The sequence below is a fragment of the Enterobacter cloacae complex sp. SHL012 genome (assembly GCF_049237505.1).
GTDB classification, from domain to species: domain Bacteria; phylum Pseudomonadota; class Gammaproteobacteria; order Enterobacterales; family Enterobacteriaceae; genus Enterobacter; species Enterobacter kobei.
In genome coordinates this window covers 169,380-227,050 of record NZ_JBMKIZ010000006.1, presented here as the reverse complement: position 1 = coordinate 227,050, position 57,671 = coordinate 169,380, and the positions used below count along the sequence as shown (strand labels likewise).

Annotated in this window: 54 protein-coding genes, 1 pseudogene and 1 other annotated feature (2 of these 56 cut by a window edge); of the genes and pseudogenes, 41 read left to right on the top strand and 14 right to left on the bottom strand. The window is 54.4% G+C overall.

The features are described from left to right. Nucleotides 1-1,680 carry the 5' portion of a low affinity potassium transporter Kup gene (gene kup / locus ACOTY9_RS18980; protein WP_014881875.1) on the bottom strand. It extends 189 nt beyond the left edge of the window, so the window shows 1,680 of its 1,869 coding nt (coding positions 1-1,680); it begins with the start codon at nt 1,678-1,680; its stop codon lies beyond the left edge, outside the window. A 222-nt stretch (nt 1,681-1,902) separates the two neighbouring features. Here kup and ravA point away from each other — a divergent pair, with 222 nt between their 5' ends. Both ravA and viaA read left to right on the top strand, forming a co-directional pair. Further along, on the top strand, nt 1,903-3,399 hold the full coding sequence (gene ravA, locus ACOTY9_RS18975) for an ATPase RavA (protein ID WP_320729435.1): 1,497 nt from the start codon (nt 1,903-1,905) through the stop codon (nt 3,397-3,399). Next, nucleotides 3,393-4,844 (top strand): ATPase RavA stimulator ViaA, encoded by a 1,452-nt coding sequence (gene viaA, locus ACOTY9_RS18970; protein WP_348566039.1) that lies wholly within the window; start codon nt 3,393-3,395, stop codon nt 4,842-4,844. The genes ravA and viaA overlap by 7 nt, the downstream gene beginning before the upstream one ends. Here the strand turns inward: viaA and asnA are convergent, their stop codons facing one another. Then, nucleotides 4,845-5,837 (bottom strand): aspartate--ammonia ligase, encoded by a 993-nt coding sequence (asnA, locus tag ACOTY9_RS18965; RefSeq protein ID WP_348566038.1) that lies wholly within the window; start codon nt 5,835-5,837, stop codon nt 4,845-4,847. Between the two features lie 151 nt (nt 5,838-5,988). Between asnA and asnC the strand changes: the two genes are divergently transcribed. From asnC to phoU, 24 genes are all read left to right on the top strand, one after another. Then, nucleotides 5,989-6,447, top strand: coding sequence for a transcriptional regulator AsnC (gene asnC / locus ACOTY9_RS18960; RefSeq protein WP_014881879.1), 459 nt, complete (start codon nt 5,989-5,991; stop codon nt 6,445-6,447). Nucleotides 6,448-6,537: 90 nt separating this feature from the next. Continuing rightward, nucleotides 6,538-6,987: an FMN-binding protein MioC gene (gene mioC / locus ACOTY9_RS18955; protein ID WP_023331654.1), complete on the top strand. Its 450-nt coding sequence runs from the start codon at nt 6,538-6,540 to the stop codon at nt 6,985-6,987. Between the two features lie 374 nt (nt 6,988-7,361). After that, nucleotides 7,362-9,251, top strand: coding sequence for a tRNA uridine-5-carboxymethylaminomethyl(34) synthesis enzyme MnmG (gene mnmG / locus ACOTY9_RS18950; RefSeq protein ID WP_176260961.1), 1,890 nt, complete (start codon nt 7,362-7,364; stop codon nt 9,249-9,251). A 107-nt stretch (nt 9,252-9,358) separates the two neighbouring features. Continuing rightward, on the top strand, nt 9,359-9,985 hold the full coding sequence (gene rsmG / locus ACOTY9_RS18945) for a 16S rRNA (guanine(527)-N(7))-methyltransferase RsmG (protein WP_014881881.1): 627 nt from the start codon (nt 9,359-9,361) through the stop codon (nt 9,983-9,985). 616 nt (nt 9,986-10,601) lie between these two features. After that, nucleotides 10,602-10,982 (top strand): F0F1 ATP synthase subunit I, encoded by a 381-nt coding sequence (atpI, locus tag ACOTY9_RS18940; RefSeq protein ID WP_008500194.1) that lies wholly within the window; start codon nt 10,602-10,604, stop codon nt 10,980-10,982. Between the two features lie 8 nt (nt 10,983-10,990). Further along, nucleotides 10,991-11,806, top strand: coding sequence for a F0F1 ATP synthase subunit A (gene atpB / locus ACOTY9_RS18935; protein WP_014881883.1), 816 nt, complete (start codon nt 10,991-10,993; stop codon nt 11,804-11,806). A gap of 49 nt (nt 11,807-11,855) precedes the next feature. Next, nucleotides 11,856-12,095, top strand: coding sequence for a F0F1 ATP synthase subunit C (gene atpE / locus ACOTY9_RS18930; RefSeq protein WP_000429386.1), 240 nt, complete (start codon nt 11,856-11,858; stop codon nt 12,093-12,095). 48 nt (nt 12,096-12,143) lie between these two features. Continuing rightward, nucleotides 12,144-12,614: a F0F1 ATP synthase subunit B gene (atpF, locus tag ACOTY9_RS18925; RefSeq protein ID WP_003862370.1), complete on the top strand. Its 471-nt coding sequence runs from the start codon at nt 12,144-12,146 to the stop codon at nt 12,612-12,614. A gap of 14 nt (nt 12,615-12,628) precedes the next feature. Continuing rightward, nucleotides 12,629-13,162: a F0F1 ATP synthase subunit delta gene (gene atpH, locus ACOTY9_RS18920; protein ID WP_008500192.1), complete on the top strand. Its 534-nt coding sequence runs from the start codon at nt 12,629-12,631 to the stop codon at nt 13,160-13,162. 12 nt (nt 13,163-13,174) lie between these two features. Beyond that, on the top strand, nt 13,175-14,716 hold the full coding sequence (gene atpA, locus ACOTY9_RS18915; RefSeq protein WP_003862367.1) for a F0F1 ATP synthase subunit alpha: 1,542 nt from the start codon (nt 13,175-13,177) through the stop codon (nt 14,714-14,716). Nucleotides 14,717-14,767: 51 nt separating this feature from the next. Then, on the top strand, nt 14,768-15,631 hold the full coding sequence (gene atpG, locus ACOTY9_RS18910; protein WP_014881884.1) for a F0F1 ATP synthase subunit gamma: 864 nt from the start codon (nt 14,768-14,770) through the stop codon (nt 15,629-15,631). Nucleotides 15,632-15,662: 31 nt separating this feature from the next. Then, entirely contained in the window at nt 15,663-17,045 is a 1,383-nt protein-coding gene (gene atpD, locus ACOTY9_RS18905) for a F0F1 ATP synthase subunit beta (protein ID WP_003862362.1), read from the top strand. A 20-nt stretch (nt 17,046-17,065) separates the two neighbouring features. Then, complete coding sequence (locus ACOTY9_RS18900) at nt 17,066-17,485, top strand: F0F1 ATP synthase subunit epsilon (protein ID WP_006177560.1); 420 nt, start codon at nt 17,066-17,068, stop codon at nt 17,483-17,485. Nucleotides 17,486-17,623: 138 nt separating this feature from the next. Further along, complete coding sequence (gene glmU / locus ACOTY9_RS18895) at nt 17,624-18,994, top strand: bifunctional UDP-N-acetylglucosamine diphosphorylase/glucosamine-1-phosphate N-acetyltransferase GlmU (RefSeq protein ID WP_045134506.1); 1,371 nt, start codon at nt 17,624-17,626, stop codon at nt 18,992-18,994. 224 nt (nt 18,995-19,218) lie between these two features. Continuing rightward, nucleotides 19,219-21,048: a glutamine--fructose-6-phosphate transaminase (isomerizing) gene (glmS, locus tag ACOTY9_RS18890; RefSeq protein ID WP_014881886.1), complete on the top strand. Its 1,830-nt coding sequence runs from the start codon at nt 19,219-19,221 to the stop codon at nt 21,046-21,048. Nucleotides 21,049-21,378: 330 nt separating this feature from the next. After that, nucleotides 21,379-21,900: a fimbrial protein gene (locus ACOTY9_RS18885; RefSeq protein WP_014881887.1), complete on the top strand. Its 522-nt coding sequence runs from the start codon at nt 21,379-21,381 to the stop codon at nt 21,898-21,900. Nucleotides 21,901-22,001: 101 nt separating this feature from the next. Then, the gene (locus ACOTY9_RS18880; RefSeq protein WP_348566036.1) at nt 22,002-22,682 is read left to right on the top strand and encodes a fimbria/pilus periplasmic chaperone; all 681 of its coding nucleotides are present in this window, start codon (nt 22,002-22,004) and stop codon (nt 22,680-22,682) included. Between the two features lie 41 nt (nt 22,683-22,723). Beyond that, nucleotides 22,724-25,201: a fimbria/pilus outer membrane usher protein gene (locus ACOTY9_RS18875; protein WP_045134510.1), complete on the top strand. Its 2,478-nt coding sequence runs from the start codon at nt 22,724-22,726 to the stop codon at nt 25,199-25,201. 9 nt (nt 25,202-25,210) lie between these two features. Next, the gene (locus ACOTY9_RS18870) at nt 25,211-26,266 is read left to right on the top strand and encodes a fimbrial protein (protein ID WP_045134503.1); all 1,056 of its coding nucleotides are present in this window, start codon (nt 25,211-25,213) and stop codon (nt 26,264-26,266) included. Between the two features lie 246 nt (nt 26,267-26,512). Continuing rightward, on the top strand, nt 26,513-27,553 hold the full coding sequence (pstS, locus tag ACOTY9_RS18865; RefSeq protein ID WP_014881891.1) for a phosphate ABC transporter substrate-binding protein PstS: 1,041 nt from the start codon (nt 26,513-26,515) through the stop codon (nt 27,551-27,553). An 81-nt stretch (nt 27,554-27,634) separates the two neighbouring features. After that, entirely contained in the window at nt 27,635-28,594 is a 960-nt protein-coding gene (gene pstC / locus ACOTY9_RS18860; RefSeq protein WP_014881892.1) for a phosphate ABC transporter permease PstC, read from the top strand. Beyond that, the gene (gene pstA / locus ACOTY9_RS18855) at nt 28,594-29,484 is read left to right on the top strand and encodes a phosphate ABC transporter permease PstA (protein ID WP_348566034.1); all 891 of its coding nucleotides are present in this window, start codon (nt 28,594-28,596) and stop codon (nt 29,482-29,484) included. Before pstC ends, pstA begins: the two co-directional genes overlap by 1 nt. Nucleotides 29,485-29,531: 47 nt before the next feature. Beyond that, nucleotides 29,532-30,305, top strand: a complete 774-nt coding sequence (pstB, locus tag ACOTY9_RS18850; RefSeq protein ID WP_010426574.1) for a phosphate ABC transporter ATP-binding protein PstB — start codon at nt 29,532-29,534, stop codon at nt 30,303-30,305. A gap of 13 nt (nt 30,306-30,318) precedes the next feature. Continuing rightward, nucleotides 30,319-31,044 carry a phosphate signaling complex protein PhoU gene (gene phoU / locus ACOTY9_RS18845; RefSeq protein WP_008500182.1) on the top strand — a complete coding sequence of 242 codons (726 nt, stop codon included), beginning with the start codon at nt 30,319-30,321 and terminating at the stop codon, nt 31,042-31,044. 82 nt (nt 31,045-31,126) lie between these two features. On the opposite strand, the gene yieH is transcribed toward phoU, so the two are convergent. Then, nucleotides 31,127-31,792 carry a 6-phosphogluconate phosphatase gene (gene yieH, locus ACOTY9_RS18840; protein ID WP_032635224.1) on the bottom strand — a complete coding sequence of 222 codons (666 nt, stop codon included), beginning with the start codon at nt 31,790-31,792 and terminating at the stop codon, nt 31,127-31,129. Nucleotides 31,793-31,957: 165 nt separating this feature from the next. On the opposite strand from yieH, the gene adeP reads away from it, so the two are divergent. Continuing rightward, on the top strand, nt 31,958-33,295 hold the full coding sequence (gene adeP / locus ACOTY9_RS18835; protein WP_137675653.1) for an adenine permease AdeP: 1,338 nt from the start codon (nt 31,958-31,960) through the stop codon (nt 33,293-33,295). 91 nt (nt 33,296-33,386) lie between these two features. Here the strand turns inward: adeP and ACOTY9_RS18830 are convergent, their stop codons facing one another. The 10 genes and pseudogenes from ACOTY9_RS18830 to ACOTY9_RS18785 all read right to left on the bottom strand — a co-directional run. Further along, nucleotides 33,387-33,953, bottom strand: a complete 567-nt coding sequence (locus tag ACOTY9_RS18830; protein WP_180254146.1) for an NADPH-dependent FMN reductase — start codon at nt 33,951-33,953, stop codon at nt 33,387-33,389. A gap of 36 nt (nt 33,954-33,989) precedes the next feature. Further along, on the bottom strand, nt 33,990-34,736 hold the full coding sequence (locus tag ACOTY9_RS18825) for a 4'-phosphopantetheinyl transferase family protein (protein ID WP_014881897.1): 747 nt from the start codon (nt 34,734-34,736) through the stop codon (nt 33,990-33,992). Between the two features lie 122 nt (nt 34,737-34,858). Beyond that, a complete protein-coding gene (gene yidZ / locus ACOTY9_RS18820; protein ID WP_032635227.1) occupies nt 34,859-35,830 on the bottom strand; it encodes an HTH-type transcriptional regulator YidZ in 972 nt (323 codons plus the stop codon). Beyond that, a complete protein-coding gene (locus ACOTY9_RS18815) occupies nt 35,799-36,974 on the bottom strand; it encodes an MFS transporter (RefSeq protein ID WP_348566033.1) in 1,176 nt (391 codons plus the stop codon). Before ACOTY9_RS18815 ends, yidZ begins: the two co-directional genes overlap by 32 nt. A gap of 111 nt (nt 36,975-37,085) precedes the next feature. Next, nucleotides 37,086-38,450, bottom strand: coding sequence for a tRNA uridine-5-carboxymethylaminomethyl(34) synthesis GTPase MnmE (gene mnmE, locus ACOTY9_RS18810; protein ID WP_014881900.1), 1,365 nt, complete (start codon nt 38,448-38,450; stop codon nt 37,086-37,088). 72 nt (nt 38,451-38,522) lie between these two features. Continuing rightward, nucleotides 38,523-40,166, bottom strand: coding sequence for a membrane protein insertase YidC (gene yidC / locus ACOTY9_RS18805; RefSeq protein ID WP_014881901.1), 1,644 nt, complete (start codon nt 40,164-40,166; stop codon nt 38,523-38,525). 2 nt (nt 40,167-40,168) lie between these two features. Further along, nucleotides 40,169-40,426, bottom strand: a complete 258-nt coding sequence (gene yidD, locus ACOTY9_RS18800) for a membrane protein insertion efficiency factor YidD (RefSeq protein WP_001307474.1) — start codon at nt 40,424-40,426, stop codon at nt 40,169-40,171. Then, complete coding sequence (gene rnpA / locus ACOTY9_RS18795) at nt 40,390-40,749, bottom strand: ribonuclease P protein component (protein ID WP_014072458.1); 360 nt, start codon at nt 40,747-40,749, stop codon at nt 40,390-40,392. The genes yidD and rnpA overlap by 37 nt, the downstream gene beginning before the upstream one ends. 16 nt (nt 40,750-40,765) lie before the next feature. Continuing rightward, nucleotides 40,766-40,906, bottom strand: coding sequence for a 50S ribosomal protein L34 (gene rpmH, locus ACOTY9_RS18790; RefSeq protein ID WP_000831330.1), 141 nt, complete (start codon nt 40,904-40,906; stop codon nt 40,766-40,768). Between the two features lie 228 nt (nt 40,907-41,134). Further along, nucleotides 41,135-41,185, bottom strand: a pseudogene (locus ACOTY9_RS18785) (hypothetical protein); the annotation flags it as partial. A 321-nt stretch (nt 41,186-41,506) separates the two neighbouring features. On the opposite strand from ACOTY9_RS18785, the gene dnaA reads away from it, so the two are divergent. From dnaA to ACOTY9_RS18730, 11 genes are all read left to right on the top strand, one after another. Then, on the top strand, nt 41,507-42,901 hold the full coding sequence (gene dnaA / locus ACOTY9_RS18780) for a chromosomal replication initiator protein DnaA (protein ID WP_014881902.1): 1,395 nt from the start codon (nt 41,507-41,509) through the stop codon (nt 42,899-42,901). Nucleotides 42,902-42,905: 4 nt separating this feature from the next. Further along, a complete protein-coding gene (gene dnaN, locus ACOTY9_RS18775; protein ID WP_010426557.1) occupies nt 42,906-44,006 on the top strand; it encodes a DNA polymerase III subunit beta in 1,101 nt (366 codons plus the stop codon). Further along, nucleotides 44,006-45,079, top strand: a complete 1,074-nt coding sequence (gene recF / locus ACOTY9_RS18770) for a DNA replication/repair protein RecF (protein WP_014881903.1) — start codon at nt 44,006-44,008, stop codon at nt 45,077-45,079. Before dnaN ends, recF begins: the two co-directional genes overlap by 1 nt. Before the next feature lie 28 nt (nt 45,080-45,107). Beyond that, nucleotides 45,108-47,519: a DNA topoisomerase (ATP-hydrolyzing) subunit B gene (gene gyrB / locus ACOTY9_RS18765; RefSeq protein WP_014881904.1), complete on the top strand. Its 2,412-nt coding sequence runs from the start codon at nt 45,108-45,110 to the stop codon at nt 47,517-47,519. A 190-nt stretch (nt 47,520-47,709) separates the two neighbouring features. After that, entirely contained in the window at nt 47,710-48,522 is an 813-nt protein-coding gene (yidA, locus tag ACOTY9_RS18760) for a sugar-phosphatase (RefSeq protein ID WP_014881907.1), read from the top strand. 226 nt (nt 48,523-48,748) lie between these two features. After that, on the top strand, nt 48,749-49,438 hold the full coding sequence (gene dgoR, locus ACOTY9_RS18755) for a D-galactonate utilization transcriptional regulator DgoR (protein WP_348566032.1): 690 nt from the start codon (nt 48,749-48,751) through the stop codon (nt 49,436-49,438). Next, nucleotides 49,435-50,313 carry a 2-dehydro-3-deoxygalactonokinase gene (locus ACOTY9_RS18750; RefSeq protein WP_032635237.1) on the top strand — a complete coding sequence of 293 codons (879 nt, stop codon included), beginning with the start codon at nt 49,435-49,437 and terminating at the stop codon, nt 50,311-50,313. The genes dgoR and ACOTY9_RS18750 overlap by 4 nt, the downstream gene beginning before the upstream one ends. After that, a complete protein-coding gene (locus ACOTY9_RS18745) occupies nt 50,297-50,914 on the top strand; it encodes a 2-dehydro-3-deoxy-6-phosphogalactonate aldolase (protein ID WP_032635239.1) in 618 nt (205 codons plus the stop codon). Before ACOTY9_RS18750 ends, ACOTY9_RS18745 begins: the two co-directional genes overlap by 17 nt. Beyond that, the gene (dgoD, locus tag ACOTY9_RS18740) at nt 50,911-52,059 is read left to right on the top strand and encodes a galactonate dehydratase (RefSeq protein ID WP_023331670.1); all 1,149 of its coding nucleotides are present in this window, start codon (nt 50,911-50,913) and stop codon (nt 52,057-52,059) included. The genes ACOTY9_RS18745 and dgoD overlap by 4 nt, the downstream gene beginning before the upstream one ends. Nucleotides 52,060-52,238: 179 nt before the next feature. Beyond that, on the top strand, nt 52,239-53,576 hold the full coding sequence (locus ACOTY9_RS18735) for an MFS transporter (protein ID WP_045269315.1): 1,338 nt from the start codon (nt 52,239-52,241) through the stop codon (nt 53,574-53,576). Between the two features lie 51 nt (nt 53,577-53,627). Continuing rightward, complete coding sequence (locus tag ACOTY9_RS18730) at nt 53,628-54,857, top strand: DUF3748 domain-containing protein (RefSeq protein ID WP_348566031.1); 1,230 nt, start codon at nt 53,628-53,630, stop codon at nt 54,855-54,857. Here ACOTY9_RS18730 and ACOTY9_RS18725 read toward each other — a convergent pair. Further along, a complete protein-coding gene (locus ACOTY9_RS18725; protein ID WP_014881914.1) occupies nt 54,854-55,186 on the bottom strand; it encodes a YceK/YidQ family lipoprotein in 333 nt (110 codons plus the stop codon). The two genes, ACOTY9_RS18730 and ACOTY9_RS18725, sit on opposite strands and share 4 nt — an antisense overlap. A 250-nt stretch (nt 55,187-55,436) precedes the next feature. Next, nucleotides 55,437-55,508: a sequence feature (ROSE (Repression Of Heat Shock gene Expression) occurs in the 5'-region of heat shock genes and acts as an RNA thermometer to modulate expression.), on the top strand. On the opposite strand from ACOTY9_RS18725, the gene ibpA reads away from it, so the two are divergent. The 3 genes from ibpA to ACOTY9_RS18710 form a co-directional block, all read left to right on the top strand. After that, nucleotides 55,502-55,912, top strand: a complete 411-nt coding sequence (ibpA, locus tag ACOTY9_RS18720; RefSeq protein WP_008500162.1) for a small heat shock chaperone IbpA — start codon at nt 55,502-55,504, stop codon at nt 55,910-55,912. (Overlaps the previous feature by 7 nt.) Nucleotides 55,913-56,048: 136 nt before the next feature. Beyond that, entirely contained in the window at nt 56,049-56,477 is a 429-nt protein-coding gene (gene ibpB / locus ACOTY9_RS18715; RefSeq protein ID WP_014881915.1) for a small heat shock chaperone IbpB, read from the top strand. A 172-nt stretch (nt 56,478-56,649) separates the two neighbouring features. Continuing rightward, nucleotides 56,650-57,671 carry the 5' portion of a putative transporter gene (locus ACOTY9_RS18710; RefSeq protein ID WP_014881916.1) on the top strand. The gene runs 640 nt beyond the window's last position, so the window shows 1,022 of its 1,662 coding nt (coding positions 1-1,022); its start codon is at nt 56,650-56,652; the stop codon falls past the right edge of the window.

The window sequence follows — 57,671 nt, the reverse complement described above, 5'->3', positions numbered from 1 at the left end:
TAGCCCTTCAAGACCGCAGCGGTGGAACACCTCTTCCACATTTGGCGTTTCGCGCCAGCCGTAACTCGCCACCACGCGCCAGAATGTCGGGGACAGCTGCTCGATTTGCACGCGACGCACGTTGTGAACATACGGCGCATCTTCGGTACGCAACGTCAGCAGGATCACGCGCTCGTGAAGAACCTTGTTGTGCTTGAGGTTATGCATCAGCGCGAACGGGATGACGTTCAGGGCACGAGACATATACACCGCCGTTCCCGGCACGCGCACCGGCGGGGATTTCTCCAGGGAAGCGATCATCGCCTCCAGAGAGTTACCGTGCTCATGCATACGACGCAGCAGACGGAAGCGCTCGCTCTTCCACGTGGTCATCACGATGAACATCACCAGACCCAGCGTCAGCGGCAGCCAGCCGCCGGAGACAATCTTGTCGAGGTTAGCAGAGAACAACGGCACGTCGATGCACAGGAAGCCCACCAGAATCATTGCCACAAGGAATTTATTCCAGTGCCAGTTTCGGTACGCCACGGTAGTGGAAAGAAGCGATGTCAGCACCATCGTACCGGTTACCGCAATACCGTACGCCGCCGCCAGGTTACTGGAGTGCTCAAAGCTCACGATAACAATCACAACCGCGAAATAGAGCAGCCAGTTAACGAACGGAATGTAGATCTGACCCGACTCCATCTCTGAAGTATGGATGATGCGCATTGGCGAGAGATACCCCAGACGCACGGCCTGGCGCGTCAGAGAGAACACCCCCGAAATCACCGCCTGAGAAGCAATGACGGTCGCCAGCGTCGCCAGAATCAGCATCGGTACCAGCGCCCAGTCAGGCGCCAGCAGGAAGAACGGGTTCTTAATCGCTTCCGGGTTCTTGAGCAGCAGCGCGCCCTGACCGAAGTAGTTCAGCACCAGCGACGGCAGCACCACAATAAACCATGCCACGCGGATAGGCAGTTTCCCGAAGTGCCCCATATCGGCATACAACGCCTCAACGCCAGTGATGGAGAGCACGACCGCGCCAAGCGCCACGAAGGAAACAACTTTATATTCGAGGAAGAAATGCACGGCCCAGTAAGGATTCAGGGCATGCAGCACTTCAGGGTTAGCAATAATGCTGCGCAAACCGAGGGCCGCGAGGATCAGGAACCAGGCCAGCATAATCGGCGCAAACAGTTTACCCACCAGCCCGGTACCGTGCTTCTGGATCGCAAACAGCAGCGTTAATACGATTATCGCCAGCGGAACCACCCACGTATCGAGCTGTGGCGCAATAATCTCCAGGCCCTCTATCGCCGAGAGGACCGAAATGGCGGGTGTGATAACCACCTCTCCGTAGAAGAAACTGCCGCCGATCAGGCCGATAATCACCAGCACGGACGTCATTCTGGCGGAGGTGTTGCGCCCGGCAAGGGACATCAGGGTCAGGATCCCGCCTTCGCCCGCGTTATCTGCACGCATAACGAAGGAGAGATATTTAACAGAAACAACCAGGATCAGCAGCCAGAAGATGAGTGACAAGAAGCCAAACACGGCATCACGCTCAACACCAAAGCCAAACTGGCCGGACAGACATTCACGAAGCGTATAAAGTGGGCTGGTACCGATATCACCGTAGACAACCCCGATCGCAGCAAGCGTTATTGCGGGTAATGATTGCTTATTATCAGTGCTCATAGACTAGTCTTTTCGTTTAAATAACAAATGTGTTCCCGGTCCCTTGGCCCACAAAAAGCGCACAGTATGCACGATTCGTTGCAAAATCGAACCCCTAAATGCAACCGCATTAATGTAGCGCAAAGAAAATTGCGCCGCACTTCAGCCTATTACCAGCTCTGACTGAAACGTCTATACTCGCTTCAATTGGCCGCCACGACGGCGAAAGGATGCAAAACTATTATGGCTCACTCACATTTATTAGCAGAAAGAATTTCCCGCCTCAGCAGTGCGCTAGAGAAAGGCCTTTTCGAGCGTAGCCACGCCATTCGCCTTTGCTTACTGGCAGCGTTGAGCGGTGAAAGCGTGTTTCTGCTGGGTCCGCCGGGCATTGCCAAAAGCCTGATCGCACGCCGCCTGAAGTTCGCTTTTCAGAATGCTCGCGCCTTTGAATATCTCATGACGCGCTTTTCCACCCCCGAAGAGGTTTTCGGTCCGCTCTCTATTCAGGCCCTCAAAGACGAGGGGCGTTATGAGCGTCTGACGGCGGGTTATCTTCCGGAAGCAGAAATTGTCTTTCTCGATGAGATCTGGAAAGCAGGCCCGGCAATTCTGAACACCCTGCTCACGGCGATTAACGAACGCCGGTTTCGCAACGGGGCCAGCGAAGAGAAAATCCCCATGCGTCTGCTGGTGGCCGCGTCAAACGAACTGCCCGAAGCCGACAGCAGCCTGGAAGCGCTGTATGACCGTATGCTGATCCGCCTGTGGCTCGATAAAGTCCAGGACAAGTCAAACTTCCGCTCTATGCTGGTCAGCCAGCAGGATGAGAACGAAAACCCGGTGGCGGCTTCTTTGCAGGTGACGGACGAGGAGTATCACCAGTGGCAGGAAGATATCGGCAAAATTAAACTGCCCGATGCCGTTTTTGAACTGATCTTCATGCTGCGCCAGCAGCTTGATTTACTTCCTTCCGCACCGTATGTCTCGGACCGTCGCTGGAAAAAGGCGATTCGTCTGCTCCAGGCGAGCGCCCTGTTCAGCGGTCGTGATGCCGTCGCGCCCATCGATCTGATCCTGCTGAAAGACTGCCTCTGGCACGACGCAGAAGGCATGAACCTGATGCAGCAGCAGCTGGACGTATTGATGACCGGACACGCATGGGGGCAGCAGGCGATGCTCAACCAGCTGGGGGCGATTACTCAACGCCGCATCCAGCTCCAACAGCAGCAAAGTGATAAAACGGCGCTGAAAGTCAATCGTCTGGGCGGTATGTTCGCCCGCAAACCGCATTACGAGCTCCCCGCCGATCTGACCGGTACGACGCTAACGCTGCTGCTCCAGCAGCCGCTCAAATTGCATGATATGCAGGTGGTACACATTACGGTTGAGCGCGAGGCGCTATCTCAGTGGCTCGACAAAGGCGGTGAGATCCGCGGAAAACTCAACGGCATCGGTTTCGCGCAGCCGCTCACGATGGAAGTAGACAGCAGCCAGCACCTGGTGATCCGCGACGTCAGCCTGCAGGGCTCGCGTCTTGCGCTTCCTGGCACCGCTTCTGACAGCGTGCCGGAAGAGATCAAACAGCAGCTGGACGCCCTGGATACCGAATGGCACCAGCAGCACACCCGCTTTAGCGAACAGCAAAAATGCCTCTTTATTCATAGCGACTGGTTAGGTCGCATCGAATCCAGCCTGCAGGATGTCAGCGCGCAGATCAAACAGGCGCGTCAATGCTAACACTGGACACGCTCAACGTGATGCTGGCGGTCAGCGAGGAAGGGTTGATCGAGGAGGTGGTGATTACCCTTCTGGCGTCGCCGCAGCTGGCGGCGTTTTTTGAAAAATTCCCGAAGCTCAAAAAGGCGATGACCGACGATCTCCCGCGCTGGCGAGATAATCTGCGACAGCGATTCAAAGAGACTGAAGTTCCGCCGGAACTGACGGAGGAAGTCGCGGCCTATCAACAGTGTCAACGGCTCTCCACGACGCAGTTTATCGTCCAGCTCCCACAAACCCTGGCAGTACTCGATAACGTCCACTCTCCGTTTGCCAGCCAGGCCCGGGCGCTGGTCACGGATAACGCCACCTTTACCCCCGCACTGCATACTCTCTTTTTACAACGCTGGCGCCTCAGTCTGGTGGTTCAGGCCACAACGTTAAACCAGCAGTTGCTGGATGAAGAACGTGAACAGCTGCTCAGTGAAGTTCAGGAACGCATGACCTTAAGCGGTCAGCTTGAGCAGGTGCTGGTGGAAAATGAAAACGCCGCAGGACGTCTCTGGGACATGAGTGCCGGTCAGCTCAAACGCGGAGATTACCAGTTGATCGTCAAATACGGCGATTTTCTGGCGCAGCAGCCGGAATTGATGAAGCTTGCTGAACAGCTGGGGCGCTCAAGGGAGGCAAAATCGGTTCCAAAGAAGGATGCCCCGATGGAAACCTTCCGCACCCTGGTGCGTGAACCGGCAACCGTGCCAGAACAGGTCGACGGGCTCCAGCAGAGCGATGACATTCTGCGCCTGCTGCCCACCGAACTGAGCACGCTGGGAATGACCGAGCTGGAGTATGAGTTCTACCGTCGGCTGGTGGAAAAACAGCTTCTTACCTACCGGCTGCACGGCGAAGCATGGCGCGAGAAACTTAGCCAGCGTCCGGTCATCCATCAGGATTTTGATGAACAGCCGCGCGGGCCGTTTATTGTTTGTGTGGATACGTCCGGTTCGATGGGCGGATTTAACGAACAGTGTGCAAAAGCGTTTTGCCTGGCACTGATGCGCGTGGCGCTCGCCGACCGCCGTCGCTGCTTCATCATGCTCTTCTCCAGCGAAGTCGTGGGTTATGAGCTGACGAACCAGCAGGGAATAGAGCAGGCAATCCGTTTTTTAAGCCAGCGTTTTCGCGGGGGCACTGACCTGGCCAGCTGCTTTCGCAGCATCGTTGAGCGGATGCAGGGGGGTGACTGGTACGACGCCGATGCGGTCGTCATTTCCGATTTTATAGCCCAGCGACTGCCGGATGATGTGGTTAATAAAGTGAAGGAGTTACAGCGGGTGCATCAGCACCGTTTTCACGCCGTCGCGATGTCCCCTCATGGAAAACCCGGCATCATGCGCATCTTCGATCATATCTGGCGCTTTGATACCGGGTTGCGTAGCCGCCTGCTCAGACGCTGGCAGCGATAATTAAAGAAGAGATCCCACGCTGTCACGCACCTGCTGCGGCCAGACGCCACACTGTACCTGACCAATATGCGGCAGTTGCAGCAGCAGCATGGTCAGACGGGACTGGCCGATCCCTCCCCCGATGGTCTGCGGCATTTCGCCGCGCAGCAACGCCTGGTGCCACTCTAATTTGAGACGATCTTCGTCACCGGTCACCGCCAGCTGGCGTTTCAGCGCGTCGGCATCCACGCGGATCCCCATAGAGGAGAGCTCAAATGCATCTTCCAGTACCGGGTTCCAGACCAGGATATCGCCGTTCAGCCCGGCATAGTCGTGCTCACCCGCGGTGCTCCAGTCATCATAATCCGGCGCACGGACGTCGTGGCGTTTGCCATCAGAGAGTTTGCCGCCAATGCCGATCAGGAATACTGCACCCAACTCTTTCGCGATCGCACGTTCACGGCCTTTGGCATCAAGATCCGGGAAACGGCTCAACAGTGCCTGGCTATGAACAAAGTGGATCGTTTCCGGCAGGAACGGTGCCAGACCAAACTCTTTGCTCACGGCCGCTTCAGTCGCTTTGATCCCGGCGTAGATCGCCTCAACGGTGGATTTCAGCGTGCCAAGGTGACGCTCGCCATCACCCATCACGCGCTCCCAGTCCCACTGGTCAACGTAAACAGAGTGAATAGGTGAAAGGCGGTCTTCATCGGGGCGAAGGGCTTTCATGTGCGTGTAAAGCCCTTCGCCCGCGCTGAAGTCGTGTTGTCCCAGGGTTTGACGCTTCCACTTCGCCAGGGAATGAACCACTTCGAACTGGGCATCTGGCAGTGTTTTCACTTTCACCTCTACCGCTTTTTCGCATCCAGACAAGTTATCCTGCGTCCCGTCGCCCACCCGGCTCAGAATTGGTGCCTGAACCTCAATCAGCCCAAGCTTCTCTTCCAGCTGGCGGGAAAAATGGGATTTAACGAAACTGATCTGGCGTTGTTTTGCGATGTAAGCGGTTTTCATTATTTATACTCCTGCGTCCTGTTGGTAATGATTAAGCAACAGAACCGGCACTTAATTCAATAACTCAACAACAAAAAGCCGACTTCACTTTTGAATCGATAAAATATGACGCTAGAATAGAAAGAATCATCAATCTTCATAAGAAAAAGCTATGGAAAATTATCAGATCGACAATCTCGACCGCGGCATCCTCGAGGCGTTAATGGCCAATGCCCGTACCGCCTACGCCGAACTGGCGAAACAGTTTGGTGTCAGCCCGGGAACCATTCACGTTCGCGTAGAGAAAATGAAGCAGGCGGGGATCATTACCGGCGCGCGCATTGACGTCAGCCCGAAGCAGCTGGGCTACGACGTCTGCTGCTTTATCGGCATCATTCTTAAAAGCGCAAAAGACTATCCTTCCGCCCTGGCCAGGCTCAATGCGCTGGATGAGGTCACCGAGGCGTACTACACCACGGGGCACTACAGCATCTTTATAAAAGTGATGTGCCGATCCATCGATGCCCTCCAGCAGGTACTTATCAACAAGATCCAAACAATTGATGAAATTCAGTCCACCGAGACACTGATCTCCCTGCAAAACCCGATCATGCGTACCATCCGCCCATGATCGGGCAAATTCATTCCCACATTTTCCACAGGTAGATCCCATCTCGTTCACAGCGTACAATATCTCCCTCTTTATCTGAGCGAGCGATCAATGGCGGACATTACCCTTATCAGCGGCAGCACCCTCGGTGGTGCGGAATATGTAGCGGAACACCTGGCTGAGAAGCTGGAAGATGCGGGCTTTTCAACACAAACCCTGCACGGACCGCTGCTTGAAGATCTCCCGACTGACGGGGTCTGGCTGCTGATCACCTCCACGCATGGCGCGGGCGATCTGCCGGATAACCTGCAACCTTTATATGACGAACTGCAGGAACAGCAGCCTGACCTCTCAAAGGTCCGTTTTGGCGCTGTGGGGATCGGCAGTCGTGAATATGACACCTTTTGCGGGGCAATAGAGAAAGTCGAAGCTGTTGTCACCTCTTGCGGAGCAAAACAGCTGGGTGAAACACTCAAGATCAACATCCTCGATCATGATATTCCGGAGGATCCGGCCGAGATCTGGTTGGGTGAATGGAAAAATTTACTCAAAAACGATTAAAGATCGCGCGATCAGATGTGGATAACTCTGGTTAAAAGCTCGTATTAACCCGTAGTTATCCAAAGAACAACTGTTGTATCGTTTTTAGCCTGTGTATAAAGTCGCGATCTGATCCCAGCTTATACGGTCCAGGATCACCGATCATTCACAGCAAACGATCCTTCCTAACTGCATGATCTTATTTGCCGGATCGGACTTATCCACACAAGTACGCGATCCTAATAAGAGATCACAATAGAACAGATCTCTAAATAAAAAGATCTTCTTTTTAATAGCCCAGGATCCCAATGCTTTCTCGAAAGACTAAAGTTGAGTAGAATCCACGGCCCGGGCTTCAATCCATTTTCATACCGCTTTACGCGAGGCAGACCACCATGTTTTATCAGGATCCTTTTGACGTCATCATCATTGGCGGGGGTCACGCAGGCACTGAGGCCGCAATGGCCGCAGCGCGTATGGGTCAACAGACCCTGCTTTTGACACACAATATCGACACGCTGGGACAAATGTCCTGTAATCCGGCGATTGGCGGCATTGGGAAAGGACACCTGGTAAAAGAAGTGGATGCGCTTGGCGGCCTGATGGCGAAAGCGATCGATCATGCAGGCATCCAGTTTAGGATACTAAACGCGAGTAAAGGGCCGGCAGTGCGTGCCACTCGTGCACAGGCAGACCGCGTGCTTTATCGTCAGGCCGTACGTACCGCGCTGGAGAACCAGCCAAACCTGATGATCTTCCAGCAGGCGGTAGAAGATCTTATCGTTGAGAACGATCGCGTCGTGGGTGCTGTGACCCAGATGGGCCTTAAATTCCGCGCCAAAGCGGTGGTACTGACCGTCGGCACCTTCCTGGACGGGAAAATTCATATTGGTCTGGATAACTACAGCGGTGGCCGTGCAGGCGATCCGCCATCCATTCCGCTCTCTCGTCGTCTGCGTGAACTGCCACTGCGCGTAAGCCGCCTGAAGACTGGCACACCGCCACGTATTGATGCGCGCACCATTGATTTCAGCGTGCTTGCGCAACAGCACGGTGATAACCCGATGCCGGTCTTCTCGTTCATGGGCAATGCGGCGCAACATCCGCAGCAGGTACCGTGCTACATCACGCATACCAACGAAAAAACCCATGACGTGATCCGCAATAACCTCGATCGCAGCCCAATGTACGCCGGTGTGATCGAAGGGATCGGTCCGCGTTACTGCCCGTCGATCGAAGACAAAGTGATGCGCTTTGCCGATCGTAACCAGCACCAGATCTTCCTGGAGCCGGAAGGGCTAACCTCAAACGAAATTTATCCGAACGGTATCTCCACCAGCCTGCCGTTCGATGTGCAGATGCAGATTGTTCGCTCAATGCAGGGCATGGAGAATGCGAAAATCGTTCGCCCTGGCTACGCTATTGAGTACGATTTCTTCGACCCGCGTGACCTGAAGCCAACCCTGGAGAGCAAATTCATCCACGGTCTGTTCTTCGCGGGCCAGATTAACGGCACCACCGGTTACGAAGAAGCGGCTGCACAGGGTCTGCTGGCCGGTCTGAACGCTGCCCGTTTCTCTGCCGAAAAAGAGGGCTGGGCCCCGGCGCGTTCTCAGGCCTATCTGGGCGTACTGGTTGACGATCTCTGCACCCTGGGCACCAAAGAACCGTACCGTATGTTTACCTCTCGTGCGGAATATCGCCTGATGCTGCGCGAAGATAACGCCGACCTGCGCCTGACTGAAATGGGCCGCGAGCTGGGTCTGGTCGATGACGAACGCTGGGCACGCTTTAACGAGAAGCTGGAGTGCATTGAACAGGAACGTCAGCGTCTGAAAACCACGTGGGTTAATCCACAGGCGGAAACCGCTGCCGAAGTGAATGCTCACTTAACTGCGCCGCTCTCACGTGAAGCCAGCGGTGAAGATCTGCTGCGTCGTCCGGAAGTGACCTATGAGAATCTGGTGAAACTCACCGCGTTCGCCCCGGGTCTTGAAGATGCCGAAGCCGCTGAACAGGTCGAAATTCAGGTGAAGTACGAAGGCTATATCGCGCGCCAACAGGATGAGATTGAAAAACAGCAGCGTAACGAAAACACGTTGCTGCCGGAAATGCTGGACTACCGTCAGGTTACGGGGCTTTCCAACGAAGTGATCGCTAAGCTGAACGATCATAAACCGGTATCCATCGGCCAGGCATCACGTATCTCTGGCGTTACGCCCGCCGCGATTTCGATTCTGCTGGTGTGGTTGAAGAAACAGGGTATGCTGCGCCGCAGCGCGTAATGCCCAGAACATTGCCCGGTGGCGATGCGCTTACCGGGCCTACTGAACCCGTAGGGCGGGTAAGCGAAGCGCCACCCGCCACCTAAGTTTTCCAACAGGTATTCACCGTGCTCAACAAACTCTCTCGTCTGCTGGATCAGGCAGGTATTTCGCTCACCGATCACCAGAAAAACCAGCTGGTGGCCTATGTCGATATGCTGAACAAATGGAACAAAGCGTACAACCTGACGTCGGTACGCGACCCCAACGAGATGCTGGTACGCCATATTCTCGATAGCATCGTTGTGGCACCGTATCTGAAGGGTGAGCGTTTTATCGACGTTGGCACGGGGCCCGGTCTGCCAGGGGTTCCGCTGTCGATTGTCCGGCCGGAAAGTCATTTCACGCTGCTGGACAGCCTCGGTAAGCGCGTGCGCTTTTTACGACAGGTTCAGCATGAGCTGAAGCTTGAGAACATCACGCCCGTTCAAAGCAGGGTAGAGGCGTTTCCGGCAGAACCGCCGTTTGACGGTGTTATCAGCCGCGCCTTTGCTTCACTCAATGACATGGTGAGCTGGTGTAAACATTTGCCCGCAGAAGAGAAAGGGCGTTTCTATGCGCTGAAAGGGCAACTGCCGGGTGATGAAATTGAACAGCTTCCGGACGGTTTTGCCGTTGAATCCATCGAGAAATTAAACATTCCTCAGCTCGACGGTGAACGTCATCTGGTGATAATTAAGCCAAACAATTTTTAAAAAATTAATAAAAAATGTGGAATTTGTGCTGTTCTGGTGATGTTAAAAAACAGCACAACTCACATGGATTTACCCGTTAGCATTTAACCTCTTTTTTACCATGGTTTTTCTTATGGTTAACGTTGCGCCTATTATTCACCGTGAAGATAGTCAACTATGAAAATATCAGTCTGCTAAAAGTGGAAGACTGTAATCAGAGTGCGATGTTAATTATTTATTAAGAATGTCAATAAAAGGTTTTTATTGTGTACGGGGCTGTTTTGAAAATAGTTGCGATATTTTATCTTTGATTTCAGAAAGATACTCCTGTGCGATTTACGGCTTTGATAAATACAACCTTATCGCAAATGTGTGTTTTGTGATCTCGTGCACGCTTTGTAGTCAACGTTTTCGCGCTGTTTGCAGTTTTGCTCGAAGGTCGATGCTTTCAGCGAAAGTTGAAAAATAGCGGTGGGGAAAAATATTTAAACATTTATTCACCTTTTCGCTACTTAATGTTTGAAATCACGGGTACGCACCGTATAATTTGTCCGCTTTTTGATGCTTGACTCTGAGCCTTAAAGGACGTTTTATACGACACGCGGCATACCTCGAAGGGAGCAGGAGTAAAAACGTGATGTCTGTGTCGCTCTTGAGTAGAAACGTTGCTCGTAAGCTTCTGTTCATTCAGTTTCTGGCTGTGATAGCAAGTGGACTGCTGTTTAGCCTCAAAGACCCCTTCTGGGGCATCTCCGCCGTGTGCGGGGGTTTGGCAGTTGTGCTGCCAAACGTGTTGTTTATGATTTTTGCCTGGCGTCATCAGGCGCATACACCCGCCAAAGGCCGCGTGGCCTGGTCCTTCGCTCTTGGCGAAGTGTGTAAGGTGTTGCTGACCTTTGCTCTACTGGTGATGGCGCTGGCGGTTTTGAAAGTGGTCTTCATGCCGCTGATAGCAACGTGGGTTTTGGTGCTGGTGGTACAAGTTCTGGCTCCAGCTGTAATCAATAACAAAGGGTAAAAGGCATCATGGCTTCAGAAAATATGACGCCGCAGGATTACATAGGTCACCATCTGAATAACCTTCAGCTGGACCTGCGTACATTCTCGCTGGTGGATCCGCATAACCCCCCGGCCACCTTCTGGACGATCAACATCGACTCCATGTTCTTCTCGGTGGTATTGGGTCTTCTGTTCCTGGCCATGTTCCGCAGCGTTGCTAAAAAGGCGACCAGCGGTGTTCCAGGGAAATTCCAGACATTCGTTGAAATGATCATCGGCTTCGTCCATGGCAGCGTGAAAGACATGTACCATGGTAAGAGCAAGCTGATTGCTCCGCTGGCCTTGACCGTGTTCGTTTGGGTCTTCCTGATGAACCTGATGGACCTGCTGCCAATTGACCTGCTGCCGTTCATCGGCGAGCACATCTTCGGCCTGCCTGCGCTGCGTGTTGTACCGTCTGCGGACGTGAACATCACTTTGTCGATGGCGCTGGGCGTGTTTATCCTGATTCTTTTCTACAGCATCAAAATGAAAGGCGTAAGCGGCTTTGTGAAAGAGCTTACCTTGCAGCCGTTCAACCACTGGGCGTTTATTCCGGTCAACCTGATCCTGGAAGGCGTTAGCCTGCTGTCCAAACCTGTTTCACTGGGTCTGCGACTGTTCGGCAACATGTATGCGGGTGAGCTGATTTTCATTCTGATCGCGGGTCTTCTGCCGTGGTGGTCACAGTGGATTCTGAATGTGCCATGGGCCATTTTCCACATCCTGATCATTACGCTGCAAGCCTTTATCTTCATGGTTCTGACGATCGTCTATCTGTCGATGGCGTCTGAAGAGCACTGATTTTTTACCAACACTACTACGTTTTAATTGAAACAAACTGGAGACTGTCATGGAAAACCTGAATATGGATCTGCTGTACATGGCTGCCGCTGTGATGATGGGTCTGGCGGCTATCGGTGCTGCGATCGGTATCGGCATCCTCGGGGGCAAATTCCTGGAAGGCGCAGCGCGTCAACCTGATCTGATTCCTCTGCTGCGTACTCAGTTCTTTATCGTTATGGGTCTGGTGGATGCTATCCCAATGATCGCTGTAGGTCTGGGTCTGTACGTGATGTTTGCTGTCGCGTAGTAGTTGTTTTAAAACCCCAAGCCACAGAAATTTAAGAGGTATTGTGCTGTGAACATGAACGCAACAATCCTCGGCCAGGCCATCGCGTTTATTCTCTTTGTCTGGTTCTGCATGAAGTATGTATGGCCGCCTTTAATGGCTGCCATCGAAAAACGTCAGAAAGAAATTGCTGACGGTCTGGCTTCTGCAGAACGCGCTAAGAAAGATTTGGACCTTGCACAGGCCAACGCGACAGACCAGCTGAAAAAAGCGAAAGCGGAAGCTCAGGTCATCATCGAACAGGCTAACAAACGCCGTTCGCAGATCCTGGATGAAGCCAAAGCTGAAGCAGAACAGGAACGTACTAAGATCGTGACACAGGCTCAGGCTGAAATTGAAGCTGAGCGTAAACGTGCTCGTGAAGAACTGCGTAAGCAGGTTGCGATTCTGGCTGTTGCTGGCGCCGAGAAGATCATCGAACGTTCCGTGGATGAAGCTGCTAACAGCGACATCGTGGACAAACTTGTCGCTGAACTGTAAGGAGGGAGGGGCTGATGTCTGAATTTGTTACGGTAGCTCGCCCCTACGCCAAAGCAGCTTTTGACTTTGCTATCGAACACCAAAATGTCGATCGCTGGCAGAATATGCTGGCGTTTGCCGCTGAGGTGACGAAAAACGAACAAATGGCCGAGTTGCTTTCCGGTGCGTTAGCGCCTGAAACTCTCGCCGCGTCGTTTATCGCCGTGTGCGGAGAGCAACTGGATGCCAACGGCCAGAACCTGATTAAGGTGATGGCAGAAAATGGTCGTCTCCGTGTGCTCCCGGATGTTCTCGAGCAGTTTGAGCACTTACGTGCCCTTAGTGAAGCAACAGCTGAAGTCGAAGTGACTTCAGCGACTGAACTGAGTGATGAACAGCTTGCGAAAATCACCGCCGCGATGGAAAAACGTCTGTCACGCAAAGTTAAGCTGAATTGCAAAATCGATAAGTCTGTAATGGCAGGCGTAATCATCCGCTCGGGTGATATGGTCATTGATGGCAGCGTACGCGGCCGTCTTGAACGCCTTGCAGACGTCTTGCAGTCTTAAGGGGACTGGAGCATGCAACTGAATTCCACCGAAATCAGCGAACTGATCAAGCAGCGCATTGCTCAGTTCAATGTTGTGAGCGAAGCTCACAATGAAGGTACTATTGTTTCTGTAAGTGACGGTGTTATCCGCATCCACGGCCTGGCCGATTGTATGCAGGGTGAGATGATTTCCCTGCCGGGTAACCGTTACGCTATCGCACTGAACCTGGAGCGCGACTCCGTAGGTGCGGTTGTGATGGGTCCATACGCTGACCTCGCCGAAGGCATGAAGGTTAAGTGTACTGGCCGTATTCTGGAAGTGCCGGTTGGCCGTGGCCTGCTGGGCCGCGTTGTTAACACCCTGGGTGCGCCAATCGACGGTAAAGGTCCGGTTGAGCACGATGGCTTCTCTCCAATCGAAGTTATCGCACCAGGCGTTATCGATCGTCAGTCCGTCGATCAGCCTGTTCAGACAGGCTATAAGTCTGTTGACGCCATGATCCCAATCGGTCGTGGTCAGCGTGAACTGATCATCGGTGACCGTCAGACCGGTAAAACCGCGATGGCAATCGACGCCATCATCAACCAGCGTGACTCCGGCATCAAATGTGTGTACGTGGCCATCGGCCAGAAAGCGTCCACCATTTCTAACGTGGTTCGTAAACTGGAAGAGCACGGCGCGCTGTCTAACACCATCGTGGTTGTGGCTACCGCTTCTGAATCTGCTGCACTGCAATACCTGGCGCCATACGCGGGTTGCGCAATGGGCGAATACTTCCGTGACCGCGGTGAAGATGCACTGATCGTATACGATGACCTGTCTAAACAGGCTGTTGCTTATCGTCAGGTTTCCCTGCTGCTCCGTCGTCCACCAGGACGTGAAGCATTCCCGGGCGACGTATTCTACCTCCACTCTCGTCTGCTGGAGCGTGCTTCCCGCGTTAACGCGGAATACGTCGAGAACTTCACCAAAGGTGAAGTGAAGGGTAAAACGGGCTCTCTGACCGCACTGCCGATCATTGAAACCCAGGCGGGTGACGTTTCTGCGTTCGTTCCGACCAACGTAATCTCCATTACCGATGGTCAGATCTTCCTGGAAACCAACCTGTTTAACTCCGGTATTCGTCCGGCGGTTAACCCGGGTATCTCCGTATCCCGTGTTGGTGGTGCTGCTCAGACCAAGATCATCAAGAAACTGTCCGGTGGTATCCGTACCGCGCTGGCACAGTATCGTGAACTGGCTGCGTTCTCTCAGTTCGCATCCGATCTGGACGAAGCAACCCGTAAACAGCTGAGCCACGGTCAGAAAGTGACCGAGCTGCTGAAGCAGAAACAGTACGCACCAATGTCTGTTGCTCAGCAGGGCCTGGTACTGTTCGCGGCTGAACGCGGTTACCTCGAAGATGTGGAACTGGCGAAAATCGGTAGCTTCGAAGCCGCTCTGCTGGCTTACGTCGACCGTGATCACGCTCCGCTGATGCAAGAGATCAACCAGACCGGTGGCTATAACGACGAAATCGAAGGCAAGCTGAAAGCTATCCTCGATTCCTTCAAAGCAACCCAATCCTGGTAATCGTCCGGCGGCTTGTCTCAGGACAAGCCGCCTGGCATTGAGGAGAAGCTCATGGCCGGCGCAAAAGAGATACGTAGTAAGATCGCAAGCGTCCAGAACACGCAAAAGATCACTAAAGCGATGGAGATGGTCGCCGCTTCCAAAATGCGTAAATCGCAGGATCGCATGGCGGCCAGCCGTCCTTATGCAGAGACCATGCGCAAAGTGATTGGTCACCTTGCAAACGGTAATCTGGAATACAAGCACCCTTACCTGGAAGAACGCGACGTTAAGCGCGTGGGCTACCTGGTGGTGTCGACTGACCGTGGTCTGTGTGGCGGCTTGAACATTAACCTGTTCAAAAAACTGCTGGCGGATATGAAAGGCTGGTCCGATAAAGGCGTTCAGTGCGATCTGGCACTGATTGGCTCTAAAGGCGTCTCTTTCTTTAACTCCGTTGGTGGCAACATTGTCGCTCAGGTGACCGGTATGGGTGATAACCCGTCCCTGTCCGAACTGATCGGCCCGGTTAAAGTGATGTTGCAGGCCTATGATGAAGGCCGTCTGGACAGACTGTACGTTGTCAGCAACAAATTTATTAACACCATGTCTCAGGTGCCTACGATCACTCAGATGCTGCCTTTACCGGCATCAGAAGATGACGAGTTGAAGCAGAAAGCCTGGGATTACCTGTATGAACCCGATCCGAAACCGCTGCTGGATACCCTGCTGCGTCGTTACGTTGAATCTCAGGTTTATCAGGGCGTTGTAGAAAACCTGGCCAGCGAGCAGGCCGCACGAATGGTGGCGATGAAAGCCGCGACCGATAATGGCGGCAGCCTGATTAAAGAGCTGCAGTTGGTTTACAACAAAGCTCGTCAGGCCAGCATTACTCAGGAACTCACCGAGATTGTCTCGGGGGCCGCCGCGGTTTAACCAGGTTTACGAATTACGTAGAGGATTCAAGATGGCTACTGGAAAGATTGTCCAGGTAATCGGCGCCGTGGTGGACGTCGAGTTCCCTCAGGACGCCGTACCACGCGTGTACGACGCGCTTGAGGTACAGAATGGTAACGAGAGCCTGGTGCTGGAAGTTCAGCAGCAGCTCGGCGGCGGTATCGTGCGTACCATCGCGATGGGTTCTTCCGACGGTCTGCGTCGTGGTCTGGAAGTGAAAGACCTTGAGCACCCGATCGAAGTGCCTGTAGGTAAAGCAACACTGGGTCGTATCATGAACGTATTGGGTCAGCCAATCGACATGAAAGGCGACATCGGTGAAGAAGAGCGTTGGGCTATCCACCGCGCGGCACCTTCCTACGAAGAGCTGTCAAGCTCTCAGGAACTGCTGGAAACCGGCATCAAAGTTATCGACCTGATGTGTCCGTTTGCGAAGGGCGGTAAAGTTGGTCTGTTCGGTGGTGCGGGTGTAGGTAAAACCGTAAACATGATGGAGCTGATCCGTAACATCGCGATCGAGCACTCCGGTTACTCTGTGTTTGCGGGCGTAGGTGAACGTACTCGTGAGGGTAACGACTTCTACCACGAAATGACCGACTCTAACGTTCTGGACAAAGTATCCCTGGTTTACGGCCAGATGAACGAGCCACCAGGAAACCGTCTGCGCGTTGCGCTGACTGGTCTGACGATGGCTGAGAAGTTCCGTGACGAAGGCCGTGACGTTCTGCTGTTCGTTGATAACATCTATCGTTACACCCTGGCCGGTACTGAAGTATCTGCACTGCTGGGTCGTATGCCTTCAGCGGTAGGTTATCAGCCTACGCTGGCGGAAGAGATGGGTGTTCTTCAGGAACGTATCACCTCTACCAAAACCGGTTCTATCACCTCCGTTCAGGCGGTATACGTACCTGCGGATGACTTGACTGACCCATCACCAGCCACCACCTTTGCGCACTTAGATGCAACCGTGGTACTGAGCCGTCAGATCGCGTCTCTGGGTATCTACCCGGCCGTTGACCCGCTGGACTCCACCAGCCGTCAGCTGGATCCACTGGTTGTGGGTCAGGAACACTACGACACCGCGCGTGGCGTACAGTCCCTGCTGCAGCGTTACCAGGAACTGAAAGACATCATCGCCATCCTGGGTATGGATGAGCTGTCTGAAGAAGACAAACTGGTGGTAGCACGTGCGCGTAAGATCCAGCGCTTCCTGTCCCAGCCGTTCTTCGTTGCGGAAGTATTCACCGGTTCTCCGGGTAAATACGTTTCCCTGAAAGACACCATCCGTGGCTTTAAAGGCATCATGGAAGGCGAATACGATCACCTGCCAGAGCAGGCGTTCTACATGGTTGGTTCCATCGAAGAAGCAGTGGAAAAAGCCAAAAAACTTTAACGCCTTAATCGGAGGGTGATATGGCAATGACTTACCACCTGGATGTCGTCAGCGCAGAGCAACAAATGTTCTCTGGTCTGGTCGAGAAAATCCAGGTAACGGGTAGTGAAGGTGAACTGGGTATTTTCCCGGGTCACGCACCGCTGCTCACCGCCATTAAGCCTGGTATGATCCGCATCGTTAAACAGTTCGGTCATGAAGAGTTTATCTATCTGTCCGGCGGCATTCTTGAAGTGCAGCCAGGCAGTGTGACCGTTCTGGCCGATACCGCTATTCGTGGCCAGGATCTCGACGAAGCACGAGCCCTGGAATCGAAGCGTAAGGCTGAAGAGCACATTAGCAGCTCTCATGGTGACGTGGATTACGCTCAGGCGTCTGCGGAGCTGGCCAAAGCGATCGCGAAACTGCGCGTTATCGAGTTGACCAAAAAAGCGATGTAACACCGGCTTGAAAAGCTCAAAAGCCAGTCTGTATACCAGGCTGGCTTTTTTTTTGTGCCTTAATTCATGATGAAAAAGATGTAGAATTTTAAGCATCAAACGTTTTTACTTCTCACTTAAATTACCGTCAGGATGCGTATGTCAAACAGTGCGATGAGCGTGGTGATCCTTGCCGCTGGCAAAGGTACCCGCATGTATTCCGATCTGCCTAAAGTGCTTCACCGTCTGGCAGGAAAGCCAATGGTGCAGCATGTCATTGATGCAGCGAATGAACTGGGGGCCCGTCAGGTCCATCTGGTTTATGGACACGGTGGCGATCTGCTTAAAAAGGCGCTGAGCGATGACGCGCTCAACTGGGTGCTCCAGGCTGAACAGCTGGGTACTGGCCATGCAATGCAGCAGGCCGCCCCTTTCTTTGCCGATGACGAAGACATCCTGATGCTCTACGGAGACGTCCCGCTGATCTCCGTCGAGACGCTGACTCGCCTGCGTGCAGCCAAACCGCAGGGCGGCATCGGTTTATTAACCGTCGTGCTGGACGACCCAACGGGCTATGGCCGTATCACGCGTGAGAACGGCCACGTAACGGGTATCGTTGAACACAAAGACGCCAGCGATGAACAGCGTCAGATTCAGGAGATCAACACCGGTATCCTGATTGCCAATGGCGCAGATATGAAGCGCTGGCTGTCGAAGCTCAATAACAACAACGCGCAGGGTGAGTACTACATCACCGATATCATTGCGATGGCGTACCACGAAGGGCGTGAAATTGCCGCCGTTCATCCGGCGCGCATCAGTGAAACTGACGGCGTGAATAACCGTCTGCAGCTTTCTCGTCTTGAGCGCATTTATCAGTCTGAGCAGGCCGAAAAGCTGCTGCTGGCCGGCGTAATGCTGCGCGATCCAGCGCGTTTCGATCTGCGGGGGACCTTGTCGCACGGGCGAGATGTTGAGATTGATACTAACGTTATCCTTGAAGGCAACGTTCAGCTTGGCAACCGCGTCAAAATTGGCGCCGGCTGTGTTATCAAAAACAGCGTCATCGGTGACGACTGCGAAATTAGCCCGTACAGCGTGGTTGAAGATGCTCATCTGGACGCGGCGTGTACTATCGGTCCGTTTGCGCGTCTGCGTCCAGGTGCTGAGCTGCTGGAAGGCGCTCACGTAGGCAACTTCGTGGAAATGAAAAAAGCGCGTCTGGGGAAAGGCTCGAAAGCCGGTCATCTGACCTATCTGGGTGACGCAGAAATTGGCGACAACGTGAATATTGGTGCAGGAACCATTACCTGTAACTATGACGGTGCCAACAAGTTCAAAACCATTATCGGCGACGACGTGTTCGTGGGTTCTGACACGCAGCTGGTGGCGCCTGTCACCGTAGGTAACGGCGTGACCATTGCCGCCGGGACGACCGTGACGCGTGACGTGGCGGATAACGAGTTAGTGTTAAGCCGCGTGCCGCAGGTGCACAAGCAGGGCTGGAAACGCCCGGTGAAGAAGAAGTAACAACAAGGCGGGTGGCGCTACGCTTACCCGCCCTACCATTGAGTAGGCCTGATAAGGCGTAGCCGTCATCAGGCAAACCCGGGTGAGGAGATAAATATATATCTCCCCCCACAAGCAGTACCCATAACTATAACCCCACTCTCTACAAGGCTCGGGGTGCCCGGAAAGGGCAAATACAGGTCAGCGACAACGCAGGCATCATGCCTAAATTCGGAATCTAAAATATGTGTGGAATTGTTGGCGCAGTTGCGCAGCGTGATATTGCTGAAATCCTTCTCGAAGGTTTACGTCGTCTGGAATACCGTGGTTACGACTCTGCCGGTCTGGCTGTCGTAGATGCAGAAGGTCATATGACCCGTCTGCGCCGCCTGGGTAAAGTGCAGATGCTGGCCCAGGCTGCGGAAGAACATCCGCTGCACGGCGGGACGGGTATTGCGCACACCCGCTGGGCGACGCACGGTGAACCATCCGAAGGTAACGCTCACCCGCATGTGTCTGAACACATCGTGGTCGTCCATAACGGCATTATCGAAAACCACGAACCCCTGCGCGAAGAACTGAAAGCGCGCGGTTATACCTTTGTCTCTGAAACTGACACCGAAGTGATTGCTCACCTGGTGCACTGGGAGCTGGCACAGGGCGGCACGCTCCGTGAAGCGGTACTGCGCGCTATTCCTCAGCTGCGCGGTGCGTACGGTACGGTAATCATGGATTCCCGCGACCCGTCCACGCTGCTGGCCGCGCGTTCCGGTAGCCCAATGGTTATCGGTCTGGGGATGGGGGAAAACTTCATCGCCTCCGATCAGCTGGCACTTCTGCCGGTGACCCGCCGCTTTATCTTCCTGGAAGAGGGAGATATCGCGGAAGTGACTCGCCGCAGCGTGACCGTCTTCGATACCAAAGGCGAGCAGGTTAAGCGTCAGGAGATCGAATCGAATCTGCAGTACGATGCGGGCGATAAAGGTGCGTACCGTCATTACATGCAGAAAGAGATTTACGAGCAGCCAAACGCGATCAAAAACACCCTAACCGGGCGCATTAGCCACGGCGAGGTGGATCTGAGCGAACTGGGTGCCAATGCCAATGAACTGCTCGGCAAGGTTGAGCATATTCAGATCGTCGCCTGTGGCACCTCCTACAACTCCGGTATGGTCTCTCGCTACTGGTTTGAATCCCTGGCGGGTGTGCCGTGCGACGTGGAAATCGCGTCTGAATTCCGCTATCGCAAATCCGCTGTGCGTCGCAACAGCCTGATGATCACCTTGTCTCAGTCCGGTGAAACGGCAGATACCCTGGCAGCGCTGCGTCTTTCTAAAGAGCTGGGTTACCTGGGCTCTCTGGCCATCTGTAACGTTCCAGGTTCTTCACTGGTGCGCGAGTCCGATCTGGCGCTGATGACCAAAGCGGGCACCGAAATTGGCGTCGCTTCTACTAAAGCGTTTACCACTCAGTTGACGGTTCTGCTGATGCTGGTGGCGAAGCTGGCGCGTCTGAAAGGCGAAGATGCTTCCGTTGAGCACGACATCGTTCACGGGCTGCAGGCGCTGCCGAGCCGTATTGAGCAGATGCTGTCTCAGGACAAACGCATTGAAGCGCTGGCGGAGGATTTCTCTGACAAACATCACGCCCTGTTCCTGGGCCGTGGCGATCAGTATCCGATCGCGCTGGAAGGCGCGCTGAAGCTGAAAGAGATCTCCTACATTCACGCTGAAGCTTATGCGGCAGGCGAGCTGAAACACGGCCCTCTGGCGCTGATTGATGCGGATATGCCGGTCATCGTTGTGGCACCAAACAACGAACTGCTGGAAAAACTGAAATCCAACATCGAAGAAGTGCGCGCCCGCGGCGGTGTCCTGTACGTCTTCGCTGATAAAGATGCCGGTTTTGCCAGCAGCGACAATATGCATATCATCGAAATGCCGCATGTCGAAGAGGTGATTGCACCGATCTTCTACACTGTTCCGCTGCAGCTGTTGGCTTATCACGTGGCGCTGATCAAAGGCACTGACGTTGACCAGCCGCGTAACCTGGCGAAATCGGTCACGGTTGAATAATTTTATATATTGAAGTGAAATAGCCCCATAAATCTATGATTGCGGGGCTATTTTTTGATCGGTAAATATAAATTTACTCTGAAAATATAATTCTGGAATAATAGAGATATATAAATCCTGGTAGAATTAATCCTGTTTTTTTAAATATAATATTACATTAAGACCTCACTTCATCCTGAACTATTCCATATTCGGCAGGCGAGAATAATAGAATAATATTTCTTCTTGTTATTTTTTATTTTAAAGAGTTTAATGCTCTTCGCTTGTATGCCCTGAAGCATTTATCAGGGAAATAGTATTTTGCAATGTATAATTCAGGATGGTGTTGTAATGAAAGGAAATACGTTAAAGAGCATTGTTGTGCTTTCCTCTTTATTTTTCGGTGCGCAGACACATGCGGCCAATGGCAATGGTACTGTCCATTTCACGGGCGAAATTATCGATAGTACCTGTGAGGTGTCTACCGGTACTAAAGACCAGACCGTTGATTTAGGCAAAGTGAATAAATCAACGTTTACCGGCGTGGGGTCAATGGCGTCGGTTCAGGCATTCCAGATCGATCTGCTGAACTGCCCGGATACCTACAAAAAAGCCAGCGCCCGTTTTGACGGCACCGAAGACGGTGACGGGTACCTGAAGCTGTCTTCTGGCGGGGCGAGTGGCGTTGCGATTGCAATTTATAACCGCGCCGATAACAGTCTGCTTAAGCTTTACAATCAGTCTACGCCTGCCACTATTTCCTCCGGCAAGGCGTCGTTACCATTTATGGCTCGCTATATCGCCACGTCTGCAACCGTAACGGCGGGCACTGCCAATGCGGATTCGGAATTTACGATTACATACAGTAATTAATTCCTTCAATCTCTTTCTGTAAAAAAATAATCAGGCCTGGTGAGGTTGGGTTTGTTGCGCCATTTTATCGGAAATTATCCAGGCCTGTTACAGGATATAATATGCGCAGGCGTTTTATAATTTTATTTGTTGCTCTTCTTTTCTCATTCGCTACCGGGACGTCAAGTGCCGGGATTGTTATTGGTGGCACCCGCGTTATCTTCCCTGGAAATAAAGCAGATACCACCCTCTCTGTCTTAAATAAAGATACGGCACTGCCTTACCTTCTTCAGGCATGGGTTGAGCCTTTTAACAATGCGGATAAGCACCAGCCGCCCTTTACGGTTATTCCTCCCGTCTCCCGGCTGGAGCCCGGCCAGGAGCGTGTCCTGCGTATCATTAAAACTCAGGGCGAATTACCGTCTGACAGGGAGTCCGTGTTTTGGCTGAATATTAAAAATATTCCCCCGTCGACAACCGAAGAAAGCAGCAAGCTGGAAATTGCCATCAAAACGCGCATTAAACTCTTCTGGCGTCCGGCGGGTGTTAAGGAAACGCCTGAAACAGCCGCTCTGAAAGTAAAATGGCAACGGCAGGGCAGCATGCTGGTGGTCACCAACCCGACGGCCATTCACGTCAATGTGATCGACGTGGCTATTGATGGCAAGCCGCTCGACCTGGCGATGATAATGCCGTTTGAGACACGTCGGCTGGCGCTGCCTGCTGGCGTGAGCAAAATGCTCATCTGGCACAGTATTAATGATTACGGCGCGATTAGCGACGCTATTCAGCAACCTCTTTAACCGCGGCGGGGTTGCTTGTATTGAAACGTTTTCACTCTTTGATTTTATCCCTGCTGTGGCTGGGAGGAAGCTATCCGCTTCTCGTCAGTGCCACACGACCACTCTTTAACGTGCGTCTGCTGGAGCTTGATCGGCCCATTGAGGTCGATATCAGCCAGTTCAATCGCCCGGATAACCTGCCTGAAGGAGAATATCAGGTTGATATCTATGTGAACGATCGATTCATTGCGCGCAGGGCGGTGCGTTTTTTCCGCCACGATCCGGAGAGTGCGTTGGCGCCTTGTTTTGTGGATGTAAAAAACACGCTGGCGATGTTTGGCCTGAAAGTAAACGCGATTAAAGCGCTGGATACGGTGAATGCTGAAGGTTGTGAACCGGTGCCGGTGCTGCCTGGCGCGAAATGGACGCTGGACAGCGAAAAGCTTGCGCTGAAGGCGTCGATCCCTCAGGTCTATCTGGACGCCACGGCGCGTGACGCCATTTCGCCCTCGCGCTGGGATCAGGGTATTGACGCTTTGATGCTGAACTACGATTTCTCCACGACCCAGACGCTGAAGTCAGACTATGACAGTGACGATCTTTACTACCTGAATTTACGCAGCGGGCTGAATATTGGCGGATGGCGCCTGCGTAACTATAGCGCCTTAAATGCGGTCAACAGCCGCGGTAACGTTCGTTCGCTGAGCACGTACTTACAGCATGATATTGCCAGCCTGCGCAGCCAGGCCATGGCGGGCGATACGTGGACCGCGAGCGATCTCTTCGACAGTTCACAGGTGCGCGGCGTGCGTCTGTACACCGACAGCGACATGCTCCCCGATAGCCAGAACGGTTTTGCGCCGGTGGTGCGCGGCGTGGCGAAAACCAACGCCGTGGTCACCATCCGCCAGAATGGCTACATGATTTATCAGTCGGCCGTGCCGCAGGGGCCGTTTGCGTTGACCGATCTCAACACCACCTCAAGCGGCGGAGATCTGGACGTCTCCATCAAAGAGGAAGACGGCAGCGAGCAGCATTTTGTTCAGCCTTACGCATCTCTGGCAATTTTGCGTCGGGAGGGGCAAACGGATGTGGACATCAGCATTGGTGAGCGTCGTGATAACGATCGGTTTATGCCAGAGGTGATGCAGGCACAGGTATTGCACGGAATGGCGTGGGGAATGACGCTGTATGGTGGCACGCAGCTGGCGGACGATTACCGCGCGTTTGCCGCCGGCATTGGTAAAGATCTCGGCAATATCGGCGCTATTTCGATGGATATCACCCATGCCCAATCGCACTTTACGGACGATGACGAGCAGGGGCAATCCTGGCGTTTTCTGTACTCAAAAACGTTCGACGTCAGCAATACCAGCCTGCGTATTGTAGGTTATCGCTATTCAACGGAAGGGTTTTACACCCTGGGCGAATGGGCATCGCGCACGGGCGATAGCGAGAACTTCTGGCATACGGGCAACCGCCGCAGCCGGGTAGAAGGCACCTGGACCCAACCGTTTTCCGAGGGGTACGGTAATGTCTATCTTACGCTGAGCCGGGAGCAATTCTGGCGTACGGACGATGTGCAGCGCCTGATACAGATAGGCTACAGCAACAGCTGGAAGCAGGTGGTGTGGAACCTGTCGTGGAACTATACCGATACGGTGTCTGACAGCATGGGAGAGTGGCAACAAGAAGATGAAAGCGAGCATCTCGTTATGCTGTCGCTGTCTCTGCCGCTTTCGGCCTGGTTACCCAACAGCTACGTCAACTACAACTACGCCCACAGTAACCATGGCACACCTTCCCACCAGATTGGGTTGAACGGCAATCTGCTCGACGATAACAATCTGAGCTGGAACATACAGCAGTCAGTGTATGAAAACCGCGGCACCTCGGCGGGAAATGCGGGTCTGGTCTGGGATGCGTCCTACGGCTCGCTAAAGACAAATTATGCCTGGAGCGACGAAAGCCAAAGCCTGAACTACGGCGTCAGCGGCGGCGTGTTGATCCACGACGAAGGCATCACCTTCTCGCAGGAGATGGGCGAAACGGTGGCGCTGATCAAAGCGCCTGGTGCGGCAGGGTTATCGGTAGATAACGCCAGCGGCGTTGCCACCGACTGGCGCGGCTACACCGTGAAGACGCAGCTTTCACCCTACGATGAGAACCGTATTGCGCTTCAGAATAAGGATTTTGTTTCAGGCAACGTTGAGCTGGAACGCAGCGTGCAAAACCTGGTGCCTACGCGTGGCGCGGTGGTGAAAGCCGAGTTTGTTACGCACATCGGCTATCGGGTGCTGTTTAGCGTTTCACTGGCGAACGGCAAGCCAGCACCGTTTGGTGCGGTGGGTACCGCTGCGCTTGATGTGGGAAGCGCAACGGGAATTGTCGGTGACAAAGGTGAACTCTATCTCGCCGGCATGCCCGAATCGGGGCAATTTTCGCTGACGCTTAGCAGCGGCAAGGCCTGTCTGGCTGATTATCACATCCATCAGAAACCTGATTCCGGGCTGGTGCAACTGCCTGTCATTTGTCGATAAAGGATAAGAATGAAACCCCAATTCTGGCTTTTTACTCTCTTTTTTGCCGCTTTTTTTTTACATGCGGCGCCTACCGGCTACTGCGTACCAGACAATGGCAAATACCATAACTATTTCACTGTCGCGGAACAATTAACGACGCTTGATAACCTGGTTGGCATGCAGCATATGATCGATATGAATAACTCTACGACCTCATTTAAGGGAACGTGCTACTGCCAGACGGGGAAAAATGAAAGTTACGATCATGCTTACATCACCAGCGTGGTTAATCCAGCCCTGCAGCCCACCACTAGCAGAAACAATATCTCCTATTATTATCTCAATAAGTATCTTGATATCGGTTTGCAAATCTACATTCTTGGCGTTGGCTACACCACCGTTCCCTTCGATCACCTGCCAAATGACATTGGGGGAACGTACCGGTGTCATAATGGCGTCAGTTCGCAAACCACGTTTTACAGCGGCGGGTCGGGCTTTATTTATCTGTATGTCAAAAAACAATTTACCGGCACGATCACCATACCGTCGATGGTCATGGCAAATATCTATGCCACTATCGATCCCCGTACCGTCTCGAGCGAAATCATCTCGGATGTGATTGTGCAGGGATCGGTCACGGTCCCGCAAACCTGCGAGATAGATGAAGGCCAGGCGATAATGATTGATTTCAAGTCTATTCTGGCATCGGAATTCTCAGCTAACCGGGGCCAGGCGGTGTCTTCCCGCAAGATTACCCGGCAGGTCAATATCAAATGTTCAAATATGATGTTTACCGACACGCTGGGGGCATCCTTCCACGCCTCTGCCGCGACAGCCGACAGTACGATGGTAGCTACCGATAATCCTGACGTGGGGATTAAGATTTACGATAAACATAACAGGGAAATTAATGTTAACGGCGGTGAACTTGAGGCGGAAACGACGAAAATGCCCGTGACTCTGGAAGGTGAGACGCTGGGGACGCTCACGTTTTCAAGCGCTCCGGCTAGCGCAACCGGGTCCAGACCCGCGCCCGGTCCGTTCAACGGTACGGCTACCCTGACGATTGAAATCGGACACTAATCCATTAACGGCTGTTTATGACAGCCGTTGTCATATTTCACGGACAAAACGGCGATCTTTAAAATAAAAATGACAAAAAAATGAATGCCTGATGAATTAAGTGCTATATTTTTCATGTGGTTACACCTTCCTTTGTGTTTGTCATAAAACTGTCATATTTCGTACATTTATCTGTCACCTGTTTGTCCTATTTTGCTCATCGTAGCCACTTAAACAATGATTTACGAAATCCTTGCAGGAGACATTATGAAAGTTATGCGTACCACTGTCGCAACTGTTGTCGCCGCGACCTTATCTCTGAGCGCGTTCTCTGTATTTGCAGAAGCAAGCCTGACTGGCGCTGGTGCAACCTTCCCTGCGCCGGTGTATGCCAAATGGGCGGATACCTACCAGAAAGAAACCGGTAATAAGGTTAACTATCAGGGTATCGGCTCCTCCGGTGGCGTAAAACAAATTACCGCTAACACCGTTGATTTCGGTGCATCAGACGCGCCGTTGTCTGACGATAAACTGAATCAGGAAGGCCTGTTCCAGTTCCCGACCGTGATCGGTGGTGTGGTTCTGGCTATCAACCTGCCGGGCGTGAAGTCTGGTGAGCTGGTGCTGGATGGCAAAACCCTGGGCGACATCTACCTGGGTAAAATCAAAAAATGGGATGACGAAGCGATCGCTAAGCTCAACCCAGGCCTGAAGCTGCCTGCTCAGAACATCGCCGTGGTTCGCCGCGCGGATGGTTCTGGTACCTCCTTCGTCTTCACCAGCTACCTGGCAAAAGTGAACGAAGAGTGGAAATCGAAAGTCGGTTCCGGCTCTACCGTTAACTGGCCAACCGGTCTGGGCGGTAAAGGTAACGACGGTATCGCTGCGTTCGTACAGCGTCTGCCTGGCTCAATTGGCTACGTAGAATACGCGTACGCGAAGCAGAACAACCTGTCCTACACCAAACTGGTGTCTGCTGATGGCAAACCAGTAAGCCCGACCGAAGAGAACTTTGCTAACGCTGCAAAAGGCGCTGACTGGAGCAAATCCTTCGCGCAGGATCTGACGAACCAGAAAGGCGAAGGTGCGTGGCCAATCACCTCCACCACCTTCATTCTGGTTCACAAAGAGCAGAAGAAACCTGAGCAGGGCGCTGAAGTGCTGAAGTTCTTCGACTGGGCATACAAAAACGGCGCTAAACAGGCTAACGACCTGGACTACGCCAGCCTGCCAGACAGCGTGGTTGAGCAGATTCGTGCTGCATGGAAAACCAATGTGAAAGACAGCAGCGGTAAGGCATTGTATTAATTTAGCATTCTGACGAAAATGGCGGGTGGCGCTTGCGCTTACCCGCCGATTTCGTAAACGCGTTTAACAGAAGAGTGATTTATGGCTGCAACCAAGCCTGCATTTAACCCTCCGGGTAAAAAAGGTGACATGATTTTCAGCGCGCTGGTCAAACTGGCTGCGCTGATTGTGCTATTGCTGCTGGGCGGCATTATCGTGTCTCTGATTTTCTCCTCCTGGCCGAGCATTCAGAAATTCGGTTTCTCCTTCCTGTGGACCAAAGAGTGGGATGCGCCGAACGACGTTTACGGTGCGCTGGTGCCCATTTACGGCACGCTGGTGACCTCGTTCATCGCTCTGCTGATTGCGGTTCCGGTAAGCTTCGGTATTGCCCTGTTCCTGACGGAGCTGGCGCCAGGCTGGCTGCGTCGTCCGCTGGGCATCGCCATTGAATTGCTAGCGGCCATTCCAAGTATTGTGTACGGCATGTGGGGCCTGTTTATCTTTGCGCCGCTGTTTGCCACATACTTCCAGGAGCCGGTGGGAAATGTTCTTTCTGCCATTCCGTTTGTTGGCGCCCTCTTCTCTGGCCCGGCATTCGGTATTGGTATTCTTGCGGCAGGGGTGATCCTCGCCATCATGATTATTCCGTACATTGCGGCGGTTATGCGCGATGTCTTTGAACAAACGCCGGTGATGATGAAAGAGTCGGCCTACGGCATCGGCTGCACCACCTGGGAAGTCATCTGGCGCATTGTCCTTCCGTTCACCAAAAATGGGGTGATCGGCGGCGTCATGCTGGGATTAGGCCGTGCGTTGGGTGAAACCATGGCGGTCACCTTTATCATCGGTAACACCTACCAGCTCGACAGCGTCTCTCTGTATATGCCGGGTAACAGTATTACCTCTGCACTGGCGAACGAGTTTGCCGAAGCGGAATCCGGGCTGCACGTCGCGGCGCTGATGGAACTGGGTCTGATTCTGTTCGTTATCACCTTCATTGTTCTGGCGATTTCCAAGCTGATGATCCTGCGTCTCGCGAAAAATGAGGGGGCACGCTGATGGCGACTCTCGAAATGCAAAGCACCGCTCAGCTGGCGGAATCCCGCCGCAAAATGCAGGCAAAGCGTCGTTTTAAAAACCGCATTGCGCTGACGCTTTCCATGGCGACGATGGTGTTCGGCCTGTTCTGGCTGATCTGGATCCTGATGTCCACCATCACCCGTGGTATTGATGGCATGTCGCTGGCGCTGTTCACCGAAATGACGCCGCCGCCAAACACGGCGGGTGGTGGTCTGGCGAACGCCCTGGCGGGGAGTGGATTACTGATCCTGTGGGCGACCGTGTTCGGTACGCCGCTGGGCATTATGGCGGGTATCTACCTGGCAGAGTACGGGCGTAAATCCTGGCTGGCTGAGGTGATTCGCTTCATTAACGACATCCTGCTTTCTGCTCCGTCGATTGTCGTGGGTCTGTTTGTTTACACCATCGTGGTTGCGCAAATGGAACACTTCTCCGGCTGGGCGGGTGTGATTGCGCTGGCGCTGCTGCAGGTGCCTATTGTGATTCGTACCACCGAGAACATGCTGAAACTGGTGCCGGACAGCCTGCGTGAAGCGGCTTATGCGCTGGGTACGCCGAAGTGGAAAATGATCTCTGCGATTACGCTGAAAGCGTCGGTCTCCGGGATCATGACCGGGATTCTGCTGGCTATCGCCCGTATTGCCGGTGAAACGGCTCCGCTGCTGTTTACTGCCCTCTCCAACCAGTTCTGGAGCACGGACATGATGCAGCCGATCGCCAACCTGCCGGTGACGATCTTTAAATTTGCGATGAGCCCATTCGCGGAATGGCAGCAGCTGGCCTGGGCCGGGGTGCTGATCATCACCCTTTGCGTACTGTTGCTGAACATTCTGGCGCGCGTCATTTTCGCGAAGAAGAAACACGGTTAATTTTTTACGGCGCGGCAGCTCGCGGCGCCGAATGAGGAAAAGAGTCAATGAGTATGGTTGATACTGCCCCGGGTAAGATTCAGGTTCGTGATTTGAACTTCTACTACGGCAAATTCCATGCCCTGAAGAACATCAACCTGGATATCGCGAAGAACCAGGTCACGGCATTTATCGGTCCGTCTGGCTGTGGTAAATCCACGCTGCTGCGTACCTTTAACAAAATGTATTCGCTCTATCCGGAGCAGCGTGCTGAAGGTGAAATCATCCTGGACGGTGAAAACATTCTGACCCAGGCGCAGGATATCGCCCTGCTGCGCGCCAAAGTGGGGATGGTGTTCCAGAAACCGACGCCGTTCCCGATGTCCATTTATGACAACATCGCCTTTGGCGTTCGTCTGTTTGAAAAGCTTTCCCGTGCCGATATGGACGAGCGCGTGCAGTGGGCGTTGACCAAGGCCGCATTATGGAACGAAACCAAAGATAAACTTCACCAGAGCGGGTACTCTCTGTCCGGTGGTCAGCAGCAGCGTCTGTGCATTGCGCGCGGTATTGCTATTCGCCCGGAAGTGTTGCTGCTTGATGAGCCGTGTTCAGCGCTGGACCCGATCTCAACTGGCCGTATTGAAGAGCTGATCACCGAGCTGAAGCAGGATTACACCGTGGTTATCGTGACCCACAACATGCAGCAGGCTGCGCGTTGCTCCGATCACACCGCGTTTATGTACCTGGGCGAGCTGATCGAGTTCAGCGATACGGACGCGCTGTTCACCAGACCTGCGAAGAAACAAACCGAAGATTACATTACTGGCCGCTACGGTTGATTTGGAGTGAATCATGGACAACCTCAATCTTAACAAACACATTTCCGGCCAGTTCAACGCAGAGCTGGAGAGTATTCGCACGCAGGTGATGACCATGGGTGGCATGGTTGAACAGCAGCTTTCCGATGCGATTACGGCGATGCACAACCAGGACAGCGAGCTGGCGAAGCGCGTCATTGAAGGCGACAAGAACGTCAACATGATGGAAGTCGCCATCGACGAAGCGTGCGTGCGCATTATCGCGAAACGTCAGCCGACGGCGAGCGATCTGCGTCTGGTGATGGCCATCATCAAAACCATCGCCGAGCTGGAGCGTATTGGTGACGTGGCCGACAAAATCTGCCGCACCGCGCTGGAGAAATTCTCTCAGCAGCACCAGCCGCTGCTGGTGAGCCTGGAGTCACTGGGTCGGCACACCGTGCAGATGCTGCACGACGTGCTGGATGCTTTTGCGCGTATGGATCTGGACGAAGCGGTGCGTATCTACCGGGAAGACAAGAAGGTCGACCAGGAGTATGAAGGCATCGTGCGTCAGCTGATGACCTACATGATGGAAGACTCCCGTACCATCCCAAGCGTGCTGACCGCTCTGTTCTGCGCGCGCTCCATCGAGCGTATCGGCGACCGCTGCCAGAACATTTGCGAATACATTTTCTACTTCGTGAAGGGTCAGGACTTCCGTCACGTCGGCGGCGACGAGCTGGACAAGCTGCTGGCGGGTAAAGACCCGAAAGAGTGATTTTTGTGGCGGGTGGCGCTAGCGCTTACCCGCCTTACGCACTAACTGGTTTTCTCCCTCTCCCTTTGGGAGAGGGGAAACACTACCGAGTAATATCCCACCCGCGCGCTTTCCACAGCTCCGGCAACTGCGCCAGATCGGTAAAGGTCGTCACGTTTGGATGAACGATCGGCTTGTTGTGCGGATCGGCACAGAAGTAAAACACCTCCATCCCTGCATCAATGCCGGACTGCGCACCCGCAGACGAGTCATCCACCAGAATGCAGTTCTCGACGTTGACGTTCATCGCTTTCGCCGCATGGAACATCAGCGCCGGATCGGGCTTCCAGCGCTGGATATCGTAGCCGCTGAACAGTTTTTCCGGGAAATGGTGCAACATTTCAAGCTTGCCGAGCGAGTGCTGCATTTTGCTGACCGGACCGTTAGAGACCACGCAGATCGGCACCGTCATCGCATCCAGCAGCGCGTTTGCGCCTGATATGACTTCCAGCTCTGAGTCGAACAGGCGTGCAACCTCGGCGCGATACACCGGCTCCAGATCCGCTTTTGCCAGAAAGACACCGTGTTCTTTGTTAATGATGTCGATAATCTCGTAGAGCTTAACGCCCTTAAAGCGCTTAAACACCTCTTCGAGCTCCAGCGTAATGCCAAATTCCTGGAACATGGTGACATACGCGCGGGAACAAATGACCTCACTGTCGACCAGCGTACCGTCGCAGTCAAAAAATACCGCTTCAATTCCGGACATGCCTTTCCCTTTTAACAAGTTTAACGTTTTCGTACGGCAGTTCGCCGGGACGCAATCGTTGCCGTATAAGCAAAATCAATGAAAAAAGTATCACGTAACTGCCACTATTGTCGCATTTTGGTATAGGATAGCGACGAATTTTCCCTCCTTGTTCGGAAATTGATGATGAGTCAACAACACACTACCCAGACATCTGGTCAGGGTCTGCTTGAGCGCGTGTTTAAACTGCGCGAGCACGGTACAACGGCACGCACCGAAGTGATCGCCGGTTTCACCACCTTCCTGACGATGGTCTACATCGTTTTTGTGAACCCTCAAATTCTGGGCGTTGCTGGCATGGATACCAGCGCCGTCTTTGTGACTACCTGTCTGATTGCGGCGCTTGGCAGCATCCTGATGGGCGTGTTCGCTAACCTGCCGGTTGCGCTGGCTCCCGCTATGGGTCTGAACGCCTTCTTCGCGTTCGTGGTGGTTCAGGCTATGGGGCTGCCGTGGCAGGTAGGCATGGGCGCGATTTTCTGGGGCGCTATTGGTCTGCTGCTGCTGACCATTTTCCGCGTACGTTACTGGATGATCGCGAACATTCCGGTGAGCCTGCGCGTGGGTATTACCAGCGGTATTGGTCTGTTCATCGGTATGATGGGGCTGAAAAACGCCGGTGTGATCGTTGCGAACCCGGAAACGCTGGTGAGCATTGGTCATCTGACCTCGCATAACGTGCTGCTGGGCGTGCTGGGCTTCTTCATCATTGCGATCCTGGCCTCCCGCAATATTCATGCGGCGGTGCTGGTGTCCATCGTGGTCACGACCTTACTGGGCTGGATGCTGGGTGACGTTCACTATAACGGTATCGTCTCTGCGCCACCGAGCGTTTCAACCGTGATTGGTCACGTTGACCTGGCGGGTTCCCTGAACCTGGGCCTGGCGGGTGTGATTTTCTCCTTCATGCTGGTCAACCTGTTTGACTCATCCGGTACGCTGATTGGCGTGACGGATAAAGCAGGTCTGGCGGATGAGAAAGGGAAATTCCCACGCATGAAGCAGGCGCTGTTTGTGGATAGCATCTCTTCCGTCGCGGGCTCTTTCATCGGCACCTCGTCTGTTACCGCTTACATTGAATCCTCTTCCGGCGTGTCCGTGGGCGGTCGTACCGGCCTGACGGCAGTGGTGGTGGGTATTCTGTTCCTGCTGGTGATCTTCCTCTCTCCGCTGGCGGGTATGGTTCCTCCGTATGCGGCAGCTGGCGCGCTGATTTACGTGGGGGTGCTGATGACCTCCAGCCTGTCACGCGTGAAGTGGGATGATTTAACCGAAGCGGTGCCGGCGTTTATTACCGCCGTGATGATGCCATTCAGCTTCTCGATCACCGAAGGTATCGCGCTGGGCTTTATCTCGTACTGCGTGATGAAGATCGGTACCGGCCGCTTCCGCGATCTCAGCCCGTGCGTGATTGTTGTTGCGCTGCTGTTTGTGCTGAAGATTGTGTTTATCGATGCGCACTAAGGTGCGGTTTGTGGTGTCAGGTGGCGCTTCGCTTACCTGACCTACTGAAGAGTGTAGGCCCGGTAAGCGCTAGCGCCACCGGGCTTTTTTATCAGGCTTTGACTCGCTTAATATAATCCCCAAACGCCGTCAGCTGACCAGACAGATGGTCACGCGTGCTCTGGTCCACCACGTCACCCGTCTGCGGGTCGACCTTGTTCTGAATCACGCCACCCATAAACTCCGGCTTGTTCATCACCATCGCATCCAGGAATACCAGGATCTGGCGCAGGTGGTACTGGCAGCGTGCGCCACCAATGGCACCCATAGAACTGGTCTGGATGAGTACCGGTTTACCCGCCAGCGGCTGCTCAGGTAAACGGGACAGCCAGTCGATGGCATTCTTCAGGCCACCCGGAACCGAGTAGTTATACTCCGGGGTGACAATGACCACGCCGTCGGCCTGGCGGATCTGATCTGCCAGCGCCTCAACGCTCTGCGGGAACCCTTCTTCCTGCTGGACATCTGCATCATACAGCGGGATGTCACCAATAGACGGCAGGGCGCTAATCTCCATACCTGCCGGTGCCAGCTGTGGCAGCGTGCGGGCAACTATCCCGTTAAATGAACCTTTGCGCAGGCTTCCCAGTAACGTAACAACTTTCAACGTATCAGACATGATTACTCCTGTTTCATCATGATGACCCTGAATGGATCAGCTAAGGATGTATGCTTTTTCTGCCGGTAAGCTGGTTAATCGCATCAGACGTGCGGCGGGTTCGTTGGCTCGCTCGGGCACATCCGGAAGAGTACGCCATCCCTCTTTACTGTCAAATGCCCAAACCTTTAGCCGTTCGATGGCGGGGCTGACGGCAACGGACCATATCAACACATCTTCTGCATCGCTGAGCGCTTCTACAAGCGTTGCCTGAGCGGCACGCAGGCGTCCGGAGCCTGGCAACAGCTGCAACTGACGGGCATCATCTGAGGCACAACCGCAGAGCTTGCGGATGCTCTGGCGCAGGGTGATGAGCTGAGCTCTGGCCTCGACGGGATCGGTTTGGTTGCGCACCCAGAGTTTTTCATTACTTGAGAGCGGGTAGTCATCGTGCGGGCTTGCACCGTGGAATCCTCGCGTTGCACGCTGAAGCTCCATATCCAGCCCGCAATCCCCCTCGGTGGTTAGCGCTACACCAATGATATTCCCCGTGTAGGCAATAGAAAAACGGGGGAGATCCGGGTCGGCAAAGACCGGGCGGCCTTCGGGTTGGGTGATGATCTCAGGCAGTTCGCTGGTGCCATACAGCATGAACATCAGTTCTGCGAGCAGCGCTCTGGACGCTAAAAAACGCGTTCTGCGGTGTTCGGGGAGTTTGAGCGCCTCACTGTGACAGGCGGAAGAGATTCTGGCCGATACGAGACGTCCTTCTGTGAGTATCCCTCTTGCAAAGTGCGTTGCCATTTTTCGCTCCTTGATAATGGTCGTATTCGGTTAAACGGTTACATGATTATCGCTCAACTTGCCTCCTGTTTTAATCAGTAAATGGGTGTAAGAGAAGCCTTAGGACCGAACTTTACATTTTCTTAGGCAAAAATCGGACTGTTGGCACCGTATAAGGCCTTGATGGTCTCCCGTAGCCAGAGGATTTTCGGATTATGGCTGTTCCGTTTATGCCAGATCAGCGTGAAGGGAACGGTCAGCTTTTCAGCCTGCGCTTCGTCAATGGGAATGGGAAGCGCGATCAGCTTCCGCTGGTGGAGGTGATTATAGTGATGGCAGTAGTGCGGAGCGGTGGCGATATAGTTATGACCGGGCTGGGCCGCCATAAACATCGCCTGTTCGAAGCCCGGCAGGCTCATGGCGATGGTGCGCTCACGTCCCATCTCCTTGAGAACTTCATCAAGCGCCCAGGTGTCGCTGCGTTCCCAGAAGATGCTGATATGGGGGTAGCGCAGGAAGGTCTCCAGATCCCACTCTTCCTGAAGTGCCGGATGGTCCTCGCGCAGATAGACGCACGGACGGTCGCTAAAGAGGATTTCGTAGTCGATAAACCACGGCATCAGCTTCAGCAGTTCCCGCGAGCGCGGGTGCGTTTCGCGACCGGTGAAGCCCACATCCACTTCCCCGCGCGTAATGGCGTCCAGCGAATCGTAATCCCAGTGACGCATCTTCACCGTTGCCTGCGGATAGCGCTGGTTCACCTGTTCCAGCAGGTCATTAAAGCGGATCAGCATCAACGGCGTTTCTGCAGCCAGCATGAACGTTAGCCCGCCCGGCGAATCATGATGGAATTTGTCGAGGATCTGGTTGCCGATTTGCATCCAGTCCGCCAGGTCCTGCTCAAGGCTGACCGTTAGCGGCGTGGGCAATAGCCCTAACGGCGTTTTGACAAACAGCGGGTCGTCGAACCAGTCGCGCAGCTTGCCCAGTGATTTACTTACCGCTGACGGCGTGACGTTCATCCGCTTTGCGGCTTTGGTGACGCTGCGCTCCTGCAGCAAAAGCTGCAGACAAAGCAAAAGGTTAAGATCGAGATTGCTGATGGGCTTCTTCATAGTTTGCCGCAGGCTGGATAACCAAAAGTAAATTGATGCAGACCATGCTACAGCCAATCAGAATCCCGATCAGCATATTGAGCGCGTTAAGTCCGATGACCGCCGCCAGCCAAATCCACAGCGATGAACCGCAGACCTGCGCGATCCCCAGCACCGAGCTTGCCACGCCTGCCCGCAGCGAGAATGGGCCGAGCGCCTGACTCATCGCGACGCCAAAACCAACCGAGAATCCGGCGCAAATGAGGGTAATGCCCACCAGCATCACCGCGTGTGAGCTTGCCGTCGCCAGGATCAGACCCGCAGCGAGGAACAGCACCTGCGAGGTCAGCATCAGCATGCGCTGGCTGAAAATATTGAGTGCAAAAGGAGTGGAGAAGGAGACGGCCATACTGACCATGGCGGTTAAGGCCATCACCGTTGAATATTCTCCGCGATCGAAGCCCATGGTCTCCATCAGCAATACAGGTGAAACGTTTACATAGGTCAGGATCACCGCCACGCTGAGCGTAGTGACGGCCAGGCGACTGAGGAAAAAGCGGTTGATGAGTTTCTCGGCCGGGTGAATGCTTGCGGTATGACCGCTATTCTGCGAACCCGGGTGGGTCTCTTTCAGCACGGCAATCGACAGGACAAACACCAGCGCACCCATGGCTGCCATGGTCCAGAACAGGCTTTGCCACGGGAGTTTCAGCATGATCAGATAGCCCACGACGGGAGCCAGCACCGGGATGATGCAGGTTATGCCGTTCAGGATGGAGAGCACCTTCGCGCGACGCTGGGCGCTTAAGGTATCGCGCAGGATCGCAAAGGCCACCACATAGCAGCCACCCGCTCCAATGCCCTGAATAAAACGTCCTGTCAGGAACAGGGTGCTTTCCTGGGCGACGGAACACAGTATCGATGCCAGGGCGAACACAATCGCACCGGTAATCGCGACAGGCTGACGACCGGCCTTATCCGCAATTTTTCCGGCAAACACCATCGACGACGCCATCCCCGCGAGGTAGGCCGAAAACGCAATATGCAGCTGCGCTTCGCTGGCACCCAGATCGCGGGCGATGTGCGGTAATCCCACCAGATACATATCAATGCCAGACGGATAAAGCAGAACGAGCGCAAAACTACAAAACAGAAAACGAGCCATAAACCCCCCATGGATGCAGGCAAGCAGAATAGGGGGAGAAGAGGGATTAGGCGAGTTGCCATTTGGACAATGGTGATTTCCTGGGAGGAAATCACCATTGATTAGCGGGTGTCATTTGCCAATACAGAAGCTCGAGAAAATCCTTCCCAGCAGATCGTCCGAGGTAAACTCCCCGGTGATCTCACTCAGATTCTGCTGCGCCAGACGCAGCTCTTCCGCCAGCAGTTCACCCGCCCAGGCGCCGATCAGCTGTGCTTTGCCCTGGTCGAGATGACGGGCCGCCTCTTCCAGCGCCTGCAGGTGACGACGGCGCGCAAGGAAGCCGCCCTCCATGCTGGTGTCAAAGCCCATGCTCTGCTTGAGATGGTTACGCAGGTCGTCCACGCCCTCACCGGTGCGCGCCGACAGGCGAATGAGCGAGTGACCATTCACATCGCTGATACCCAGCGTTTCACCGGTCACGTCTGCTTTGTTGCGCACTACGGTGATCGGCAGCTTAGCCGGCAGGCGGGCGATAAAATCTGGCCAGATCTCAGCCGGGTCAACGGCGTCGGTCGTGGTGCCGTCCACCATAAACAGCACGCGGTCAGCCTGCTCGATCTCCTGCCAGGCGCGTTCAATACCGATACGCTCAACTTCATCGCTGGCATCGCGCAGACCGGCGGTATCGATAATGTGCAGCGGCATCCCGTCGATGTGGATATGCTCGCGCAGCACGTCGCGGGTGGTACCGGCAATGTCGGTCACAATGGCCGCTTCACGGCCCGCCAGGGCATTCAGCAGGCTCGATTTCCCGGCGTTCGGGCGCCCGGCAATGACCACCTTCATCCCTTCGCGCAGCAGGCTGCCCTGACGCGCCTCGGCGCGCACCGCGTCGAGGTCGCTCATCACCTGGTTGAGCTGGGCTTCGATTTTTCCGTCAGAGAGGAAGTCGATCTCCTCGTCAGGGAAGTCGATAGCTGCTTCCACGTAGATCCGAAGGTGAGTAAGTGCTTCCACCAGGTGATTCACGCGGGCAGAGAATGCCCCCTGCAGCGAGTTCAGGGCGGAGCGAGCCGCCTGTTCAGAACTGGCGTCGATCAGGTCGGCAATCGCCTCGGCCTGGGCCAGGTCAAGCTTATCGTTCAGAAAAGCACGCTCGGAGAACTCACCCGGCTTCGCAATTCGCAGGCCCGGCAGGGTCAGAATACGTTTTAACAGCAGGTCGAGGATCACCGGGCCGCCGTGGCCCTGCAGCTCCAGCACGTCTTCGCCGGTAAAGGAGTTCGGGCCGGGGAACCACAGCGCAATGCCCTGGTCCAGCGGCGTACCGTCGCTGTCTTTAAACGGCAGGTAATCCGCGTAGCGCGGTTTTGGCAGTTTACCCAGCACCGCTTCGGCCACCTCGCGCGCCTTCAGGCCGGAGATGCGCAGAATACCTACACCACCGCGTCCCGGTGGGGTTGCCTGGGCGACGATAGTGTCGTTATGGCTCATGGTTGCTCTCGTTCAATACAAATAAAAAAGGCGGTCAATCGACCGCCCTTATTTTAGCGTTAACTTATCGGATCAGGACTTTTTCTTTTCGCGGCTATGCAGGCCACGTTTTTCCAGACCACGGTAAATCAGCTGCTGCTGTATGATGGTCACCAGGTTGCTGACGATATAGTACAGCACCAGACCTGACGGGAACCACAGGAAGAACACGGTGAAGATGACCGGCATAAAGGTCATGATCTTCTGCTGCATCGGGTCGGTCACGGTGGTCGGCGACATCTTCTGGATGAAGAACATCGTCACGCCCATCAGGATCGGCAGGATGTAGTACGGGTCCTGTGCGGACAGGTCATGGATCCACAGGGCGAACGGCGCATGGCGCAGCTCAACGGAACCCATCAGCATGTAGTACAGCGCAAGGAAGATTGGCATCTGAATCAGCAGCGGGAAGCAACCACCCAGCGGGTTCACTTTCTCTGCTTTATACAGGGCCATCATTTCCTGGCTCTGACGCTGTTTGTCATCGCCCAGACGCTCACGCATTGCCTGAATCTTCGGCTGCAGCATACGCATCTTCGCCATGGAGGTGTACTGCGCTTTGGTCAGCGGGTACATGATGCCACGAACGATAAAGGTGATAACGATGATGGAGAAGCCCCAGTTACCCAGGAAGCTGTGGATGAACTTCAGCAGCTTAAACAGCGGCTGAGAGATGAACCACAACCAACCGTAATCGACGGTCAGATCCAGGTGCGGCGCAACAGCAGCCATTTTGTCCTGGATTTCCGGGCCGACCCACAGGGTGCTTGCCAGCTTACCGGTTTGACCCGGCTGAACCAGAACTGGCTGAGATTTGTAGCCGATGGCTGCAATACCGTTGCCCAGGTTCGCGGTGTAGAAGTTATTGGTACCGTCGTTGTTTGGCACCCATGCAGTCGCGAAATACTGCTGCAGCATTGCCACCCAACCGCCTTTAGCACTGACGTTCAGGTTTTCGTTATCGGCAATGGTGTCGAACTTGTATTTCTCATACTTCGCGTCAGGCGTGGAGTATGCCGCGCCACGGAAGGTGTGCAGCGCGAAGTTGCTGCTTCCGGTGTCACGGTGAGACGGCAGATTGATGGACTGCTTCAGCTGACCGAAGGTAGACAGTTCCAGCGGTTTCGCACCGGTGTTCTGTACGCTGTAGCCCACGTTTACCGCATATTCACCGCGTTTCAAGGTGAAGGTTTTGGTGAACGTGTTGCCTGCCGCGTCGGTATAGGTCATCGGGATAACGAGTTCGTTCTGGCCATCAGCCAGCGCAAAGGTGTCGCTCTCGACGTTATACAGTGGACGCGCACCGTTAGCCGGGTTATCCGGGCCATCACGACCGGTCAGGCCGCTCTGCGCCTGGTAGATAAACTCTGGCGTGGTTTCCAGTAACTGGAACGGTTCGGTAGACTTCAGCTCTTTCGGGTAGGTCAACAGCAGCGCCTGCTCAACATCACCACCACGGGTGTTGATAGTCAGCTCAAGCACATCGGTCTTAACCGTAATCTGTTTCCCCTGGCCACTGGCCGGTACGCCCTGGTCGGCGGCGCTACCCGCTGCGGTGGTCGTAGTCTGCGTGGTCTGCTGCTGGGGTTGAGGATTTTTATCCTGCTCCCATGCCTGCCAGATCATGAAAGACACGAACAACAAAGCGATGATAAGAAGATTGCGTTGCGAATCCATCGTTAGTGTTCTCTGGTATCAAAAGGTCCTGGGGGGACGGGGTCGTCTCCACCGGGGTGTAAAGGGTGGCATTTTAATACGCGTTTCACCGTCAACCAACTGCCTTTTATCACTCCAAACCTGCGCAATGCCTCAATTCCGTAGCTTGAGCATGTTGGTGTGAAACGGCAGTGCGGCCCGAGTAGCGGACTAATCAGGCGTTGATAGACCCGAATGAGGGCTATCAGGACCCGTGAGCCAGGCGACAGTGGCGGCGCCATAATTTTTCCAACGCTTCCGAGAGAGCACGGTTATCGAGGTCGGCAACCCCCTTTTTAGCCACCACCACGAAATCCATAGAAGGCAGTTCGTGCTGACGTAAACGGAAGCTTTCACGCGTCAGACGTTTAATCCGATTGCGTTCATGCGCGCGCTTAACGTTTTTCTTGGCGACTGTGAGACCGATGCGGGGATGCCCCAGCGAATTTTGGCGGCCGAGGATGGTGATTTGCGGCGTGCCAGCCCGTTGTGGCTGCTGGAAGACGAAAGTGAAATGAGTGGGAGTTAACAAACGTAACTCCCTGGGAAATGCGAGCTTAACCACTCAGGGGTTAGCTTTATTACTTGGAAACGGTCAGACGAGCGCGGCCTTTAGCACGACGACGTGCCAGAACCTGACGACCATTTTTAGTAGCCATACGAGCACGGAAGCCGTGAGAACGGTTGCGCTTCAGTACAGACGGTTGAAAAGTGCGTTTCATGGCGATTTCTACCTAAACTTGAATAAATTCACTGACTTTTGCGTATACCCGAACGAGTTTCGAACGACTAACGCCTCAGCGTGGGTGATTAAAGAGGCCGGATTGTAATAATTGTACACTCCGGAGTCAATTCTCTTTCCTTATTTCCCGCGTATTTCCGCACGATTTCGCGTGGAAAATGAGCAACGGACGACGCAGGAAGATGAGCATCACGCGCCGGGTCGAGGATTATACGGGCTCGGCAACAAAGCGCAAGGATCGTCCCGGATCTTCGTTAGATCATTTAAGCAATAAATTGTCGTTGCTCATTAAATTTTCCAATATGCGGGCTAAATCGCGAGGCACTCGCGCCAGGATCGTTTACACTTACCCGGTTTCGGATCTTCCTGTGGATAAATCGGGAAGAATCTGTGAGAAACAGAAGATCTCTGGCTCAGTTTAGGCTATGATCCGCGGTCCCGATCGGGATCCCAGGATCCTGGTCAGGATTAAATTGCAGATAGCAATTCGCACGTCACCCTTTGCACAGGGTCATGTCGATGTGCGCCAACAATCATGAATATTCAATAGTTTTCTTTTATTGTTCGAGTGGAGTCCGCCGTGTCACTTTCGCTTTGGCAGCAGTGTCTTGCCCGATTGCAGGATGAGTTACCAGCCACAGAATTCAGTATGTGGATCCGCCCGTTGCAGGCGGAGCTGAGCGATAACACGCTGGCTTTGTATGCGCCAAACCGTTTTGTGCTCGATTGGGTAAGAGACAAGTACCTTAATAACATCAACGGCCTGCTGAACGATTTCTGCGGGTCAGATGTCCCGCAGCTGCGTTTTGAAGTGGGCACCAGGCCCGTCACCCAAACCGTTCGTGAAACCGTGAATGTCGCAGCGCCAGCTCAGGCCGCTCCTGCGCCAGCCCCTCGCGTTGCACCTGCTCGTCAGGGCTGGGATAACGTGCCTGCACCGGCAGAGCCAACCTACCGTTCCAACGTTAACGTGAAGCACACGTTCGATAACTTCGTTGAAGGTAAGTCGAACCAGCTGGCGCGCGCGGCGGCTCGTCAGGTTGCTGATAACCCCGGTGGCGCCTACAACCCACTGTTCCTGTATGGCGGCACGGGTCTGGGTAAAACGCACCTGCTGCATGCGGTGGGTAACGGCATTATGGCCCGCAAGCCGAATGCGAAAGTGGTGTATATGCACTCCGAGCGCTTCGTTCAGGACATGGTAAAAGCCCTGCAAAACAATGCGATCGAAGAGTTTAAACGCTACTACCGTTCCGTTGATGCGCTGCTGATCGATGACATCCAGTTCTTTGCCAATAAAGAACGATCGCAGGAAGAATTTTTCCACACCTTCAACGCCCTGCTGGAAGGTAATCAGCAGATCATTCTGACCTCGGATCGTTATCCTAAAGAGATCAACGGCGTTGAAGATCGTCTGAAATCCCGCTTCGGCTGGGGCCTGACCGTGGCGATCGAGCCGCCGGAGCTGGAAACCCGCGTCGCGATCCTGATGAAAAAAGCCGATGAGAACGACATTCGCCTGCCGGGTGAAGTAGCGTTCTTTATTGCCAAGCGTCTTCGTTCCAATGTGCGTGAGCTGGAAGGAGCACTGAACCGCGTGATTGCCAATGCCAACTTTACCGGTCGTGCGATCACCATCGATTTTGTGCGAGAAGCGCTGCGTGATCTGCTGGCATTGCAGGAAAAACTGGTCACTATCGACAATATTCAAAAGACGGTGGCCGAGTACTACAAGATCAAAGTGGCAGATTTACTGTCTAAACGTCGTTCCCGCTCGGTGGCGCGTCCGCGTCAGATGGCGATGGCGCTGGCAAAGGAGTTAACCAACCACAGTCTGCCGGAAATCGGCGATGCGTTTGGTGGCCGTGACCATACGACCGTGCTGCATGCGTGCCGCAAGATTGAGCAGTTACGCGAAGAAAGCCACGACATAAAAGAAGATTTCTCCAATTTAATCAGAACACTATCATCGTGACGCTATGAAATTTACCGTTGAACGTGAACATTTATTAAAACCGCTGCAACAGGTGAGTGGCCCATTAGGTGGCCGCCCAACGCTGCCTATTCTCGGAAACCTGCTGCTTCAGGTCGCGGACGGTACGCTGTCGCTGACCGGTACAGATCTGGAAATGGAAATGATCGCGCGCGTTACGCTGACGCAGCCGCACGACGCGGGCGCGACCACGGTTCCGGCACGTAAATTCTTTGATATCTGCCGTGGGCTGCCGGAAGGCGCTGAAATTGCCGTGCAGCTGGAAGGCGACCGTATGCTGGTGCGCTCTGGCCGCAGCCGTTTTTCGCTCTCCACGCTGCCTGCTGCAGACTTCCCGAACCTGGACGACTGGCAGAGTGAAGTTGAATTCACCCTACCGCAGGCGACGATGAAGCGTTTGATTGAAGCCACGCAGTTCTCCATGGCGCATCAGGACGTTCGTTACTACTTAAACGGCATGCTGTTCGAAACCGAAGGCGAAGAGCTGCGTACCGTAGCGACCGACGGCCACCGTCTGGCGGTCTGTTCTATGCCGATTGGCGACTCGCTGCCAAACCATTCGGTGATCGTGCCGCGTAAAGGGGTGATTGAGCTGATGCGTATGCTCGACGGTGGCGACACGCCGCTGCGCGTGCAGATCGGCAGCAACAACATCCGCGCGCATGTGGGCGATTTTGTCTTCACTTCGAAGCTGGTTGACGGCCGTTTCCCGGATTATCGCCGCGTATTGCCGAAGAACCCGGACAAGACGCTGGAAGCGGGCTGCGATAGCCTCAAGCAGGCGTTTGCCCGTGCCGCCATTCTCTCTAACGAGAAATTCCGCGGCGTGCGTCTGTACGTGAGTGAAAACCAGATCAAAATCACCGCCAATAACCCGGAGCAGGAAGAGGCAGAAGAGATTCTGGACGTCACCTACGCCGGAACCGAGATGGAAATCGGCTTCAACGTCAGCTATGTGCTGGACGTGTTGAACGCGCTGAAATGCGAGAACGTGCGCATTCTGCTGACCGACTCCGTATCGAGCGTACAGATTGAAGATGCTGCCAGCCAAAGCGCGGCTTATGTTGTCATGCCAATGAGACTGTAATGTCGCTCACCCGTCTGTTGATCCGCGACTTTCGCAACATCGAAAGCGCGGATCTCGCTCTCTCCCCTGGCTTTAACTTCCTGGTTGGCGCAAACGGCAGTGGCAAAACCAGCGTGCTGGAAGCCATCTATACGCTCGGCCATGGTCGGGCGTTTCGCAGTTTGCAGATTGGCCGCGTCATTCGCCACGAGCAGGAATCTTTTGTTCTGCATGGGCGTTTGCAGGGGGCGGAGCGAGAAACCGCCATTGGCCTGACCAAAGACAAGCAGGGCGACAGCAAGGTACGCATCGACGGCACCGACGGCCACAAGGTGGCGGAGCTGGCGCTGCTCATGCCGATGCAGCTGATTACGCCCGAGGGGTTTACTTTACTCAACGGCGGCCCCAAATACAGAAGAGCATTCCTCGACTGGGGATGCTTTCACAACGAAGCCGGTTTCTTTAACGCCTGGAGCAACCTGAAGCGCCTGCTCAAGCAGCGTAACGCCGCGTTGCGCCAGGTCACCCGTTACGCCCAGCTGCGCCCGTGGGATTTGGAGCTTATCCCTCTCGCGGAACAGATCAGCCGCTGGCGTGCCGAATACAGCGCAGGTATCGCCGAAGACATGGCCGACACCTGCAAACAGTTTTTACCCGAGTTCTCTCTCACCTTCTCCTTCCAGCGCGGCTGGGAGAAAGAGACGGATTATGCTGAGGTGTTAGAGAGAAACTTCGAGCGCGACCGCATGCTGACCTACACCGCGCACGGCCCGCACAAGGCGGATTTCCGCATTCGTGCCGACGGTGCGCCGGTGGAAGACACATTGTCGCGCGGGCAACTCAAGCTCCTGATGTGCGCACTGCGCCTGGCGCAGGGAGAGTTCCTCACTCGCGAGAGCGGGCGACGCTGCCTGTACCTGATAGATGATTTTGCCTCGGAACTTGACGACGCGCGGCGCGGGCTGCTTGCCAGCCGCTTAAAAGCCACGCAGTCGCAGGTTTTCGTCAGCGCGATTAGCGCTGAACACGTTATGGACATGTCGGACGAAAATTCGAAGATGTTTACCGTGGAAAAGGGTAAAATAACGGATTAACCCAAGTTGAAATGAGCGAGAAACGTTGATGTCGAATTCTTATGACTCCTCCAGTATCAAAGTCCTGAAAGGGCTGGATGCGGTGCGTAAGCGCCCGGGTATGTATATCGGCGACACGGATGACGGCACCGGTCTGCACCACATGGTATTCGAGGTGGTAGATAACGCTATCGACGAAGCGCTCGCGGGTCACTGTAAAGACATCGTGGTCACCATCCATGCGGACAACTCCGTCTCCGTCACTGATGATGGCCGTGGCATCCCAACCGGTATTCACCCGGAAGAGGGGGTCTCTGCTGCGGAAGTGATCATGACCGTTCTGCACGCAGGCGGTAAGTTTGACGATAACTCCTATAAAGTTTCCGGCGGCCTGCACGGCGTAGGCGTCTCCGTGGTTAACGCCCTGTCGCAGAAGCTGGAGCTGGTTATCCAGCGTGAAGGCAAAATTCACCGTCAGCTTTATACGCACGGCGTGCCGCAGGCACCGCTGGCCGTCACTGGCGACACCGACAAAACCGGTACCATGGTGCGTTTCTGGCCGAGCCTCGAAACCTTCACCAACGTCACCGAATTCGAGTATGACATCCTGGCGAAACGCCTGCGTGAACTGTCGTTCCTGAACTCCGGTGTGTCGATTCGTCTGCGCGACAAGCGTGACAACAAAGAAGACCACTTCCACTACGAAGGCGGGATCAAGGCGTTCGTTGAGTATCTGAACAAGAATAAAACGCCAATTCACCCGAATATCTTCTACTTCTCCACAGAAAAAGACGGTATCGGCGTTGAAGTGGCGCTGCAGTGGAACGATGGTTTCCAGGAAAACATCTACTGCTTCACCAACAACATTCCACAGCGTGACGGCGGTACGCACCTGGCGGGCTTCCGCGCGGCGATGACCCGTACCCTGAACGCCTACATGGACAAAGAAGGCTATAGCAAAAAAGCGAAAGTCAGCGCCACCGGCGACGATGCCCGTGAAGGTTTGATTGCCGTTGTCTCCGTGAAGGTGCCGGATCCGAAGTTCTCATCACAGACCAAAGATAAGCTGGTCTCTTCTGAGGTGAAATCGGCGGTTGAACAGCAGATGAACGAACTGCTGAGCGAATACCTGCTGGAAAACCCGTCTGACGCGAAAATCGTTGTCGGCAAAATTATTGACGCGGCACGTGCTCGTGAAGCGGCGCGTAAAGCCCGTGAAATGACCCGTCGTAAAGGCGCTCTGGACTTAGCGGGTCTGCCAGGCAAGCTGGCTGACTGCCAGGAACGTGACCCGGCGCTCTCTGAACTGTACCTTGTGGAAGGGGACTCCGCGGGCGGTTCTGCGAAGCAGGGCCGTAACCGTAAGAACCAGGCAATCCTGCCGTTGAAGGGTAAAATCCTCAACGTTGAGAAGGCGCGCTTCGACAAAATGCTCTCTTCTCAGGAAGTAGCGACGCTTATCACCGCGCTGGGCTGCGGTATTGGGCGTGACGAGTACAACCCGGACAAACTGCGTTATCACAGCATCATCATCATGACCGATGCGGACGTCGACGGCTCGCACATCCGTACGCTGCTGTTGACCTTCTTCTATCGTCAGATGCCGGAAATCGTTGAACGTGGCCACGTCTACATTGCACAGCCACCGCTGTACAAAGTGAAGAAAGGCAAGCAGGAACAGTACATTAAAGATGACGATGCGATGGATCAGTACCAAATCGCGATCGCGCTTGACGGTGCAACCCTGCACGCGAACTCTCATGCCCCTGCACTGGCCGGCGAGCCGCTGGAGCGTCTGGTTTCTGAGTTCAACGCCACTCAGAAAATGATTGGTCGTATGGAGCGTCGTTATCCGAAAGCGCTGCTGAAGGAGCTGATCTATCAGCCAACCCTGACTGAAGCCGAACTGAGCGACGAACAGGCAGTTACCCGCTGGGTGAACACCCTGGTGAGCGAGCTGAACGAGAAAGAGCAGCACGGTAGCCAGTGGAAATTTGACGTTCAGCAGAACGCGGCCCAGCAGTTCGAGCCGATTGTTCGCGTGCGCACCCACGGCGTCGACACCGACTACCCGCTCGAGCATGAATTCGTGACCGGTCCGGAATATCGTCGTATCTGCACTCTCGGCGAGAAGCTGCGCGGTCTGATCGAAGACGATGCGTTTATCGAACGTGGTGAACGCCGTCAGCCGGTAGCCAGCTTCGAGCAGGCGCTGGACTGGCTGGTGAAAGAGTCCCGTCGCGGTCTTTCTATCCAGCGTTATAAAGGTCTGGGTGAAATGAACCCGGATCAGCTGTGGGAAACCACCATGGATCCAGAAAGCCGTCGTATGCTGCGCGTCACCGTGAAAGATGCGATTGCAGCCGACCAGCTGTTCACGACGTTGATGGGCGATGCGGTTGAACCACGCCGTGCCTTCATCGAAGAGAACGCGCTGAAAGCGGCGAATATCGATATTTAACCCGTTTGTCCCCGGTGGCGCGTTGCTTACCGGGGCTACAGTTTCGTAGGTCCGGTAAGCAACGCGCCACCGGGCTTTTCTTTAGGCGCAAAAGCGGAATTCCCTCCCCACAGCCCATCCCCTTTCTTACCGTGTTTTTTGAGCGGAATCGCGTTAGCATGAGACAGCACTCATTTATCTTGGGGAACTCATGGCTATCAAACTCATTGCAATCGACATGGACGGCACGCTGCTGCTGCCAGACCACACTATCTCTCCTGCCGTTAAAAACGCGATCGCTGCCGCACGCGCGAAGGGCGTGAATGTGGTACTGACCACCGGGCGTCCGTATGCGGGCGTGCACAGTTACCTGAAAGAGCTGCACATGAACCAGCCGGGCGATTACTGCATCACCTATAACGGCGCGCTGGTGCAGAAAGCCGCAGATGGCAGCACGGTTGCGCAAACGGCACTGAGCTACGACGACTATCTGTTCCTGGAAAAACTTTCCCGTGAAGTGGGCTCTCACTTCCACGCGCTCGATCGCAATACGCTCTACACCGCCAACCGCGATATCAGCTACTACACGGTACATGAATCTTACGTTGCGACCATTCCGCTGGTCTTCTGTGAAGCCGAGAAAATGGACCCGGCGACGCAGTTCCTGAAAGTGATGATGATCGATGAGCCGGAGATCCTGGATAAAGCCATCGCGCGTATTCCGGCAGAGGTCAAAGAGAAGTACACCGTGTTGAAAAGCGCGCCGTACTTCCTCGAAATTCTCGATAAACGCGTCAATAAAGGCACGGGCGTAAAATCACTGGCTGACGCGCTGGGTATTAAACCTGAGGAAATCATGGCGCTGGGCGACCAGGAAAACGACATCGCAATGATTGAATTCGCGGGGATGGGCGTCGCGATGGATAACGCGATCCCGTCGGTGAAAGACGTGGCTAACTTCGTCACCAAATCCAATCTGGAAGACGGTGTGGCGTACGCCATCGAGAAGTTTGTGCTGCAGTAACGCCTGTTTGCATTCATCGGCCTCGGTTATCAACCGGGGCTTTTTTTTGCGCTGAATTTATTTAATTGTTCTTTTTGTGATCTTGATTGTAGTACAACATTAAGTGATTGTACTACATTACAGCCATGGCAAAGACGAACTCCCTCACGTTTGTACTGCAAAAGTGAGGTGAAATTCGGCGGTCGCGGTAAAGTAGTCATGTACACAAAGAGCACAAGGACTCTCCATGACTCTCAATAAAACCGATCGCATCGTCATTACGCTGGGCACCCAGATTGTCGGCGGGAAATACGTTCCCGGTTCGCCACTGCCAGCAGAGGCTGAACTGTGTGAGGAATTTAAAACTTCGCGCAACATCATCCGGGAAGTGTTCCGCTCGCTGATGGCGAAGCGTCTGATTGAAATGAAACGGTATCGCGGCGCGTTTGTTGCCCCGCGCAACCAGTGGAACTACCTCGATACCGACGTATTGCAGTGGGTACTGGAAAACGATTACGACCCGCGGCTTATCGGCGCGATGAGTGAAGTCCGAAATCTGGTGGAACCGGCAATCGCACGTTGGGCAGCGGAACGGGCAATGTCCGGCGACCTGGCACAAATCGAGTCGGCTTTAAACGACATGATTGCCAATAACCAGAACCGGGAAGCGTTCAATGAGGCTGATATTCGCTATCACGAAGCGGTGTTGCAGTCGGTACATAACCCGGTATTACAGCAGCTTAGCGTGGCGATCAGCTCGCTACAGCGAGCAGTATTTGAACGTACCTGGATGGGCGATGAGGCCAACATGCCAAAAACGCTCCAGGAACATAAAGCGCTGTTTGATGCGATACGGCATCAGGATGGCGATGCGGCAGAGCAGGCGGCACTTACCATGATTGCCAGCTCGACACGAAGGTTGAAGGAAATCACATGACATCTCGCTACATCGCAATTGACTGGGGTTCGACCAATCTGCGCGCCTGGCTGTACCAGGACGAGCAGTGCCTGGAGAGCAGGCAATCAGAAGCAGGCGTAACGCGCCTGAACGGTAAATCCCCTGAGGCGGTGTTAGCAGAAGTGACGCAAAACTGGCGCGATAGCGCCACGCCGGTAGTCATGGCGGGTATGGTAGGCAGTAACGTAGGCTGGAAAACCGCGCCTTATTTGCCTGTTCCCGCCCATTTCTCTGCTATTGGCGATCGTTTAACGTCCGTAGGCGACAATATCTGGATTATTCCCGGTTTGTGCGTTTCTCGCGACGATAACCACAACGTGATGCGCGGCGAAGAGACGCAGCTCCTTGGCGCGCGCACGCTATCTCCTTCTTCTGTCTACGTTATGCCCGGAACGCACTGCAAGTGGGTCCAGGCGGATGCTGAGCAAATCCACGACTTTCGCACCGTGATGACCGGCGAGCTGCATCATTTGCTGCTCAACCATTCGCTGGTGGGGGCGGGTTTGCCGGAGCAAAAATCCTCGCCAGAGGCGTTTGCTGCTGGTCTGGCGCGTGGGATCGCCTGTCCTGTCGTTTTGCCGCAACTTTTTGAGGTTCGCGCCTCGCACGTGCTGGGCGATCTCCCGCGCGAGCAGGTCAGTGAATTTCTCTCGGGCCTGCTGATTGGCGCTGAGGTCGCCAGCATGCGTGACTTCATCGTGCACGAGCAGGCCATCACGATTGTCGCAGGCGCATCGCTAACGTCACGCTACGAACAGGCGTTCCGCGCTGTTGGGCTTACCGTTTCAACGGTACCCGGCGACACGGCATTTCAGGCAGGAATAAGGAGCATCGCTCATGCAGTGGCAAACTGACCTTCCCCTTATCGCGATTTTGCGCGGTATCACGCCCGATGAGGCGTTAGCGCACGTCGGCGCAGTTATAGACGCCGGGTTCGACGCGGTGGAGATTCCGCTCAACTCCCCACAATGGGAAAAGAGCATTCCGGCCGTGGTGGATGCGTTTGGTGATAAAGCGCTGATTGGCGCGGGGACCGTCTTACAACCGGAGCAGGTGGACCAGCTGGCAAAGATGGGCTGCAAGCTCATCGTCACCCCGAACATCCATCCTGAGGTGATCCGCCGTGCGGTGGGTTACGGCATGACCGTTTGTCCGGGATGCGCGACGGCCACAGAAGCGTTTACTGCCCTCGACGCGGGCGCGCAATCGCTGAAAATTTTCCCGTCCTCGGCTTTTGGTCCGGATTACATCAAAGCGCTGAAGGCGGTATTGCCCGCCAGCGTGCCGGTCTTTGCCGTGGGTGGCGTTACGCCAGAAAACCTGGGCCAGTGGATAAGCGCTGGCTGTGTGGGCGCGGGGCTGGGCAGCGATCTTTATCGCGCCGGACAGCCCGTTGAACGTACCGCACAGCAGGCGGCAGCATTTGTGAAAGCGTATCGAGAGGCAGTGAAATGAAAATAACCAAACTCACCACGTACCGTTTACCCCCGCGCTGGATGTTCTTGAAAATCGAAACCGACGAAGGTGTTGTGGGCTGGGGCGAGCCGGTGATTGAAGGGCGAGCCCGCACCGTTGAAGCTGCAGTGCATGAGCTGGGGGAATATCTGATTGGGCAGGATCCGGCACGCATTAACGACCTCTGGCAGGTGATGTATCGCGCGGGTTTCTACCGCGGTGGTCCGATTCTCATGAGCGCTATCGCCGGTATCGACCAGGCTCTATGGGATATCAAAGGTAAAGTGCTGAACGCCCCGGTCTGGCAACTGATGGGTGGCCTGGTGCGCGACAAAATCAAAGCCTATAGCTGGGTCGGAGGCGACCGCCCTTCGGAAGTGATCGACGGCATTACACAGCTGCGCAACATCGGTTTTGACACCTTCAAGCTCAACGGCTGCGAAGAGATGGGCGTCATCGACAACTCGCGCGCGGTAGACCGGGCGGTAAATACCGTGGCGCAAATCCGTGAAGCCTTCGGCAACGAGATTGAGTTCGGTCTGGATTTTCATGGGCGTGTCAGCGCGCCGATGGCGAAGGTGCTCATTAAAGAACTGGAACCATATCGCCCGCTGTTTATCGAAGAGCCGGTGCTGGCCGAGCAGGCCGAATACTATCCGAAGCTGGCTGAACAGACGCACATTCCTATCGCGGCGGGCGAACGGATGTTCTCACGCTTTGAATTTAAACGGGTGCTCGAAGCGGGCGGCATTGCGATCCTGCAGCCGGATCTCTCCCACGCGGGCGGTATCACCGAATGCTACAAAATTGCCGGCATGGCAGAAGCCTACGACGTGGCGCTGGCTCCGCACTGTCCGCTCGGACCAATCGCGCTGGCGGCCTGCCTGCATGTCGATTTTGTCTCCCGCAATGCCGTGTTCCAGGAACAAAGCATGGGGATTCACTATAACAAAGGCGCGGAGCTGCTCGATTTTGTGAAAAACAAAGAAGACTTCAGCATGGAAGGCGGATTCTTTAAACCGTTAACGAAACCGGGTCTGGGTGTTGAAATTGACGAAGCCAAAGTTATTGAGCTGAGTAAACATGCGCCGGACTGGCGTAACCCGTTATGGCGGCATGAAGACGGTTCAGTCGCCGAGTGGTAAATGCGCGTCATACTTCGCGCTGGTGAGGCGTTGGCTGCGCTTTCTTACCCCGGTCACATACTTTTGTATGCTCCCGGGGATGCGAAAACTTGCCGCCTTCCCCCCAGCACGAATTATTTAGCGCATTCTGGCTACGTTTTTAAATAAAAAAATAATTACACCCTCTGAAACTACAGGGCATGGTGAGCGGCTTCGCTATGCCCAAAATCTGGAGACAGATTGCGATGGATATTCCAGTTACTGCTGCAAAAACCGGGCGTCGCCGTTACCTGACGCTGTTGATGATCTTTATTACCGTGGTCATTTGTTATGTTGACCGCGCCAACCTTGCCGTGGCATCGGCCCATATTCAGGAAGAGTTTGGTATCACTAAAGCGGAAATGGGTTATGTCTTCTCGGCGTTTGCCTGGCTCTATACGCTTTGCCAGATCCCGGGCGGCTGGTTCCTTGACCGCGTGGGTTCACGTCTGACTTATTTTATCGCTATTTTTGGCTGGTCCGTGGCGACCTTGTTTCAGGGCTTCGCGACCGGACTAATGTCGCTGATCGGTCTGCGTGCCATCACCGGGATATTTGAAGCACCCGCGTTCCCGACCAATAACCGCATGGTGACCAGCTGGTTCCCGGAACACGAACGTGCCTCCGCGGTGGGCTTTTACACCTCCGGGCAGTTTGTTGGTCTGGCATTCCTGACGCCATTGTTAATCTGGATCCAGGAACTGCTGAGTTGGCACTGGGTGTTTATTGTTACCGGTGGGATCGGCATCATCTGGTCGTTTATCTGGATTAAGGTCTATCAGCCGCCGCGCCTGACCAAAAGCATCAGCAAAGCAGAGCTGGACTATATCCGCGACGGCGGCGGCCTGGTGGATGGTGATGCGCCCGTGAAAAAAGAGGCGCGCCAGCCGCTGACCAAAGCCGACTGGAAGCTGGTCTTCCACCGTAAGCTGGTGGGGGTTTACCTGGGGCAATTTGCGGTGACGTCCACGCTGTGGTTCTTCCTGACGTGGTTCCCAAACTACCTGACGCAGGAGAAGGGGATCACCGCGCTGAAGGCGGGCTTTATGACCACCGTACCGTTCCTTGCCGCGTTCTTCGGTGTCCTGCTCTCGGGCTGGCTGGCGGATAAGCTGGTAAAAAAAGGGTTCTCATTGGGGGTAGCGCGTAAAACACCGATTATCTGCGGATTGCTGATCTCCACCTGCATCATGGGTGCCAACTATACCAACGATCCGGTGTGGATAATGACCCTGATGGCAGTGGCGTTCTTTGGTAATGGTTTCGCATCGATTACCTGGTCGCTGGTGTCGTCCCTGGCACCGATGCGGCTGATCGGTCTGACCGGCGGTGTGTTCAACTTCGTTGGCGGGCTGGGTGGAATTACCGTGCCGCTGGTCATTGGTTATCTGGCCCAGGATTACGGTTTTGGCCCGGCGCTGGTTTACATCTCCGCCGTGGCGTTGATTGGCGCGCTTTCTTACATACTGCTGGTAGGTGATGTGAAACGAGTAGGCTAATCCACACAGATGTTTTACCCTGATGCGATAACTGCGCATCAGGGTATCCTCATGAAACAAATCACCTTCGCTTCCCGCAACCACCAGCTTACTAATATCAATACCTGGACGCCGGACAGCCAGTGGCTGGTCTATGACGTGCGTCCGTCAGGGGCGTCGTTCACCGGTGAAACCATCGAACGAGTTAATGTAGGCACGGGCGAGGTCGAGGTGATTTATTGCGCTACGGACGGCGCGCACGTTGGCGTGGTGACCGTTCATCCGGCACAGGATGAATACGTCTTTATCCACGGTCCGAAACACCCGGACGCGGACTGGCGCTACGATTTTCATCATCGCCAGGGGGTGATTGCGCATCACGGTCAGGTAAGCAATCTGGATGCGATGGATATCACCGCGCCCTATACTCCAGGCGCGCTGCGCGGTGGCAGCCACGTACATGTCTTCAGCCCGAACGGGCAGTTGGTCAGCTTTACCTATAACGACCATGTCATGCATATGCGCGATCCGAAGCTCGATTTACGCAACGTTGGCGTGGCGGCGCCTTTCGGCCCGGTGAATCCACAGGGGAACCATCCGCGTGAATATCCGGGAACCTTCTGGAGCGTGCTGGTCAGCCGCACGACGCCTAACCCACAACCGGGCAGCGACGAAATCAATCGCGCCTACGAAGAGGGCTGGGTGGGCAACGACAGGCTGGCGTTTATCGGCGATACCCTCTCAGCACAGGGCGAAAAAGTGCCTGAACTGTTCATTGTTAACCTGCCAGTAGATGAACAGGGCTGGAAACGTGCGGGTGATGCGCCGCTGCAGGGAACGCCAGAAATGCTGCCTGCGCCGCCAGCGGGCGTGATGCAGCGTCGGTTAACCTTCACGCACCACAACCGCTATCCGGGTCTGGTGAACGTGCCGCGCCACTGGGTGCGCAGTAACCCGCAGGCGACACAAATCGCGTTTCTGATGCGTGATGATAACGGCGTTGTGCAGCTGTGGCTGATCTCGCCTGAGGGCGGCGAGCCGCGCCAGCTCACCCACGCTGAGCGCGATATCCAGTCTGCGTTCAACTGGCACCCGTCCGGGAAGATGCTGGGATTTGTGCTCGAAAATCGGATTGCGTGCTGCGACGCACAGACCGGAGAGGTGACGTTTTTGACGTCCGATCACGGCAATCCACCTTCTGCGGATGCCGTCGTGTTTTCTCCGAACGGGCGCGTTATTGCATGGATGGAAGAGACGGGCGGTTTCCGTCAGCTTTGGATAACGGAAACCGCACAGAACTAGCGCGGAGGCATCTCGGCGGGCGGAATGACGGCGTTGGTCGCCAGGTTTTCCTGCTCGCTTTTCTCTACCCGTGAACGCACGGAGTCATCCTTACGGAATACATCCCACGGCAGCAGAAGCGTATCCGCTACTGCCGTAAACGGCATATCCAGGATAACCAGGGATTTGGTGCCCCAGTTGGTATCGTCATCGGAGATCATCGCCGCGCTGGCGCGCGTCCCCGGATATGTTCCTTCTTTACCGCCGGTGTGAGACATCACGCTCGAACACCCGCAAAGTAAAACTACCCCGCTGAACGTCGTCAGCTTTATCAGAACATTTTTCATCATCACTCAGTCATCGTTAATGTTACTGCATAGACCTGCAACTCAGGGTTATAGCGAGCCTTATCCGAAATGGATAGCTCGATAATCCCGCACTGTGGCAGTCATCGCAATTTAACCCTTTGTGCTGTTGTCCCAGAGTCTATGCGACAACCAGCAAAGTGCAAAAAAATCTCACATAAATAGTCTTGAAAAGCCCGGTTCCAGACCCATTTTAAGAATGTGACCCGATAACGAACGCGCCTGATGGGCGTTCGGGGGCACAAAGGCCTGTCCATGGTGGAAGGCTATAATTTCTCGCTGATTTCAGGAGTTTTATTTATGCGTAACTTCGATCTTTCTCCGCTATACCGTTCTGCAATTGGTTTTGACCGCCTGTTTAACCATTTAGAAAATAACCAAAGCCAGAGCAATGGCTACCCTCCATACAATGTCGAGCTGGTTGACGAAAACCACTACCGCATCGCGATTGCCGTTGCCGGTTTTGCAGAAAACGAACTGGAGATCACCGCGCAGGACAACCTGCTGGTGGTGAAAGGTTCCCATACGGCCGAGCAGAAAGAACGTACCTACCTCTACCAGGGCATCGCCGAGCGTAACTTTGAACGCAAGTTCCAGTTAGCCGAGAACATTCACGTCAAGGGCGCGAACCTGGTTAACGGCCTGCTGTTTATCGAACTGGAACGCGTGATTCCGGAAGAGAAAAAACCGCGCCGTATCGAAATTAACTAATCACGGGGGTCGCAAGCGCGGCCCACACAGACTTGCTTGCCGTAACGGGAGCATATGCGAATCCATCAGGATTTGCAGGAACAACTGCGCACAAAATTAAACTGTGCCGAACTCGCTTCTTAGAAGGAGATTTAGTATGCGTAACTATGATTTATCCCCTCTGCTGCGTCAGTGGATTGGTTTTGACAAACTGGCTAACGCCCTGCAAAGCACGACTGAGCACCAGACGTTTCCGCCGTATAACATTGAAAAAAGTGACGATAACCACTATCGCATCACCCTTGCGCTGGCCGGTTTCCGCCAGGAGGATCTGGACATCCAGCTTGAAGGTACCCGTCTGACCGTGAAAGGGACGCCGGAAAAACAGGAGACCGAGACTCAATGGCTGCATCAGGGGCTGGTTAATCAGCCGTTTAGCCTGAGCTTTACCCTGGCAGACCATATGGACGTGTCCGGTGCGACCTTTACCAACGGGCTACTGCATATCGATCTGACCCGTAACGTGCCGGAAGCCATCGCGCCGCAGCGTATCGCCATTAGCGAGCGGCCGGCGTTGAACAGTTAACAAGCCCGCCGAACCTGTAGGTCGGGTAAGGCGTAGCCGCCACCCGACACCGCTCACAGACCGCATAAGGCCCTGCCACGGCAGGGCTTTTTTGTGCGCCATCGCCCATACAACGCCCCACGGCTCTGAGAGAATCCCTGATATAACTAAGGTTATGGGCAGGGAGTGGATCATGAGTGATATCGCGTTAACCGTTAGCGTGTTGGCCCTGGTCGCTGTTGTGGGACTATGGATAGGCAATATCAAAATCCGCGGCGTCGGGTTTGGCATTGGTGGCGTGCTGTTTGGCGGCATTTTTGTCGGGCATTTTGCCGATCGGCTCGGGCTGGCTCTGAGCGCTGAAATGCTCCACTTTGTTCAGGAGTTCGGCCTGATCCTGTTCGTTTATACCATCGGGATTCAGGTAGGCCCTGGCTTTTTTGCCTCCCTGCGTGTCTCCGGACTACGGCTCAATCTTTTTGCGTTCGGCATTGTGGTCATGGGCGGGCTGGTCACCGCGATTCTGCACAAAATCTTTGATATTCCCCTTCCTGTGGTTCTGGGTATTTTCTCCGGCGCGGTCACCAACACCCCGGCGCTCGGTGCGGGCCAGCAAATCCTGCGCGATCTGGGGATTCAACCCGGTATTGTCGACCAGATGGGGATGAGCTACGCCATGGCCTATCCGTTTGGCATCTGTGGCATTCTGCTCTCCATGTGGCTGGTACGCGTACTGTTTCGCGTTAACGTCGAATCAGAGGCCAAAGATCACGAAACCACGCTGACCAACGGCCATATGCCCATCAAAACCATCAACATTCGCGTCGATAATCCCAACCTGAATAATATGGCGATTCAGGACGTGCCGATCCTGAACAGCGCCAACATCATCTGCTCCCGCCTTAAGCGTGACGATATGCTGATGGTGCCCGCGCCCGGCACCGTTATTCAGCAAGGCGATCTGCTACATCTGGTCGGCCAGCCCGGGGATTTAAACAATGCGCGACTGGTCATTGGTCAGGAAGTGGACACCTCGCTCTCCACGCGCGGCACCGATATGCGGGTGGAACGCGTTGTGGTGACCAATGAGCATGTTCTCGGCAAAAAAATACGCGATCTGCAGGTAAAAGAACGCTATGACGTGGTTATCTCCCGTCTGAATCGCGCGGGTGTTGAACTGGTCGCCAGCCCGGAAGCCAGCCTGCAGTTCGGGGA

Excerpts from the sequence above, each read along its gene's own strand:
- ravA (WP_320729435.1), top strand. The coding sequence starts at position 1,903 with ATGGCTCACTCACATTTATTAGCAGAAAGAATTTCCCGCCTCAGCAGT.
- viaA (WP_348566039.1), top strand. The coding sequence starts at position 3,393 with ATGCTAACACTGGACACGCTCAACGTGATGCTGGCGGTCAGCGAGGAA.
- asnA (WP_348566038.1), bottom strand. The coding sequence starts at position 5,837 with ATGAAAACCGCTTACATCGCAAAACAACGCCAGATCAGTTTCGTTAAA.
- asnC (WP_014881879.1), top strand. The coding sequence starts at position 5,989 with ATGGAAAATTATCAGATCGACAATCTCGACCGCGGCATCCTCGAGGCG.
- mioC (WP_023331654.1), top strand. The coding sequence starts at position 6,538 with ATGGCGGACATTACCCTTATCAGCGGCAGCACCCTCGGTGGTGCGGAA.
- mnmG (WP_176260961.1), top strand. The coding sequence starts at position 7,362 with ATGTTTTATCAGGATCCTTTTGACGTCATCATCATTGGCGGGGGTCAC.
- atpI (WP_008500194.1), top strand. The coding sequence starts at position 10,602 with ATGTCTGTGTCGCTCTTGAGTAGAAACGTTGCTCGTAAGCTTCTGTTC.
- atpB (WP_014881883.1), top strand. The coding sequence starts at position 10,991 with ATGGCTTCAGAAAATATGACGCCGCAGGATTACATAGGTCACCATCTG.
- atpE (WP_000429386.1), top strand. The coding sequence starts at position 11,856 with ATGGAAAACCTGAATATGGATCTGCTGTACATGGCTGCCGCTGTGATG.
- atpH (WP_008500192.1), top strand. The coding sequence starts at position 12,629 with ATGTCTGAATTTGTTACGGTAGCTCGCCCCTACGCCAAAGCAGCTTTT.
- atpA (WP_003862367.1), top strand. The coding sequence starts at position 13,175 with ATGCAACTGAATTCCACCGAAATCAGCGAACTGATCAAGCAGCGCATT.
- atpG (WP_014881884.1), top strand. The coding sequence starts at position 14,768 with ATGGCCGGCGCAAAAGAGATACGTAGTAAGATCGCAAGCGTCCAGAAC.
- atpD (WP_003862362.1), top strand. The coding sequence starts at position 15,663 with ATGGCTACTGGAAAGATTGTCCAGGTAATCGGCGCCGTGGTGGACGTC.
- ACOTY9_RS18900 (WP_006177560.1), top strand. The coding sequence starts at position 17,066 with ATGGCAATGACTTACCACCTGGATGTCGTCAGCGCAGAGCAACAAATG.
- glmU (WP_045134506.1), top strand. The coding sequence starts at position 17,624 with ATGTCAAACAGTGCGATGAGCGTGGTGATCCTTGCCGCTGGCAAAGGT.
- glmS (WP_014881886.1), top strand. The coding sequence starts at position 19,219 with ATGTGTGGAATTGTTGGCGCAGTTGCGCAGCGTGATATTGCTGAAATC.
- ACOTY9_RS18885 (WP_014881887.1), top strand. The coding sequence starts at position 21,379 with ATGAAAGGAAATACGTTAAAGAGCATTGTTGTGCTTTCCTCTTTATTT.
- ACOTY9_RS18880 (WP_348566036.1), top strand. The coding sequence starts at position 22,002 with ATGCGCAGGCGTTTTATAATTTTATTTGTTGCTCTTCTTTTCTCATTC.
- ACOTY9_RS18870 (WP_045134503.1), top strand. The coding sequence starts at position 25,211 with ATGAAACCCCAATTCTGGCTTTTTACTCTCTTTTTTGCCGCTTTTTTT.
- pstS (WP_014881891.1), top strand. The coding sequence starts at position 26,513 with ATGAAAGTTATGCGTACCACTGTCGCAACTGTTGTCGCCGCGACCTTA.
- pstC (WP_014881892.1), top strand. The coding sequence starts at position 27,635 with ATGGCTGCAACCAAGCCTGCATTTAACCCTCCGGGTAAAAAAGGTGAC.
- pstA (WP_348566034.1), top strand. The coding sequence starts at position 28,594 with ATGGCGACTCTCGAAATGCAAAGCACCGCTCAGCTGGCGGAATCCCGC.
- pstB (WP_010426574.1), top strand. The coding sequence starts at position 29,532 with ATGAGTATGGTTGATACTGCCCCGGGTAAGATTCAGGTTCGTGATTTG.
- phoU (WP_008500182.1), top strand. The coding sequence starts at position 30,319 with ATGGACAACCTCAATCTTAACAAACACATTTCCGGCCAGTTCAACGCA.
- yieH (WP_032635224.1), bottom strand. The coding sequence starts at position 31,792 with ATGTCCGGAATTGAAGCGGTATTTTTTGACTGCGACGGTACGCTGGTC.
- adeP (WP_137675653.1), top strand. The coding sequence starts at position 31,958 with ATGAGTCAACAACACACTACCCAGACATCTGGTCAGGGTCTGCTTGAG.
- ACOTY9_RS18830 (WP_180254146.1), bottom strand. The coding sequence starts at position 33,953 with ATGTCTGATACGTTGAAAGTTGTTACGTTACTGGGAAGCCTGCGCAAA.
- ACOTY9_RS18825 (WP_014881897.1), bottom strand. The coding sequence starts at position 34,736 with ATGGCAACGCACTTTGCAAGAGGGATACTCACAGAAGGACGTCTCGTA.
- yidZ (WP_032635227.1), bottom strand. The coding sequence starts at position 35,830 with ATGAAGAAGCCCATCAGCAATCTCGATCTTAACCTTTTGCTTTGTCTG.
- ACOTY9_RS18815 (WP_348566033.1), bottom strand. The coding sequence starts at position 36,974 with ATGGCTCGTTTTCTGTTTTGTAGTTTTGCGCTCGTTCTGCTTTATCCG.
- mnmE (WP_014881900.1), bottom strand. The coding sequence starts at position 38,450 with ATGAGCCATAACGACACTATCGTCGCCCAGGCAACCCCACCGGGACGC.
- yidC (WP_014881901.1), bottom strand. The coding sequence starts at position 40,166 with ATGGATTCGCAACGCAATCTTCTTATCATCGCTTTGTTGTTCGTGTCT.
- yidD (WP_001307474.1), bottom strand. The coding sequence starts at position 40,426 with ATGGCGCCGCCACTGTCGCCTGGCTCACGGGTCCTGATAGCCCTCATT.
- rpmH (WP_000831330.1), bottom strand. The coding sequence starts at position 40,906 with ATGAAACGCACTTTTCAACCGTCTGTACTGAAGCGCAACCGTTCTCAC.
- dnaN (WP_010426557.1), top strand. The coding sequence starts at position 42,906 with ATGAAATTTACCGTTGAACGTGAACATTTATTAAAACCGCTGCAACAG.
- recF (WP_014881903.1), top strand. The coding sequence starts at position 44,006 with ATGTCGCTCACCCGTCTGTTGATCCGCGACTTTCGCAACATCGAAAGC.
- gyrB (WP_014881904.1), top strand. The coding sequence starts at position 45,108 with ATGTCGAATTCTTATGACTCCTCCAGTATCAAAGTCCTGAAAGGGCTG.
- yidA (WP_014881907.1), top strand. The coding sequence starts at position 47,710 with ATGGCTATCAAACTCATTGCAATCGACATGGACGGCACGCTGCTGCTG.
- dgoR (WP_348566032.1), top strand. The coding sequence starts at position 48,749 with ATGACTCTCAATAAAACCGATCGCATCGTCATTACGCTGGGCACCCAG.
- ACOTY9_RS18750 (WP_032635237.1), top strand. The coding sequence starts at position 49,435 with ATGACATCTCGCTACATCGCAATTGACTGGGGTTCGACCAATCTGCGC.
- ACOTY9_RS18745 (WP_032635239.1), top strand. The coding sequence starts at position 50,297 with ATGCAGTGGCAAACTGACCTTCCCCTTATCGCGATTTTGCGCGGTATC.
- dgoD (WP_023331670.1), top strand. The coding sequence starts at position 50,911 with ATGAAAATAACCAAACTCACCACGTACCGTTTACCCCCGCGCTGGATG.
- ACOTY9_RS18735 (WP_045269315.1), top strand. The coding sequence starts at position 52,239 with ATGGTGAGCGGCTTCGCTATGCCCAAAATCTGGAGACAGATTGCGATG.
- ACOTY9_RS18730 (WP_348566031.1), top strand. The coding sequence starts at position 53,628 with ATGAAACAAATCACCTTCGCTTCCCGCAACCACCAGCTTACTAATATC.
- ACOTY9_RS18725 (WP_014881914.1), bottom strand. The coding sequence starts at position 55,186 with ATGATGAAAAATGTTCTGATAAAGCTGACGACGTTCAGCGGGGTAGTT.
- ibpA (WP_008500162.1), top strand. The coding sequence starts at position 55,502 with ATGCGTAACTTCGATCTTTCTCCGCTATACCGTTCTGCAATTGGTTTT.
- ibpB (WP_014881915.1), top strand. The coding sequence starts at position 56,049 with ATGCGTAACTATGATTTATCCCCTCTGCTGCGTCAGTGGATTGGTTTT.